This window comes from Bacteroides sp. AF32-8BH (assembly GCF_003435205.1).
GTDB classification, from domain to species: domain Bacteria; phylum Bacteroidota; class Bacteroidia; order Bacteroidales; family Bacteroidaceae; genus Bacteroides; species Bacteroides ovatus.
This window is the reverse complement of record NZ_QVLZ01000054.1, coordinates 1-44,868: the sequence shown is the minus strand read 5'-3', so window position 1 is coordinate 44,868 and position 44,868 is coordinate 1. Positions and strand designations below refer to the sequence as shown.

The 44,868-nt window shown below is 41.9% G+C and carries 31 protein-coding genes and 1 pseudogene; 6 read left to right on the top strand and 26 right to left on the bottom strand.

The genetic code is table 11. The annotated features are described in order from the left end of the window. The first annotated feature begins 387 nt into the window (after nucleotides 1-387). From DWZ47_RS26500 to DWZ47_RS26490, 3 genes are all read left to right on the top strand, one after another. Nucleotides 388-1,374 carry a Gfo/Idh/MocA family protein gene (locus DWZ47_RS26500; protein WP_004297399.1) on the top strand — a complete coding sequence of 329 codons (987 nt, stop codon included), beginning with the start codon at nucleotides 388-390 and terminating at the stop codon, nucleotides 1,372-1,374. Between the two features lie 155 nt (nucleotides 1,375-1,529). Next, a complete protein-coding gene (locus tag DWZ47_RS26495) occupies nucleotides 1,530-2,000 on the top strand; it encodes a nucleoside deaminase (RefSeq protein WP_004297398.1) in 471 nt (156 codons plus the stop codon). A gap of 39 nt (nucleotides 2,001-2,039) precedes the next feature. Then, complete coding sequence (locus tag DWZ47_RS26490) at nucleotides 2,040-2,846, top strand: fimbrillin family protein (RefSeq protein WP_117515252.1); 807 nt, start codon at nucleotides 2,040-2,042, stop codon at nucleotides 2,844-2,846. A 120-nt stretch (nucleotides 2,847-2,966) separates the two neighbouring features. Here the strand turns inward: DWZ47_RS26490 and DWZ47_RS26485 are convergent, their stop codons facing one another. Then, entirely contained in the window at nucleotides 2,967-4,562 is a 1,596-nt protein-coding gene (locus DWZ47_RS26485) for a hypothetical protein (RefSeq protein WP_117515250.1), read from the bottom strand. Between the two features lie 25 nt (nucleotides 4,563-4,587). Beyond that, nucleotides 4,588-5,934, bottom strand: a complete 1,347-nt coding sequence (locus tag DWZ47_RS26480) for a hypothetical protein (RefSeq protein ID WP_004297394.1) — start codon at nucleotides 5,932-5,934, stop codon at nucleotides 4,588-4,590. 152 nt (nucleotides 5,935-6,086) lie between these two features. On the opposite strand from DWZ47_RS26480, the gene prmA reads away from it, so the two are divergent. Continuing rightward, nucleotides 6,087-6,935 (top strand): 50S ribosomal protein L11 methyltransferase, encoded by an 849-nt coding sequence (gene prmA / locus DWZ47_RS26475; RefSeq protein ID WP_117515248.1) that lies wholly within the window; start codon nucleotides 6,087-6,089, stop codon nucleotides 6,933-6,935. Between the two features lie 124 nt (nucleotides 6,936-7,059). On the opposite strand, the gene DWZ47_RS26470 is transcribed toward prmA, so the two are convergent. The 10 genes from DWZ47_RS26470 to DWZ47_RS26425 all read right to left on the bottom strand — a co-directional run bounded on the left by DWZ47_RS26470 (nucleotide 7,060) and on the right by DWZ47_RS26425 (nucleotide 21,937). Then, nucleotides 7,060-7,566, bottom strand: coding sequence for a flavodoxin (locus DWZ47_RS26470; protein ID WP_008999128.1), 507 nt, complete (start codon nucleotides 7,564-7,566; stop codon nucleotides 7,060-7,062). A 12-nt stretch (nucleotides 7,567-7,578) separates the two neighbouring features. Then, on the bottom strand, nucleotides 7,579-9,615 hold the full coding sequence (locus tag DWZ47_RS26465; RefSeq protein WP_004319330.1) for a thiamine pyrophosphate-dependent enzyme: 2,037 nt from the start codon (nucleotides 9,613-9,615) through the stop codon (nucleotides 7,579-7,581). Between the two features lie 37 nt (nucleotides 9,616-9,652). Continuing rightward, entirely contained in the window at nucleotides 9,653-11,023 is a 1,371-nt protein-coding gene (locus tag DWZ47_RS26460; protein WP_117515246.1) for a dihydrolipoamide acetyltransferase family protein, read from the bottom strand. Between the two features lie 108 nt (nucleotides 11,024-11,131). Then, the gene (locus DWZ47_RS26455) at nucleotides 11,132-11,854 is read right to left on the bottom strand and encodes a biotin/lipoate A/B protein ligase family protein (RefSeq protein ID WP_117515244.1); all 723 of its coding nucleotides are present in this window, start codon (nucleotides 11,852-11,854) and stop codon (nucleotides 11,132-11,134) included. A 19-nt stretch (nucleotides 11,855-11,873) separates the two neighbouring features. Beyond that, nucleotides 11,874-13,217 (bottom strand): dihydrolipoyl dehydrogenase, encoded by a 1,344-nt coding sequence (gene lpdA, locus DWZ47_RS26450; protein WP_008999124.1) that lies wholly within the window; start codon nucleotides 13,215-13,217, stop codon nucleotides 11,874-11,876. Between the two features lie 75 nt (nucleotides 13,218-13,292). Continuing rightward, a complete protein-coding gene (locus DWZ47_RS26445; protein WP_117515242.1) occupies nucleotides 13,293-14,186 on the bottom strand; it encodes a glycoside hydrolase family 25 protein in 894 nt (297 codons plus the stop codon). A gap of 154 nt (nucleotides 14,187-14,340) precedes the next feature. Further along, nucleotides 14,341-15,987 (bottom strand): diphosphate--fructose-6-phosphate 1-phosphotransferase, encoded by a 1,647-nt coding sequence (locus DWZ47_RS26440; protein ID WP_117515240.1) that lies wholly within the window; start codon nucleotides 15,985-15,987, stop codon nucleotides 14,341-14,343. Nucleotides 15,988-16,193: 206 nt separating this feature from the next. After that, nucleotides 16,194-17,573: an efflux transporter outer membrane subunit gene (locus DWZ47_RS26435; RefSeq protein ID WP_004297381.1), complete on the bottom strand. Its 1,380-nt coding sequence runs from the start codon at nucleotides 17,571-17,573 to the stop codon at nucleotides 16,194-16,196. Next, a complete protein-coding gene (locus DWZ47_RS26430; protein ID WP_004297380.1) occupies nucleotides 17,573-20,677 on the bottom strand; it encodes an efflux RND transporter permease subunit in 3,105 nt (1,034 codons plus the stop codon). Before DWZ47_RS26430 ends, DWZ47_RS26435 begins: the two co-directional genes overlap by 1 nt. A 3-nt stretch (nucleotides 20,678-20,680) precedes the next feature. After that, nucleotides 20,681-21,937: an efflux RND transporter periplasmic adaptor subunit gene (locus DWZ47_RS26425; protein WP_004297379.1), complete on the bottom strand. Its 1,257-nt coding sequence runs from the start codon at nucleotides 21,935-21,937 to the stop codon at nucleotides 20,681-20,683. 272 nt (nucleotides 21,938-22,209) lie between these two features. Here DWZ47_RS26425 and DWZ47_RS26420 point away from each other — a divergent pair, with 272 nt between their 5' ends. Then, nucleotides 22,210-24,426, top strand: coding sequence for a patatin-like phospholipase family protein (locus tag DWZ47_RS26420; RefSeq protein ID WP_117515237.1), 2,217 nt, complete (start codon nucleotides 22,210-22,212; stop codon nucleotides 24,424-24,426). Nucleotides 24,427-24,780: 354 nt separating this feature from the next. Here the strand turns inward: DWZ47_RS26420 and DWZ47_RS26415 are convergent, their stop codons facing one another. The 14 genes from DWZ47_RS26415 to DWZ47_RS26350 form a co-directional block, all read right to left on the bottom strand. Continuing rightward, nucleotides 24,781-26,244 (bottom strand): carboxypeptidase-like regulatory domain-containing protein, encoded by a 1,464-nt coding sequence (locus DWZ47_RS26415; RefSeq protein ID WP_004307617.1) that lies wholly within the window; start codon nucleotides 26,242-26,244, stop codon nucleotides 24,781-24,783. Nucleotides 26,245-26,290: 46 nt separating this feature from the next. Next, on the bottom strand, nucleotides 26,291-27,508 hold the full coding sequence (locus DWZ47_RS26410) for a YjbH domain-containing protein (RefSeq protein WP_117515235.1): 1,218 nt from the start codon (nucleotides 27,506-27,508) through the stop codon (nucleotides 26,291-26,293). 6 nt (nucleotides 27,509-27,514) lie between these two features. Continuing rightward, nucleotides 27,515-28,264 carry a YjbH domain-containing protein gene (locus DWZ47_RS26405; RefSeq protein WP_004325599.1) on the bottom strand — a complete coding sequence of 250 codons (750 nt, stop codon included), beginning with the start codon at nucleotides 28,262-28,264 and terminating at the stop codon, nucleotides 27,515-27,517. 414 nt (nucleotides 28,265-28,678) lie between these two features. Beyond that, nucleotides 28,679-29,632 carry a tyrosine-type DNA invertase cluster 3b gene (locus tag DWZ47_RS26400; RefSeq protein ID WP_117515233.1) on the bottom strand — a complete coding sequence of 318 codons (954 nt, stop codon included), beginning with the start codon at nucleotides 29,630-29,632 and terminating at the stop codon, nucleotides 28,679-28,681. Between the two features lie 213 nt (nucleotides 29,633-29,845). Next, complete coding sequence (locus DWZ47_RS26395) at nucleotides 29,846-32,194, bottom strand: beta-galactosidase (RefSeq protein ID WP_117515231.1); 2,349 nt, start codon at nucleotides 32,192-32,194, stop codon at nucleotides 29,846-29,848. A gap of 368 nt (nucleotides 32,195-32,562) precedes the next feature. Continuing rightward, the gene (locus tag DWZ47_RS26390; protein ID WP_055168081.1) at nucleotides 32,563-33,927 is read right to left on the bottom strand and encodes a glycoside hydrolase family 28 protein; all 1,365 of its coding nucleotides are present in this window, start codon (nucleotides 33,925-33,927) and stop codon (nucleotides 32,563-32,565) included. Beyond that, nucleotides 33,928-35,184 (bottom strand): DUF2264 domain-containing protein, encoded by a 1,257-nt coding sequence (locus DWZ47_RS26385; protein ID WP_374938670.1) that lies wholly within the window; start codon nucleotides 35,182-35,184, stop codon nucleotides 33,928-33,930. 27 nt (nucleotides 35,185-35,211) lie between these two features. Beyond that, nucleotides 35,212-36,384 carry a glycoside hydrolase family 88 protein gene (locus tag DWZ47_RS26380; RefSeq protein WP_117515227.1) on the bottom strand — a complete coding sequence of 391 codons (1,173 nt, stop codon included), beginning with the start codon at nucleotides 36,382-36,384 and terminating at the stop codon, nucleotides 35,212-35,214. A 207-nt stretch (nucleotides 36,385-36,591) separates the two neighbouring features. Next, the gene (locus tag DWZ47_RS26375; protein WP_117515225.1) at nucleotides 36,592-38,151 is read right to left on the bottom strand and encodes an OmpH family outer membrane protein; all 1,560 of its coding nucleotides are present in this window, start codon (nucleotides 38,149-38,151) and stop codon (nucleotides 36,592-36,594) included. Beyond that, nucleotides 38,126-38,551: an ExbD/TolR family protein gene (locus DWZ47_RS26370; RefSeq protein ID WP_004307631.1), complete on the bottom strand. Its 426-nt coding sequence runs from the start codon at nucleotides 38,549-38,551 to the stop codon at nucleotides 38,126-38,128. The genes DWZ47_RS26375 and DWZ47_RS26370 overlap by 26 nt, the downstream gene beginning before the upstream one ends. Before the next feature lie 4 nt (nucleotides 38,552-38,555). Beyond that, complete coding sequence (locus DWZ47_RS26365; RefSeq protein WP_004325585.1) at nucleotides 38,556-39,002, bottom strand: ExbD/TolR family protein; 447 nt, start codon at nucleotides 39,000-39,002, stop codon at nucleotides 38,556-38,558. Continuing rightward, on the bottom strand, nucleotides 38,986-40,371 hold the full coding sequence (locus DWZ47_RS26360) for a MotA/TolQ/ExbB proton channel family protein (protein ID WP_117515223.1): 1,386 nt from the start codon (nucleotides 40,369-40,371) through the stop codon (nucleotides 38,986-38,988). The genes DWZ47_RS26365 and DWZ47_RS26360 overlap by 17 nt, the downstream gene beginning before the upstream one ends. Nucleotides 40,372-40,715: 344 nt before the next feature. Then, nucleotides 40,716-42,284: an ATP-binding protein gene (locus tag DWZ47_RS26355; RefSeq protein ID WP_117515221.1), complete on the bottom strand. Its 1,569-nt coding sequence runs from the start codon at nucleotides 42,282-42,284 to the stop codon at nucleotides 40,716-40,718. A 186-nt stretch (nucleotides 42,285-42,470) separates the two neighbouring features. Beyond that, a complete protein-coding gene (locus DWZ47_RS26350; RefSeq protein ID WP_004307635.1) occupies nucleotides 42,471-43,772 on the bottom strand; it encodes a VapE domain-containing protein in 1,302 nt (433 codons plus the stop codon). Between the two features lie 323 nt (nucleotides 43,773-44,095). Here DWZ47_RS26350 and DWZ47_RS26345 point away from each other — a divergent pair. Further along, nucleotides 44,096-44,733: pseudogene (locus tag DWZ47_RS26345) on the top strand (HU family DNA-binding protein). The last annotated feature ends 135 nt before the right edge of the window (nucleotides 44,734-44,868 follow it).

The window sequence follows — 44,868 nt, the reverse complement described above, 5'->3', positions numbered from 1 at the left end:
GGCTTTGCGCATAAAAAAGGCTGTGTCAGCGTTTTGACACAACCTCTTCTTTTTATATATCAAAGAAAAAATCATATTCATAGAGAGGAAAGTTCCCCCACCCCGGCTTTCCTTTCAGTTTTGCCCGGTGTTCATTCTCCTTTAACCCGGTGCATAGCGATCTTCACCTTGCTTCTTACCGGAATTAGAGTGTGCGTTGCCATCTTTTAGAGGCTCTGTTCTCTCCTAACAGACCGTCTGTTCAGGTAAAACAGAGCCTCTATTGAAATAAAACGTAATGTCTGTTTTCCCACTGTCTCTGCCAAGTTAATAATCAATAAAGTTGCTCTTGACAAAAAATAGCTTTATCTTTGGGGTTTGTTAAAGCAGACACAATAGGTATATATTATGAGTGAAAAGATTATCAAATGGGGCTTCATTGGTTGTGGAGAAGTAACCAAGACCAAAAGCGGTCCCGCTTTCCAGAAAGTAGAACATTCGGAAGTCGTAGCCGTGATGAGTCGTGACGGTGCGAAAGCGAAAGCGTATGCCAAAGAGAGAGGAATCAAAAAATGGTATGACGATGCACAAGAACTGATCGATGATCCGGAAGTAAATGCCATCTACATTGCCACTCCTCCTTCCTCACATGCTACGTATGCCATTATGTCCATGAAAGCAGGCAAACCTGCCTATATTGAGAAACCAATGGCTGTGACGTACGAAGAATGTACGCGCATCAACCGCATATCCAATGAAACGGGAGTTCCCTGTTTCGTTGCTTACTATCGCCGTTATCTCCCCTATTTCCAGAAAGTAAAGGAACTGGTAGAGAACGGTACTATCGGTAATATTATCAATGTGCAAATTCGTTTTGCCCAGCCGCCACGCGATCTGGATTACAATCGTGACAACCTTCCCTGGCGTGTGCAGGCTGACATTGCCGGAGGTGGCTACTTCTACGACCTTGCTCCGCATCAAATTGATTTGTTGCAGGATATGTTCGGTTGTATCCTCGAAGCAAGCGGTTATAAGAGCAATCGGGGTGGACTTTATCCTGCTGAAGATACATTAAGCGCCTGTTTCCAATTTGATAGCGGATTGGTTGGTAGCGGTTCCTGGTGTTTCGTAGCCCATGACTCTGCCCGCGAAGACCGTATTGAAATTATCGGTGACAAGGGAATGATTTGTTTCTCTGTCTTTACTTATGAGCCTATCGGCTTACATACCGAAAAAGGACGGGAAGAAATCTGTATCGGTAACCCGGAACATGTGCAACAACCTCTTATTCAGGCAGTGGTCGATCACTTGTTAGGTAAGTCCGTTTGCTCCTGCGACGGAGAAAGTGCAACGCTCACTAACTGGGTAATGGACAAGATATTAGGTAAACTATAACCCCAAAAAAAGCAAAAAAAAGTATCATTTTCTTGCGAAGTTTACTGATACTGTTAAAAAATTAATAGGAATATTCCATTGTATATTGTTAGTTTTTTCTATCTTTGTAAAAAGAAGCAAAGGGAAAATGAAACTAACAATATATTTTTTGTGCCATGACTAGAGAAGACTTAATGCGGAAAGCAATCGAGCTCTCCAAAGAAAATGTTGAAAATGGTGGAGGTCCTTTCGGTGCTGTGATTGCCACGAAAGAGGGGGAAATAGTTGCAACAGGAGTAAATCGTGTTACGGCATCTTGTGACCCAACTGCTCATGCCGAAGTGAGTGCGATACGTGCCGCAGCTGCCAAACTCGGTACTTTTAATCTTAGCGGATACGAAATCTATACTTCCTGCGAACCTTGTCCCATGTGTCTCGGTGCGATTTACTGGGCGCGATTGGATAAAATGTACTATGGAAACAATAAGACCGATGCCAAGAATATTGGCTTCGACGACTCTTTTATCTATGACGAACTGGAACTGAAGCCTGAAGACAGAAAGCTTCCTTCCGAAATCTTATTGCATAATGAAGCCCTTACTGCCTTCAAAGCCTGGGCGGCCAAAGAAGACAGAGTAGAATATTAAAAACCTCTCACTATTATTAACCTATTAATTACCCCTCAAATGAAAAGAAAAAGCCTTTTATTTGTCATGGCATCAGTATGCCTGTTCAGTTGTCAACAGCAAGAAGAACTGCAAGATCCCAGTAAAGAAGGTATCAACTTTCTTACTACTGTCGACAATGAAAGTATCACTGACGCTGTTACTCGTAGCAGCAGTAACCTGTCACTCCCTTTAAAAAGTAGTTTTTCAGCCGGAGACGTCATTTCAATGTCCGTTTCCGAGCAGGAATATCAGCCTTTTACTTTGGGAGTAGATAACCAAAATTGGAGCGAGACAGCTACAGATGCGGAAGCTGTAACTTTCTATGCTCATTATCCCGAATTGTCCGGTGATGTAACGACTAGATCCCTCTTTAGTCGCTACCGTGACATCAAAGGCGGTTTAGAATATTTGTTCGGCACAGCCCAAGCCCGCAAAGGTTCTAGCAATGTAGCCCTTACATTCAAGCGAATGACTGCGCCCGTTATTCTACTTGATGAAAAAGGCAACCCGTACGAAGGTAAAGCAATCGTTAAACTTTTCTTGAAGAACAAAGGTGTGCAGGATCTTTTCAACGGTAAAATCGAAGCTGACAAGAATGCAACCCCGGAATATATCAGTATCCGGAAAATTTCCGAAGGTATCCTGACTAACTTGATTCCACAGATAATCAAGGCTGGTGAGAAGATTGGTTCTGTAATTGTAGACGATAAGGAAGAACCTATCATCGCAGATCAGGATATTACCATAGAAGCCGGAAGTCCTGTTACGATGAGACTTTACGGAGGCCGCGGAATTATTGATGAACGGACTCCGTTACGCAGATAAAACAAAAGAATAAAAGTGATACTAATAAAAATCCCCGGAACCGCTGTAGACACTCAGCATTCCAGGGATTTTTTACACACAAAAGTTATTATTGAAATTGAAAACTGTCTCTTTATTAGATTAGAAGCGCATACCTACGGTAAGAACCACCTTATGATTATTATTGGTTACCTTTGTTCCTGGTAATTCTAAACTATCAAAAGCATAGAATGTTTCTTTATAAGTGTTATACAAATATGCCATATCCACATAGAAACTTTCACCACGATAACCACAACCGAATGTATAATTATTAGTAGCACCCGGATTAGAGAACTCCGTATCAGTACGCATTGAGTTTACAGGAAGATACTTAAAAGCGTCTGATTTCAAAGGAGCAGTTATATGATTATATCCCAAACGGAATGAAAATTCCGGTGCTAGCTTAAATTCAGCTCCAACACGAAGTGTATGAACAGGCTTCATCATCGCTTTAATGTCTTCCGTCTGACCTAATTCATATCCGTCCGGATCTTTCATTTTAGCTTTAGTACGGTCTGAATATTCATACTCAACTCCCAATGCGACGGAAGAACCGATAGTATATCCCATACTTGCATTGAATTTCCACGGAGTAACTAATTTATATTCATATTCTCCTTCAGTATCATTTCCACGAGCATCATAAGGTCTGGTAATACCGCGCGTATCCTCATTCAAATCAAAATTAATATAAGCAGTATTGCGTTCCTTCAAACTAAAGAAAGTCGGGGTATGTACAGCTGCACCTATACGGAACGAAGATGACTCAAAAGGACGAAGAATGAAACCAAGTTTAAAATCAACCCCACTACCATCTACCCAAAAGTCATTTCCTAAGGTATATCCTCCATGGCCATTTCCATCCTTATCTGTAAAGTCTTCATTATATTCGCTGGTTCTATCATAGTTCACACTATAAAGTCCTAACGTAGCTCCAACATAAAAACGATCATAAAAATTCAATGCACCATTCAAATCAAAAGAATGAATACCTCCACTTTCTTTCGAACGATAAGACTGACTCACAGCATCTCCTGCTCGAAAATAGGGTTCATATCCCTCAAAAGGAGGTTCTGCATCCGGATTATCAGGATCAACTTCCCCGTAAACAGGATTCACTAAATGAGCATTATATCCCATAATACCCAACCAAGGCAATTCCGGATTTTGGAAAGCATCATCGCTCCTCAAAGCTGCTTCTGTAAATGGATCAAAACCTCCGTATGAATCAAAGTTCACCATATTTGCCATCTGCACTGTTTGAGAGGTATTGAATACTCCACTCATCAGCATACTTCTATTGAATGACTTCATTTTGCGATAATTGAAACCAAAGTTGGCAAATCTCAACGCTGTTGTATTCCCTATTTTTGTAGAGAACACAAATCCGGCATTATCGAATGAACCATGGAACTTGTCAAGACTCGCTCCATTAGCTTTTGTTCCTGTATTATCAAAACCAAATGACACCATAAAATCATTACTGCGATAAATTCCGATACCGGCAGGATTGGTTCCCATAGTGGTAATATCTCCACCCAAGGCTCCCATAGCACCACCCATACCTACAAAACGAGCAGTTCCATTTAAATCACTTCCCATCCATCGGTTTGCATCATAGATAGTTGTTTGAGCATTTAGAAATCCTACACCTATCAAAAGAATACAAATCGCTAATATTCTATTACTTTTCATAATCAATCTCTTTTGAAATTATAAATTATCTTCTATAGCTACCGCCAGAACTACGTGAAGAGCCACCACCGCCACTACTACGTGAAGAACTGCCACTGCTACCAGAACTGCGAGAATAACTACCACTGCTACCTGATGAGTAGCTACTTCCACTACTTCTTGAATAGCTACCTGAATTGGAAGAGCGGGATGATGATCTATCAGGTGTATAGCTTCGTGATGTAGAAGTTGAACTTCCGCGTGAGTAGCTACTACCGCTGCTGCGACTAGTACTTGTTCTGGAATTTCCTGTTGAACTATTACTTCTAGTATAGGAAGAACCAGAATTACGTGTGCTAGTACCGGAACTACGTGTACTGCTTGGGCGTGTGTATGTTTCCGTATTCCTACGAGAATATGAACTTCCCGAACGAACAGAACCATTACTACTGCTACGAGTATAATCACGTGTTCCTACTACTCTGCTATTTGCACCTGTAGTGGTACCGGAACGACGAACACTTTGTCCAACAGAAGAATTAGTAGGCCGTGTAGTTGATGAACCTGTTCCTCTTCTATAAGAAGTAGAATTATAATTTCTCGAACCTGAATAATAGGAACGGTTATTTCCATTTATCACACTACGTCCGGCATAATAAGGTCTTCCACCTCCGCCCCAGCCCCAGCTAGGACCACCGTGCCAGTGGTGGTGATGTCCCCAATAACCGCCGCCATACCAGCCACCCCAGTAGCCGCCATACCAGCCGCCCCAATAACCCGGAGAATATCCCCAAGCGTAATAAGGACGATTCCATCCCCAGCCATAGTTCCATCCCCAGCCGTAAGAGCCATAACGCCAATCCCACCAGAGTGGATTACTGAATGTCGGGAACGCATAAGCATACATACCGTCGGTATATACGTTCCAGTCCCATGAATTCGGACCGTAAACTACATCCCAATACAACGGGCTGCTGATGCTGATAGCAAAACGCGGATTGCGGAAACGGATGATACGTTCAGCATATTCATAGTCGTCTTCCGTACCATTGAATTCGCCTGTCACCCATTCTCCGTCCAAATCCGGATTAGATTTTTCTTTTATATATAAGGTATCATTATCCATTACGAATTCATTATCACGTGCATCGTAACGGCGGTTATATTCATCCACATCCCGTGTTCTTCCCTTACGGTCCTGAACCACTACTGTAGTACCCGGTGAAGTATAGATGTTGGTCACCTGTTTCTTCGTTTCCTTCTTAACCGGAGTTTCTTTCTTCTCCTGTTTGTCTTTTGAAGGAATGAAGTAAAGGTCGTCATCAACGCTTTGTGCCATCAAGCCTATCGGGAGGCACAAGGCAAATAGCAAGAAATAAACAATCTTTTTCATATCATCTCGGTTTATGTAATTACTTAAACTTATTCATGTTACAAAGATAAGGAAGAGATTTTTCGTCCGAGGGAGATTTTCCCCAAAGGATAATAGGGAAATCCCTATTTCTAACTATCTTTGTCCATTATTCACCAGAATTAAAAACAACTATGAAGTATTTTGAGTTCACATTCCGCACCCACCCTTGCACAGAAATCGTCACTGACGTACTGGCTGCCGTACTGGGTGAAGTCGGGTTTGAAAGTTTTGTTGAGTGTGAAGGCGGACTGACCGCATATATCCAACAGACAATCTGTGATGAAAACGCCATCAAGATTGCCATCACCGAGTTCCCCCTACCCGATACGGATATTACTTATACATACACCGAAGCAGAAGATAAGGACTGGAATGAAGAATGGGAAAAGAATTTCTTTCAACCCATCATTATCGGAAACCGATGTGTGATTCACAGCACTTTCCACCAAGATGTTCCCAAAGCGGAATATGACATTGTCATCAATCCTCAAATGGCCTTTGGAACAGGACACCACGAGACTACCAGCCTCATCATTGAAGAATTGTTGGACAGCGAATTGAAAGATAAATCTCTGCTCGATATGGGCTGCGGAACTTCAATTCTTGCCATCCTCGCACGTATGCGGGGGGCACGCCCCTGTACAGCCATCGACATTGATGAATGGTGTGTACGAAACTCCATCGAAAATATCGAATTGAACCACGTAGACGATATTGCCGTTTCACAAGGAGATGCCTCGTCGCTTACAGGAAAAGGACCTTTCGACGTTATCATCGCCAACATCAACCGGAATATATTACTGAATGATATGAAGCAATATGTTACCTGCATGCATACGAATTCCGAACTCTACATGAGTGGATTTTACGTAGACGACATTGCCGCCATCCGCGAAGAAGCGGAAAAGAACGGACTGACTTTCGTTCATTATAAAGAGAAGAATCGTTGGGCAGAGGTAAAGTTTGTTTATAAAGGATAAGAGTCCTGATGGATGTAGAAAAAATAGTGACGGTATATGCTTGGGATAGTGACGCTATCCATAGCATATACCGTCACTATTTGTATCGGATAGCGTCACTATCTTATAAGGAGAAACAAAGTTGTTACGCGAACTCTTTCTTTACCTGTTGACACCATGCTTTTATTTTCTTTTCCGCCTGCTCGGACTGATTATCCAAATCGACAACTAAACCGCACCACTGCTCACCACGCAAAGCTTTGGAACGTTCGAAAGTATAACCTTCGGAAGAAGTAAAACCAACTAAAGTAGCCTCATCTTCTTCAAATACCTCCGCCAACAGACCGATTCCATCTGCAAAATTCTCCGGATAGCGTATCTGATCTCCCAGACCGAAAATAGCAACCTTCTTACCTTTTAATTTCATTGTCCGGAGTTCCGGCAACAGTTCGTCCCAATAAGTAGGAAGTTCTCCATCAAACCAAGTGGAAGCACCCACAATGAAGCAGTCATAAGCAGCAAAGTCATTTTGCCAAGCCTGTTCAATAGGCACTGTCTCTATCTTTTCCTTACCGAATTCTTTCTGTATTTTCTCTGCCACCCAACTCGTTCTTTCGGCTTTGGTAGCATAAAATAAACCTATCTTTTTCATAATCCACACTATTTAATATTCCAATAATCTCCGGGCAGCCTCGTATATCTTGGCCTCATCCGGCAAAATTTCCTTTTCCAAAATCGGATTAAAACCGACAGGAGTAAAAGTAGAACCGACACGCTGCACCGGTCCATCGAGATAGCGGAACATCTCTCCACTAATCATAGCAGCAAGCTCCGCACCAAAACCGGAGAATACTTTATCTTCATGAACCACCAATGCCTTGCTCGTTTTCTTGACCGATTCGAATATCGCCTCTTTATCCAACGGAATCAAGGAGCGAATATCAATGACTTCCACTTTCCAGCCACCTTCTTTTTCCAATCGTTCTGCTGCGTGCAGACAGAAATGGGTGGTATTGCCATAGGTAATAATGCTTAAATCTGATCCCTCACGACGAATACGTGCTTTTCCGAAAGGTACTTCAAAATCTTCCGGCACTACTGCCGCTGCTTCTACCGAATTATACAATGCTTTCGGTTCGAGGAACAGCGTGAAGCCTTTGGATCGCATACTGGTACGAAGTAATCCGGCAGCATCATCCGCAAAAGATGGGCAGACAATACGTGCCCCCGGTAAAGTGGTCAAAGCTCCCTCCAGGTTTTGAGAATGATACAAGCCTCCACCGATATAGCCACCGGAAGCCAGACGCAGAGTTATATTCGGAGCGAATTTCCCATTGCTACGCCAGTACTCATGTGTACACTCCACATATTGTTCTACGGCAGGCCAGAAATAATCGGCAAACTCCGCTCCCTCAATCACCACATGAATTTTAGGATCAAAGCGACTCATTCCATTGGCGGTGCCTACAATATAATCTTCCGCAATCGGTGCACTGAATACACGGGCTTCGCCGAATTCCTGCTGCATACCTTTGGTTACATTAAACACGCCTCCTTTTTCCCTGTTTGCCACATCCTGTCCCCAAATAAAGGTATCGGGATTATAGCGGAATTCAGCTTTCAATGTTTCATTAATGGCATTGACTAGAAAAGTCTTCTCCCCTTCCGCCTCATGTGTACCATCTTTATATTTCTGTGGCTGATAAGGTTCGGGCATTACAAAATCATAAATGCTTTTAGGATCGGGATCGGGAGCAGCCAAAGCCTTCCGGTTGGCAGCAGACAATTCTTTCTTTGCATCAGTTTCTATTTGTTGCAGTTCTTCCTCGGTCAGACGTTTATAACGCAGCAGCATCCGGCGGAACTTCATCAAGGGATCAGCATCTTTCACATATTCCAATTCATTCTCATCCCGATACAAGGTGTGCTTATCTGAATTGGAGTGCGAACCGATCCGGACACAATTCGCCTGCACAATAACCGGATTACGGGTACTGATAGCATATTCTCGCGCTTCGGTCATAGCATTCATCGAATCGAATACATCCTTTCCGTTACAATAGATAATTTTCAGGTTCTTGAAGCCCGAGAAGTTCTCGGCTACTTTACGGTTGGCAGTCTGTTCCGATTTGGGTACGGAAATACCATACCCATTATCTTGTATTACAAAAATCACAGGAAGACGTTCGAGGCTGGCACCATTGATAGCTTCATAAACGAATCCTTCGGAAGTAGCCGACTCTCCGTGAGAAGTAATAGCTACGCCTTTATGTCCATAATATACCATTGCTCTGGCCACACCTGCTGCGTGAAGGTCGTGTGTGCCAGTAGCAGAGGAGATGTTTTCAATATGCCATTCCGGTTTGGCGAAATGGTTCGACATGTGACGTCCTCCGCTACCTGGGTCCGTTGCTTTGGAAATACCGTTCAGGATAACTTCTTCAGCGGTCATTCCGGCGGAAAGCACGGTTAACATATCCCGGTAGTATGGAAACAGGAAATCTTCACCGAGAGTGAATACCTGACCGACAGCAAGTTGAATACCATCATGCCCTGCATAGGGAGCATGATAAGACCAACCCAAAGATTGCAACAGGTAAGACGGTGCCTTTTCGTCCAAGGCACGCCCCAATGTCATCAGATGATACCACTTTTTCAGGGTTTCTACATCTGTAGTCTTTATATCATATTTCTTTTTCATGAGTAATGAAGTTCTTAATGAATGAAACAATCAGTTATCAGCCTTTCCAATTTTCGAGATAGTCGGCTATAAAATGCAGGAAGTTACCTCCCAACATTCCGTCTACTACCCGATGATCGTAAGACAAAGACAAGTACATTTTATGCCGGATTGCAATCGTATCACCCTCCGGAGTTTCTACAACAGCAGGTTTCTTCTCAATATACCCTACTCCCAAGATAGCTACTTGCGGCTGATTAATGATTGGCGTACCGAACAGGCTCTTGAATGTACCAAAATTGGTTATCGTAAATGTACCCCCATCAATATCTTCCGGCATTAATTTGTTATCCCTTGCTTTCAAGGCCAGAGAATCGATGGCAATAGCCAACCCGTTCAGATTCAGATGATCGGCATCATGCACCACAGGAACAATCAGATTTCCATCATTCAAAGAGACGGCAATACCGACATTAATATGCTTTTTGAAAAGAATATTGTATCCATCTACCGATACATTCACCTGTGGATAGGCAGCCAATGCTTTTGCCACGGCTTCCGTTATCACAGGCATATAAGTCAGTTTCACTCCTCCGCGACGGAAGAAAGCGTCTTTATTCTTTTCACGCCAACGTACCAATTTGGTAACGTCTACTTCTACTACATTGGTCACGTGAGGAGATACTTTCTTAGACATAACCATGTGGTCGGCAATAATCCGGCGGACACGATCCATCTCTTTTACTTCGACTCCAGGCATTGCTACAGGAGCAACCTTCAGACTTGCCTGTTCAGAAGAAACAGCAACTGATGGTTTGCTTGCGGCCGGAGCAGCAACAACAGATGCCGGCTTCGGTTCAACACTACCTCCTCTTTTCTTCTTTTCAATATAATCTTTTATATCTTTCTTACTCAATCGCCCTTCATAACCAGTTCCTTGTATAGCATCCAGCTCTTCTTTCGGAATTTTAGCTTCCCGCGCCAACTGAATCACAACAGGAGAGTACCAACGTTCTTCCTCTGCAACAACAGGTTTCGATGCAGTATTCGCTGATTCGTTCCTAGCAGTTTCCGCTAACGATGGTGATGATGGTGATGTTTCAGAAACATTTGCAGCAACCTGACCAGCATCGGCTTCCTCTCTTACAACTCCTTCGCTTACCGGCTCCGTTCCTGAAGATTCTTCGCCATCCAAATCAATTATAGCGACTACTGTTCCTACAGCAACCGTATCACCCTCCTTATATAAAATCTCCACCACTTTTCCCGCTACGGGAGAAGGGATCTCCGCACTTACTTTAGCAGTATTCACTTCAAAAAGCACATCGTCTTCCTGAATCATGTCACCCACCTTTACAGACCAAGAGACGATTGTCCCTTCGGTTATACTCTCGCCTAACTTAGGCATTTTTATTTCGAATTTTGACATAGACAGTAAATTTATTATTCAACCTTGATATATTACAACAACGGGCTGAAATAGAAAGTTTTAAGTTAAGTAAATTTTAACCGGATACTGACAAAGCCAGCCCGGACATCAACGACTATATATCCACTCTTTTTGAATATATTTCTCTTCCCGGAGCTGATTGACAGCCTCTATTTCTTTCCTGGTAAAAGCACTGACAGATTGGGACTTACTGAAATACTGAAAAGCCTTCTCTTTAAAATCAGTTACAGTTCCCTCCGGTAAATAACTCCGAATATTGGTTACCTCACTCCGAACGGAAGGAACGGCATATACTGACGATAAAGTTTCATCATCAACCATCGGTTCCGGATTCAAAGCTTTATGCAATGCTGTCAGATCCGTATCATACAATAAAGTGCAATGATACAACACCCGATTCTTATGTACGCATTGCGCACTCCCTGATATTTTCAATCCATTCAGATAAATCCCCAGTCGTTCGCCTCCTTTTGCCATCAGGCCTATAGAGTTCAGGAAATCCAATGTCCGTTGCAAGTACGTAACAAATTCCGGCAATCGGGGAGCCGTTTCTATAAAAGTCAGATTGATATTGCCCCAATCATGGTACACCGCTCCCCCACCCGAAAAACGACGGGCAATATGTACTCGTTCCTGTTCCGCCCATTTCTTATCGACTTCCGACCGCAACCGCTGATGCTTACCTATTACCACAGAAGGAGTATCCTGCCAAAGCATGAAAATATCTTCATTTCCCTGCTTCAACAGATACTCTTCTGCTGCCAAGTGAAAGTAAATATCAGTAAACGGACTATAGATACATCGAATCATAGATCAAGCGGAATAAGAGTTAAAACATAATTTCGTGATAGATCTCTCCAACCGTAGGATGTGGAAACACAGTCTTCTGGAATTCCTCCACCGTGTACCCTCTCTGAATAGCAATACCTACTATCACAATAAGTTCTGATGCAGGATTTCCCAACATGTGACAACCGATAATCTTCCCATCTTCATCCTGAATCAGCTTACAGAGTCCGTTTCCCTGTTCATTCTCCGCAACGAACCGTCCGGAATAAGCCATCGGTAATTTTGAAACACGGTAAGGAACTCCTGATTTTACCAGTTCTTCTTCCGTCTTTCCCACTCCCGCCACTTCAGGGTTGGTATAAACGACTCCCGGAACACAATCGTAATTCATCCGGTCTTCCACTCCTAAAATATGATTGATGGCGACTTCCGCTTCACGGATAGCAGTATGCGCCAATAAAGAGTAGCCTGTAATATCACCACACGCATATACACGAGGATGCGAAGTCAACAGATGTTCGTCTACTTTCACTCCATTCCGATGCAGTTCTATATTCAGCTTGTCCAGTCCCACCTTGGATAGATTTGCCTTACGTCCTACACTAAGCAAGATCTTCTCCGCTTCAATAGCAGACATCTTGCCTTCTTTTTCTATCACAACTCCATGAGGATTTACTTCCACCACTTTCGTATTCAAATAGAAAGTGACTCCCCGTTTGGCATATTCGGCACGAAGCATACCACTGGTTTCCTTATCCATCGCTCCCAGAATCTCCGGCATCATTTCTACAACATGTACTTTCACGCCCATACTGTTGAAGAAAGAAGCAAACTCCATCCCGATCACCCCGCCACCAATAATGACCAGTGTCTTAGGGAGTTCCTTTATCTCCAATGCCTCCTTGGAAGTCCAATAACTGATTTCTGACAGTCCCGGTATAGGAGGAATCACTGTATCAGAGCCGGTACATACCAGCAAATATTTCACGGAATAGGTTTCTCCGTCACAAGTGATTTGTATTTTCCCCTCTTTCTCTCCTTCTATCAGAGCTTCCTTTTCTATAATAGTCACTCCGTAAGAACTCACAGTCATCTTCACACCGCCCGTCAACATTTTTACTGTTTTATCTTTACGGCTCATAATCTTGGATAAATCGAACGAAGGAGATTCGGCAGAAACGCCGTATTTGGAAGCACTCTTGATGCTATCCAGTATTTTAGCAGAATATAACAAAGTTTTAGTAGGAATACACCCCTCATTGAGACATACTCCCCCCATTGCCTTTTTCTCAAAAAGAACGGCCTTTAATCCGTTGGCCCCTGCCCGTTCGGCAGCTGTGTACCCGGCCGGACCACCACCAATAATAGCTATATCAAAGTTCATAATCGTATTTTTTTAGTAATAATACGATTATAACAAATATGAGAAGAGATAAGTTGTAGGGAAAAGAAATACCCGTTACTTAATTGTCAGCTTTTTAAGTTCCTCTAACGAGCCATTGAACACATTCAAATCTACGTCTTCTTTAATGCCGGGGACACTTCCTACATCCGTATGTTGCCAAAAGTGCCATTTTCCCTGATACCGCACAGAGTCCACATAATAATGGGCAATCCAGTAAGGGTATGCATTGAAGATAGAGTCGTCCAGGTAACGGGTTTTAAATTTATAAGAAGTGTATAGAATAGGTTTCACTCCATAATGAGATTCCACCCGGTCCAGCCAGCGTTTAATGCCTTGCTGCAATTCCTTTTTTTCCTTCCGCCCGGTCACTTCCACATCAAGTACGGGAGGTAAATCACCCGTATCCAGTTTCACCGTGCGAATAAAGAAGTCCGCCTGTTTCAAAGCATCCGTACCAGGAATATAAAAATGATAAGCACCACGGATAAATCCATGGTTACGGGCATTGGCAAAATTTGCCTCAAATGTGGTATCGTTATGATCTCCTCCTTCTGTTGCCTTCATAAAGACAAAATGCAAAGGAGTAGCCGTCTCTTTATTCTGCAACAGCTTCTTCCAGTCAATCTTTCCCTGATAGTGAGAAATGTCAATACCATGAATATCATATCCGTCAGGGATGCAGACACCATATTCCCTTAAGCCATGGCAAGGTTTCCATCGATAAGCATAAGGGCGGATAAAGAAATAATAGAAAGCGACGGAGAAACAACCGACAATTATCACTGCCAGAATATTACGAAGCCAGGTAGGCATCACAGTTCGATGCTTCACCTGTTCCTTTTTTGAGGTACGGGAAGTCTTGGAAGAAGAAGTCGTTCCCTTTCTTTTGGTAGTGGAAACAGTTCTTTTCTTCTGTACGGCAGACATCGGGTTGTTGCGTTGCGGCATTTACTTTAAACGATCAATGTTTTTAGAGATAGGCACGGATTACACGGAATACAGGGTTATAAGAAATAACTAAAAACCGTATTAATCCGCGTAATCCGTGCCTGAAAGAACCCTTCATTGCAGCTGTTGTATTAACAACTACTTTGAAGTGTATTTATTTAGCTTGTTCCAGTTGCAAAGTCTTAGTTGCCTGGTCGCAAACTTCTGTAGGACCGAAGTATTGGATCGGACCCGGATATACATAATCCGTTTCGATAGCCCAACGTTCGCGTTGTGAAGCAAATGCTTTGAAAGGAGCACCATCCAGTTTTACCAATGCTTTCTGGATAACCGGCTTCATTTCACCGTGACGACGTTCCATGTTCATCATCATAGTAATAGGCACACCACCAGCAATCCATTCAGCAGCAGGAGCTGTTGTGTTACGTACAGAAGACATATAACCAGTCTTACCGTTAGCAATCAACATAGAAGCTGTGTAACCCAAAGAGTAGCAATAGTCAGCGTCAAAGTTTGACGGAGCAGCACAACGTCCTTCATAACCGAAGAAGTGGTGTTGAGAAGCAAATTTACCAACATACTTGCCTTCTTCTTTCCATGCAGCCAACTTAGTAGCTACCATTTCAGACAACAGTTTTTCAGTTTCGATCAATGAAACCTGAACGTTTCCGTGCGGGTCACGATCCAAAGTCAACTGACGGGCAACACCTTCCGGCAGACTAGCATAAATAGCAGAGTTTTCCGGAGAAAGTTTGCGGATGATATAATCACGTTGGTGAGATTTCTTAATCTGACCGAATTCTTCAGCATTAGCAGCCAGGAAGTCATTCAATTCAGCAATCAGACGTTTCATGGCAGGAATGAACTCTACCAATCCTTCCGGAATCAAAACTGTACCGAAGTTGTGTCCTTGTGCTGCACGGTCTGCTACCACTTTAGCGATAGATGTCACCACATCGTCCAAAGACATATCTTTTGCTTCCACTTCTTCTGAAATGATACATACGTTAGGCTGTACCTGCAAAGCACATTCCAGTGCGATGTGAGAAGCCGAACGACCCATCAATTTGATGAAGTGCCAGTATTTACGTGCAGAGTTACAGTCACGTTGGATGTTACCGATTACTTCAGCATAAGTCTTACAAGCTGTATCAAAACCGAAAGACGTTTCAATCATATCGTTCTTCAAGTCACCGTCAATTGTTTTCGGGCAACCGATTACCTGTACACCATACTTCTTAGCAGCATAGTATTCAGCCAATACACAAGCATTTGTGTTAGAGTCGTCACCACCAATGATAACCAGTGCCTTGATGCCCAGTTGTTTGATGATTTCAAGTCCTTTTTCAAACTGGCTTTCAGCTTCCAGCTTCGTACGTCCGGAACCGATGATATCGAAACCACCTGTATTACGGTATTCGTCGATGATATCAGCAGTCAGTTCCATATAGTTGTGATCTACCAGACCACCAGGACCCAGAATAAAACCATATAATTTGTTTTCCGGGTTCAATTTCTTGATACCATCGAACAAACCGGAGATTACATTGTGTCCGCCCGGAGCCTGACCACCGGAAAGAATTACACCTACATTCATAGCAGGAAGAGCAACAGCTTCACCAGCTTCGAATGTAATCAACGGCATTCCATACGTGTTCGGGAATAATGCTTTGATAGCTTCCTGATCGGCTACAGATTGAGTAGCAGCACCTGCTACAGCCTTAACAGCTCCTGATGCCAATGCTTTCGGAAGTTTGGGCTGGTAAGCAGCCCTTGCGATTTGCAATGCACTTTTAGTCATTTTCTTTAATTTTTTATTTAAAGGTGTTAGTAAGTTTCTTGTCAAACTTGAAAAGCGTTGCAAATTTCGCATTTTTTTCCGAATTATAAAAATTCTTCTTCTGTTGTTTTTAAGACAAAAGAAAGAAGAAAGAAAAATTAAGGCTATCTCCCGATGTAGGAGATAGCCTTTACGTTTTCTTCAGCGAGCTAATTTATAATATAATTCTAGGGATTCTGCTCCCAGCCTCCGCCAAGAGCCTTATAAAGTTGAACCACCGCAATCAACTCGTCACGAATGGCATTACTCAATCCGATTTGAGCATCAAAGTATCCACGTTGGGCATCCAACACATCCAGATAGTTGATGACTCCATTGATGTACTGCAATTGTGCCAGGTCCATGTAGCTCTTGGCTGAACGTTCCAGATTGGCACGAAGTTCGTACACTTCCTTAATCTTGTTGAAGTTGACAATCGCATTACGTGTTTCCTTGAAAGCTTCCAGTACGGATTTCTCATAACTATGTACTTCAGCCTCATAAGCAGCCTTTTTCGCTTTCAATGCCGCACGGTTCTTTCCCCAACCAAAGATAGGAGTTAATAAAGCTCCTTCCATCACTGCATAGGGAGATTTTAGAAGTTCCGACAAAGAAGTACTTTCACTACCGAAACCGCCTGTCAGGGCAAGACGTGGGAACATATTCGTATAGGCCACTCCTACTTTTGCATTGGCAGCAATCAATTTCTGCTCTGCCTGACGAATGTCGGGACGGCGTTCCAACAAAGTAGACGGCAACCCTACAGGAAGTGTTTCCGGAGAGTTAAACTCCTGAAGCAAACGGGAACGGGCTATCTTATTAGGATATTCACCCGCAAGATAAGCAATATCGTTTTCTTTCAGAGAGATTTTACGTTCCAGGTCAGGAACCAGAGTGGCCGTACGTGCCAACTCCACTTGTGCCTGTCGATAGGAAGTCTCGGAAGTCAATCCGCCGGCAAACCGGATACGTGCCAGGCGCACTCCTTCTTCACGGGCTTTCAATGTCTGTTTGACAATATCAAGTTCTGTATCCAAAGCTACCAGTTCATAGTAAGCCTGTGCCACTTCAGCCACAATCGTCATCTGCAATGCGCGTTGTGCTTCAATAGATTGCAGATACTCGGCAATGCTAGCCGAACGCGCCCAACGCAGATTTCCCCAAAGATCGACTTCCCACGAAACGAGGAATTGTGCTTCAAAGGTATCCGATCTCTTGAAAGCATCTCCTCCATGATTCTCGAGTTCGCGTTCCCCTGTCACTTTTCCTTTAATATCCGGAAGCAATGCAGCCGTAGAAATTCGTTTCTGTGCAGCCATTTCTTTCACACGGGCAGCAGCAATCAGCATATCTTTATTATGATCCAGCGCACGCTCTATCAGACTTCTCAATGTAGCATCCGTATAAATATCCCTCCAGTCCTGGTCACCGAAGCTGACCGAATCCTGTGATCTTTCCAAACTGTCGGGTAAATGAAGATCAGGACGGACATAGCTTTTCCCTACCTTGCAGGAAGTCAGTACTCCGGCAAGTAACAGGATAGCAATATATAGTTTCTTTCGTTTCATTATTTCTTATGTTTTAAGATTTTCGACTTTGTTTTATACACCATCACAAAGAAGAACGGCACAAGAATGATACCAAATACGATGGCAAATATCATTCCGAAAAATACACCTGTACCGATTGCCTGCCGGCTTGCCGAACCCGGACCACTTGCCAGTACCATCGGAAGCATACCGAGCACAAAGGCAAGAGAGGTCATCAGAATCGGACGGAAACGCAATTTGGCTGCGTATATGGCCGATTGCACCAAGTCTTCACCTTTATCTACCTGCACCTTTGCGAACTCTACAATCAAAATTGCATTCTTAGCGGCAAGTCCGACCAACATAACCAAGCCAATCTGGAAATAGACATCGTTTTCCAATCCGCAAACCCAGACTCCCAAATAGGCTCCCAAAGCTGCCACAGGTAAAGAAAGCAACACAGCAATAGGCACTGTCCAACTTTCGTATTGTGCAGCAAGGAAGAGGAAAACGAACAAGAATACCAGTGCCATCACCATACCCGTCTGACCTCCCGCCTGCTTCTCCTGATAGGAAAGGCCGCTCCATTCCAGTCCGATATTATCGGGAAGATGATCGCGGGCAATCTGTTCCATGATCTCCATCGCCTGTCCGGAACTATATCCTTGCGCAGCTGCTCCACGAATAACGGCCGTAGTAAACATATTGAAACGTTTGATACTTCCCGGTCCTGTGGTATATGATGCATTTCCCAGAGAAGTCAATGGTACCATCGCTCCATTGGAGGCTTTCACAAAAAACAAATTAATATTGTCTTTGTGTTCGCGATAAGGAGCTTCTGCCTGAATATAAACCTTATATATACGGTTGAACATATTAAAGTCGTTCACATAAACCGAACCGGTATAAGCCTTCATGGTAGAAAACACATCAGCCAAAGGTACACCCAGCATCTTCACTTTGTCTCGATCCACATCAAAATAGAGTTGTGGGATTTCCGACTGCAAAGAAGATGACAAGCCCGCCAACTCTTTGCGTTTGGATGCGTAGTACATTAATGTATCTGTCGCGTCTACCAAATTATCAAAAGTGGCTTCTCCACGAGCTTCCAGCTGCATCTCAAAACCTCCCGAACTACCGAGCCCCGGAATAACCGGAGGAGTGGACAGATAGACTTTACATTCCGGATATTCCTCAAGATGTTTCTCTACCGTATGCATGATCTTTTCAATAGTGGTACTCTTCCGTTCCTCCCAAGGTTTCAGGATCACTGTCAGTTCTGCACGTCCCTGGTTACTTCCGACACGAGGACTACTTCCCGTTACATTCTGTATATACTCAATGTACGGGTTCTTTTCCAGATAAGCAATGGCACGCTCTGTCACGATACGGGTACGTTCCAGAGTAGCTCCTTCCGGCAGTTCCAATTCAATCTTGAAATATCCCTGATCTTCCACAGGTAAGAAACTGGTCGGAATAATGCGATGAATCAACATGATAGCAATCAACACCATACCAAAAGCACTCAAAACTCGACGAGGATGCTTAATTGTACGAGTTACGGCAGCTACATACTTATTACTACCGATACCCAGCCATTCATTAATCTTCCGGAAAACGATATTCTTTTTCTTCCCGCTATCCGGTTTCAGAATCAGCGAACACATCACCGGACTCAATGTCAGAGCCACGACCGTAGAAATAAGCACGGATACTACAATTGTCACCGTAAACTGGCGATACAACTGTCCTGTAATCCCACTTAAAAAGCTAACCGGGACGAACACAGCCGCCAATACCAGCGAAGTGGCAATCAAAGCACTGGCAAGTCCGTTCATCGCTTTTTTCGTAGCTTCATAAGGACTTAGGTGCTCCGTTTCCATGATATGTTCCACACCTTCCACCACCACAATCGCATCATCCACCACAATACCGATCGCAAGGATCAATCCGAGCAATGTCAGGATATTCAATGAGAAACCGAAAATCAACATGAATCCGAAAGTACCGATCAATGAAATAGGCACCGCCACTACCGGAATCAACGTTGCACGCCAGCTCTGCAAGGATAAATAAACTACCAGAACCACCAATACCAACGCTTCAAACAACGTCTTATATACTTCATGGATAGATTCGGAAATATAAGTCGTCATATCGAACGGAATCTCATAGCTCAATCCCTCCGGAAAGTTCTTACTAATCTCATCCATTGCCTCTTTTACTCTCTCGGCCACTTCCATCGCATTAGCACCCGGTAACATATAAATACCAAGCACGGCAGCATTTTCACCGTTGATACCACTCTCTGTATTATACGAAGAAGCTTCCAGCGATACACGTGCCACATCTTTCAATCGAATGATAGAACCATTCGCATTGGCACGTACTACGATATCTTCAAATTGTCCTACAGTGGAAAGACGTCCCTGTGTCGTGATAGGAATCGTGATATCCAATCCTTGTACAGGCTGTTGTCCCAGCACACCCGCTGCTGATTCACGATTCTGATCTTTCAATGCATTCTGCAAATCCTGTACGGTCAGTCCGAAGTTTGCCAGCTTATCCGGCTGCGCCCATATCTGCATGGCATAATAACGGCTACCGATATTGGATACACGTCCCACTCCGGGAATACGGCGAATCACATCGAGCACATTGATGGTAGCAAAGTTACTCAAGTAAATCTCATCGAACTTTGGGTCGGTAGAAGTCAAACAAAGCGTCATCAACTGACTGGGAGCCTGTTTTTCTACCGAAATACCATTCTGAATCACTTCCGCCGGCAAACGGGATTCTGCCAGTTTCACACGATTCTGAATCTCAACAGCTGCCAAATCCGGATCAGCAGATACATCAAAAGTAACTGTTGCCGAAAAACCTCCGGAGTTAGAACTATTTGATTCCATATAAAGCATCCCCGGAGTACCATTGATTTCCTGCTCAATCGGAGTAGCTACTGCCTGTGATACAGTAAGTGCACTCGCACCCGGATAAGAAGCACTAATCTTCACCACCGGAGGAGTAATCTGCGGATATTGATCCACCGGAAGCATCGTCAGACCAATAATGCCGACAATCACAATCACGATGGAGATTACAGCCGAAAAGACCGGCCTATCTATAAAAAAAGTAACTTTCATCGTTTATTCTCCTTTCGCGTTATCCTTCGTTCCGGTAACATTTTCTTTCGCCCCGGCCACTTCATTTTTTGTCGCAGTTATACTATCCTGGGCTTCTGCATCCGGTTGGCTCACCCGTACTTTCATACCCGGAGTCAACTTATGGAACCCTTCTACAACTACCATTTCTCCTTCTGCCAATCCTCTTTCTACCACCACATTATTCCCGACTTCCGGTCCTAATTCGATAAAACGTTTCTCTACCGCATTATCCCTGCGCATGGTATAAATATATGCTCCACCCTTTTCGATGGTAACGGCTTTCATTGGAACAACGAGTGCTCCTTCACGAACATCCAGCAACAATTTCACCTTTGTAAACTGTCCCGGCAACAATACTTGTTTCGGATTAGGCATTTCTGCACGTACAGAGAAAGTACCGGTTTGAGGATCCACCTGGGGTTCGGCAAAATCCACGTATCCTTTGAATGGATAGACTGTGTTATCTGCCAATGTTATGGTAATATTGGGCTGCCAGGAACGGGTAGAATCCTGCTGTCCCAAATTAATATTTCTTTCTTTACTCTTCAGATAATCGAGTGCCGTCATACTAAAATCAACCAACACCGTATCACTCTTCACAATAGTAGCAAGCAATGATTTTCCCCCGGGTCCCACTAACGTACCCAAATCCACATTTCTTTCACTAATGTGTCCCGACAAAGGCGAACGGACAATGGTGTAGCCCAGCTCCAATTCAGCCTGTGCCAAATCCGCCTCACTCATGGCTACCGTTGCCTCAGCACTTTCATAAGCAGCTTCCGCATTATCCAAATCCAACTGGCTTGCAGCATTCTGCTCAAACAACGGACGGATACGTTTTAAATCACGCTCCGCCTTCAAAGCCTGCGCTTCGTCTTTTTTCAACTGCGCTCTGGCCTTATCAGCTTTGGCACGATACTGGTCCTGATTAATGACAAACAAAACCTGATTCTTATTGACATATGTACCTTCGGCAAAAAGCATATTTTCCAGATAGCCTTCCACCCGGGCACGGACTTCGACGAACTGTTGGGCACGAATACGCCCTACATACTCCCCGTATATCTCTACATCATCTTTCACTACCGGTTCTACAATGACTGTCGGCATTTCCGGCGCAGCCTTCTGAGGTCGGGTCAGTATCCAATACACACCCAACACAAGTACCACACATATAATAGCAGCAATGGTTCTCTTTCTCCTCAGTTTCAACTCATGTTTCGAAAAGAATAATCTCATATCGAATCTTATTATTTAATTTAACTTATGTTTGTTCTATACTCTTTCTTGCAATTAGTATGCCAAAATTCATTACACCTATTATTTACTGGTATTCAGTCTATTATATTTTGCCTTAAGAAATGTAGAAATGTAGAATCCACCAGATAAAATGTAGAAATTATCCACATTTCCGACTTTTGGAACATTTTTTTTAATTCCCATTTCAACAACTAAACAAATTATGCTCTACATTTGTATTATATTAAACATCAACACTAGACCATGTCCTAATGAAAAAACAAATCTTTTCAACATTAGTTTTATCAATTGGCATCTTATTGCCTTTTTCTTTGCATTCTCAGGAACAAAGAAAAAAGGTAGGTGTCGTTCTAAGCGGCGGCGGTGCTAAAGGAATGGCACACATCAAAGCACTGCAAGTGATCGAAGAAGCCGGAATTCCTATTGATTATATAGCCGGCACCAGCATGGGAGCTATCGTAGGCGGTCTTTATGCCATCGGTTATACTCCGGAACAATTGGATAGCATGGTACGAAAACAAGATTGGACATTCCTATTGAGTGACCGTATCAAAAGAAGTGCCATGTCATTAACAGATCGTGAGCGATCTGAAAAATATACAGTCTCTATTCCTTTCACCAAAACTCCCAAAGATGCCGCTACCGGAGGAATCATGAAAGGACAGAATCTGGCTAATCTATTTTCAGACCTTACCGTAGGGTATCATGACTCTATCGACTTTAATAAACTTCCCATTCCTTTTGCCTGTGTAGCAGCCAATGTTGTTAATGGAGAACAAATTGTATTCCATGACGGAATACTCTCTACTGCCATGCGTGCCAGTATGGCTATCCCCGGTGTATTTACTCCGGTACGGCAAGACAGTATGGTATTAGTGGACGGTGGTATTGTAAACAACTATCCGGCGGATGTAGTGAAAGCAATGGGAGCCGATATTATTATCGGGGTAGACGTACAGAATGCTCTTAAGAAAGCCGACAAGCTCAATAGTGTACCCGACATTCTGGGGCAGATTGTAGATATCACCTGTCAGTCTAACCATGAAAAAAATGTAGACCTCACAGATACCTATATTCGTGTCAATGTAGATGGATATTCATCCGCCAGTTTTACTCCAGCCGCCATTGATACCCTGATGCGTAGAGGCGAAGAAGCAGCAAAAGCCCAATGGGGTTCATTGCTTGCTGTGAAAAAGAAAATAGGAATAGCCGAAGATTATACCCCGAAACAACATGGTCCTTATTCTTCTCTTTCTAATGCGCGTACGGTTTATGTGACGGACATCTCATTTTCCGGTGTAGAGGTGGATGATAAAAAATGGTTGATGAAGAAATGTAATCTGAAAGAAAACAGCGATATTTCCACTCAACAAATAGAACAGGCCCTGTATCAGTTACGCGGTACTCAGTCCTACTCCAGTGCCAGTTATACGTTGAAAGAGACACCTGAAGGTTATCACCTCAACTTCCTGTTACAGGAAAAATATGAAAGAAGAATCAACCTGGGTATACGTTTCGATTCGGAAGAGATCGCATCTTTGTTGGTCAATGCAACAGCAGACCTCAAAACTCGTATTCCTTCCCGTCTGGCTCTTACCGGTCGGTTGGGTAAACGATATGCTGCCCGCATAGACTATACGCTGGAACCAATGCAACAGCGTAATTTCAACTTCTCGTATATGTTCCAATACAATGATATCAATATTTACGAGGAAGGCGACCGTGCCTATAATACAACTTACAAATATCATCTGGCCGAATTCGGCTTCTCTGATGTATGGTACAAGAATTTCCGTTTCGGACTCGGTCTTCGTTTTGAATATTACAAATACAAGGATTTCCTGTTCAAGAAACCTGAAATTTCCGACCTGAAAGTAGAATCCGAACACTTTCTAAGTTATTTTGCCCAAGTGCAATATAATACCTATGATAAAGGACGTTTCCCTTCTAAAGGAAGTGACTTCAGAGCCGCCTATTCACTCTATACGGATAATATGGCACAATACAACGAACACGCTCCATTTTCAGCACTGAATGCTTCGTGGGCAAGCGTCATTCCTGTAACCCGCCGTTTCTCTATCATTCCTTCCATTTATGGACGTATCCTGATCGGAAGAGATTTTCCCTACCCGCTGCAAAATACCATTGGCGGTGACGTACCTGGTTTCTATATTCCACAGCAATTACCATTTGCCGGGGTTACCAATCTGGAATTGATGGATAACACCATTATGATTGCATCTATTAAGTTCAGACAACGCATGGGAGCCATTCATTATCTTACACTGACGGGTAACTACGGACTAACAGATAGTAATTTCTTCGATATATTGAAAGGCAAGCAATTATTCGGTATCAGTGCAGGCTATGGAATGGACAGTATCTTCGGGCCATTGGAAATATCATTGGGATATTCCAATCAGACGGACAAAGGAAGTTGCTTTGTGAATTTAGGGTATTACTTCTAATGTAATACAGTATTTTCGAAAAGCAAAAGAGGAGACCGCTTCACAGTGACCTCCTCCTTCTATACTCTATATGAACATGCCCCAAAGGGTTTATTGGAAAAGGAGCATATTCAAAAGGGTTTTATCTTAAAATGAATAATTAAAAACTTATTATACTGCCATCAACTTGACAAACGGTATCAAAGTCATATCAACGATCTTCACAGACAGTTGATATTTGGGGAAATGTGCATCAAAATAAAATCTGATGCATGGGGCCAATTAGGTAAAGAAGTACCTCTGTACTTTTTTCTAATCGACTAAGGCAGGGATTCAATGCTACAAATGAATCTAAGCCCCTTACTATAAAACATCTTAGATACTACCACCCTTACCACCGCTATGTGTCGGATTATAAGTAACCGTTTTATATTGATGGTCCGTACCGGTATAACGAGTTGCTGTAATCGAAACAGACTTTGCAGTACCCTTAAACTTTACATTAGCCGTCAACGTGGTAGTACGGACTTTTGCATAGCAAGTATAACTCATGGTAGTATATCCGTTTACATTTACAGTGTTATAAACACGTTCAGTTTCCGTAATGCCAGATACCGATCCCATTAATGAGAACATACGAGTTTTCATAAAAGCAACCATTGCATTCACCGTTTTTGTATCTTCAGCACTAGCACCAGCTCCTAATTGCGATTTAACTTCAGCAACAAGACCAGCATCATTCTTATCATAGTCCCAACCAGACTTTTCCTTATATTTCAGTTCAATGCCAGTCACCGCTTTAGCATTCTCGCTATTATCACGACTAGCTTGTCCTAGAATATTAGTTGTCACAGTTTCATTACTAATCTTGCTATATACTTTATTCTCTATAGCATAAGCAGAGAAGTGATCGACTTCGGCTGTATATGCAGTGACAGCTCCACTTTCTGTAGTAGAAGATATATTTTTAATTACATTTCCATTATTATCTTTTGCATCCCCCCATTCTCCTGTATTTGGATTCTGATAAGTAAGTATCATATCAGCATCAGCGAATGTTATTCCAGGGATAGGATTAGGAATAGAAATCGTAACAGACTTCTTAAATTTCAAACCAGACGGTTCAAATTTAGCAGCAGCTAAAGGTATGCTTTTAGGTACATCTCTATTCACGTCCTCTGCCTTTACTTCAGTAGTTACTTCTTCAGGAGCAGGAACAAAGGTTGTCACACTAATGTTGACTTTACCATCTTCAACAATTCCTGCTTGTTGTTGAGATGCCTCAATTGCATCTTCCGGTATTGTCAGTTCGACTTTCACGAGCGGTTTATCCTCTACCACTTCTTCCGGAGCAACTTCTCCCGGCTTTTCAATTGCCTGATTCGATTCACTATTATCCTCTACTTTAGTTTCTCCTGTAGCCTCTATTGACACAGCAGTTTTCGGACTCTCCTTTGTCAAAGCCAGAGCTACCGTTACCACACTACGATTCTCTGCATTATTTGCAATGACAACTGACGTTTTCTGTGAAAGATATCCATTAGAAGACGCTTCAATACTATAAGTACCTGTAGCACTTTCTGTAACAGAGAACTTACCATTCGAGTCGGTTGTGTAATTTTTACTACCCACTTTTACCTTTGCCCCATCCATTGCTGCTCCTCCGGAAGTCACTGTCCCCATAATGTAATACTCTACAACCGGTTTCGGAGTTTCAACAACTTCCCCTTCTGCCGGTTTCGGATCGTCATCATCATCGTGACAGGCTACTGTCGCAAAAGTTAACATACCCAAGGCTATCGCCATGGCACCCACATAAAACCATTTTACACTTTTCATAATGTTCAAATTTGTTAAAAATACTAGTTTAAATATCAATCATGTTTCACTTCTCACTCGTTCTAATCAAATAATATCGAATATAATCCGGCTGCCAGAAGTGTGAATTCTCTGCCGACTTAGGTTCAACACTATAACTTTCGCCCAATGAACGATGGGCGTATTCATTCCCGCTACGCATATCATACTGAAAAGCAAAATATTCGGGAAGCATCACCCGTAGCAAATGTCGCCTGCGTTTCTTTCCCGGTAATGGAATAGAGAAATTAAACCCTGCATTCGTTGCTCCATCTGTGTACATACCATATATACCTACAATATATTCGCCGAAATAGCGTGAAAGAGTTCCGCGTACTCCATAATCTCCATAAATAAAGCGGGCCCCTTCTACTTTCACCAAGGTATTCACTTCCGGCACATAATATCCTACGCTAATCTGTCCATTGACTCTTTTCCACTTACTCATTTTCCAGTCACTGCCATAGAAATGGGAAGAACCGGTAATTCCTCCTCCACCTTCTACCGTCCACCTGCCGTTTGCTGAAAAATAGCCGATTCCTGCAGCAAGTCCCTGACGGTCATTAGAGAAACTACCGCCAGTGAGGTATCCTTTCCAATGGTTAGCCAAGCGAAAATCCTGACGCAAAGCCATGAATCCCAAGCGAACGCAGTTCCACTTACCATCTTCATTACTTACAATAGGCAAAGAAACCTGCATCCGTAGCGAAGCTCCTTTCCATAATTGCATTTCCAGGGCAGGTTGCAACTCGAGAGCCGCTTTATACAACTTATAAGTTACATTATTGACTAACATCACGTTGGGATATACCACCAAATCGACCTTACCGAAAGAACTTTCTTTTCGTTTTACGCCTTTCAGCTGCCGTACAGCAGTTTCGGTAGAAGTAGTCATCCCCATCTTGCGATACACTTCATCCAACGCACATTCACCGGCTTGATATTTTTGAATCAATTCTGCAGGGATGGTTATGCATAATTGTGGTAAGGCATTATCTAATATAAGTAGCTGCAAAGTCGGTATTTCCGGTATAGCGACCAAATGACGTATGGCAATACCGATTCCATTATAAATACCCCTATAAGCAGAGGTCTCAAAAGCCGCAGTTATCGTGTCCCTTTTCTCCACAACTGAAATATTCTCCATATCCAACTCTTTCAGTGTCTCACTCACACGAACTGGCTGTGCCTGTAACAAAGAAATACCACAGAGAAAAACAGCGGTCGCACTAACAATCCTTTTCATCTTCTTTTAATGCATTAATGTACATTCATACCGCAGACCGGCGGAAACACATGTAAATTCGCGAGTAAACACATTGACGGACAAATGCTTCCAAAAGCGCATGGCAGCACCCATATTCCATCCACGCGTATCATATTCCACCATCAACTTCAATTCTTTGCAAAAAGAAGGCGTATAGCGGACACCTCCGAAAGGTCCTTTATTAAATACACGACAATCACCTTGATGAATATACCATCCGGCCGTTACAGCCAATTGGTCTCCCGAACGAAATCCGATAGTCTTTGTCAACACACCATAATAAGCTCCCCAATACGGAGTCTTCTTCTCCGTCAAAAGATCATCTCCACCAATCACAACAGCTGGGAAATAGCGACTTTCTTTTAGCGGACGAATACGAATCGTATTAGAACGGTCCTGATTATGATAACCCGTTCTGCCTGTACCGGTTGTCATTTTGAGTAATGTCATCCGGTAAGTGAATTCGATAAAAGAGAAAAGAGTCATATCTACAAAATAGTTCATGGTAGGAAAACTGAAAACCGATGGAGTAACTTGCTCGGGTAAGAAATTGACTCCTCCCATAAATGTACCGGTCTCCTGCATTTCAGCGGTAGGAATCATCAACTGTCCCGTTGTTCCCATGGAATATTGCGCATGAACCAGACCGCTCATCGGAATGAGTATCAGAAATAGAATACTACCTTTTAACGAAATAAATGGCTTATTCCTAAAAGCCGCTTTAGTTTGTTTCATCTTTATTTGTATGTTATACTTTTAAATAGAGATATTCTCAAAACTTTTTTGATTAATCCACTATTTTTACCTTATATAATTCTGTTACTTCTTAGGTAACGGAAAACACACAATCAAGACCAATCGGAATGAGAACAGAGAAAAACATCGACAATTACAGTGGTAGAAGAGTTTTTGCCTTTAGCGAAGGGGAAAATTCTTTTTAAAACAGGACATATAAATCATAGGGCATGAAGATATGATTATTTCATGTTCGGATTTTTTTTTGCCGTATGCATCAGATAAAACGAAAAAAAATGGGAGAATATTTGTTTGCTATTTATATTTTTGTCTATCTTTGCGTCATATTTGATTCCGTTACCTAAGAAGTAACGGATACATTTAAATACTGATTATTAAAGCTTTGTCCATCTATCACCTACTTACATTGTAATTTCTAACGTAAGATAAATTCTTTCTATTCACTTCTGTGCGTTCTCTTAATCCAAAGCCTTTCAGATATATTTGTGTGGTTTTAATAGATTTGTGTCCCAGTGATTCACTAATCATTTCAATCGGAACTCCGCGATACTTGGCAGTAGTGGCCCAAGAATGTCGGAAGGTATATGAAGTGACGGGTGAGTTCAGGCGCAACACTCTCGCCAAATCCTTCAAAGAATTATTAAAACGACGAAGAGCAGACTGATATTCTTTATATGCTTTTTCATCTTTCCGCTTCTTATCACCATGCAGAATATCGAATAAATAGTCGGGACAGTCAGGAAGAGCGGGTTTATTGCTTCGAAGCTGATTCATCATCTCTTTTGCACTTTCCAGAATTTCCAGGCTCATAGGTGTTTTAGTCTTGATACGGTTATATTGAAGCACATTCTGGTCTAAAGCCGATTTCTCCAAATGCGCCAAATCCGCGAATGACATTCCACAGAACTGAAACATCAGAGCTGCAATCGTCTGCGTACGACGCAAACGTTCGGATTTCGGGTCCTCATACAGTAGTTTGTGCAATTCGGTCACAGGCAATGCTTTCTTTTGCCGGATATCCACGCCTGTATAGACATCATGAAACAACCGGGGAACATAAGGGGCACTTCCCGCTTCTACTCCTCGATTGTAAATACTACGCAGCATACGCATATAAGTAGAAACCGTATTGAGCTTTAATCCGGACTCGCAAAGATGCTGTCCATAGCAACGTAAACATTCCCGCGTGACTTGCCTGAACGATATGTTCTGTGTTCCACAAAACTTACTAAAAGAAAAAAGAGCATTCTTATAAACATGAGCGGTAGAATATCGCCCTTCTTTTCGCAAACGCTCAATGTACACTCTGGCACATTGGTTAAATCCATTTTTATTCATTTTTTGCATCACTAGTTATTTTAGATTATATAATATAAGAGAAAGAACAAAAGTAAGCTACTTTATGATTTCAACTATTATAAAAAAAGGGAAAGTAAAAGAAAACCTTCACTCACGTGGAAGTTATTCTTTTACTTTCCTATAACTTAATGAACAAACTTAATAATTAACCTTTGACTTAAATATCTCAAGTACGTATCACAAACATATAATTACCCTTTCTTAAAGTTTAAAAGGCGTCATCTTCAAATATACCCGATAATCCTTTATCATTCCCGTCTTGTCGGCTTCCGCTCTTGGCAAATAAGAAAATCCCGTGACTATCTTATCCTCACCAAGATTAATCACAATCTGATGTGGAAATTTATGTTTAGCAGCTGAAGAGTAGCTAGTATGCCAGAAAGTAGATTCCTGTAAGTCAAATACATTCGTTGCAATGTTATTTGCCTCTTCTGTTTCTTCACTATCTGCATAAATAACCTTCCAATGCTGGCGTGACAAAGGTTTACCATCGGCTCCTAACAATTCTAATTCTGCAATAGCTGCAAAGTCTTTTCCATCATAAGCATTCAATGCTTCAAGACAAAAGAAACGAGTTTCCACTTCCTTTCCGAATTTCACATGTTGCCAACCATTACCGGATTTGAAAGTTCCTTCATAAACAGGTTTTTCTCCTGTTAAATCCAAATTCTCACCAACCTTACGATGTGCATAAGCAGCACCGTGTACACGCAGGTTATCAAGAATAGGTTGTTGTAATCCTTCTGTCTGTGGCTGTACAGAACCAGCCATATCCAATATAATCACTTCATTCTCTCCTTTCTTCAACCAACATCCCGGCACATATAAGGTTTGTTGTGGCCCAATTTCCCAGTAACGTCCAATAGCATAACCGTTCACCCAAACCATACCTTTACTCCAGTTAGTCATATTCAAGAATGTATCACCTGTTTTGTCCAACGTAAAGGTTCCCCGATAGTAGGCAGGATATTTCTGGGGATTATCCTGTTTTACAAATTTCTTATTTTGCGCAAAAGCATAATCAACCGGAATATTATAAACTTTCCAGTTCTTCAATGAAGTAATAACACCATTATTCGACTGGACTTCCACTTTTTCAGTGATACCCTTCCAATCATAAATGCCTTTACCAAAATTCATACGTCCCATTGCTTCTACCAAAATATCCAGCTGGGCCCCTTCTTTCATTGGAGGAAGAATAACCGTACCTTCACCTTTTAAACGACTTAATGTAGCTAATTTCTTACCATCCAAGAAAACCTGTGCCCAGTCATGAGCCTCTGTGATTGTCAGAGTCTGTTCTTCTTTAGATGCCGGCAGTGTAGTCCGGTACAAAATACTTCCCCATCCCTGATCGAACGCCTCCATTGACTGAATGTTTTCACTAATCTTTGGCTCCGGCAGATTATCAAACAGTATCGCCACTTCATTCAACTTGAATGACGGAATGGCAATAGTCGGAATAGAATCCGGAACTTCCGGCAATGACTCACCTTCGGGTAAATAGTTACTTAACAAATTGCGTACTTCAAAATATTTAGGAGTAACTTTCCCTGATTCATTGATGGGAGCATCATAATCATAAGACGTACACGTCGGAGAGAAATTAGGAAAATTTGCTCCTCCCCAATGTCCGAAACTAGTACCTCCATGAGTCATATACAAACTAAATGAAATATTCCGGTCAAGCATTTCTTTCATTCCTTTTACCAAATCCTCCGCACTACGTGTCTCATGCTTCGCTCCCCAATGATCGAACCATCCAGACCAAAACTCACTACACATCAACGGAATATCAGGACGAAGTTCTTGCAAACGCTTAAATTGATCGTCAATATTAGCCCCTGTACCAAAGTTGATTGTCCAAAGCAAATCATCCAATGCATTATTCTCAAAGTTCGAATTCCAGTCACATTGGAATAAAGGAACTCCTGTGAAACCTGCTTGCTTTACAATATCACGTATTTCGGCAATGTATGGTTTGTCTATTCCGAATGATCCATATTCATTCTCAACCTGTACCATAATGATATTGCCACCTTTACTAATCTGAAGATCGGTAAGCTGTTTGCCCACTTCGTTCATAAATAGTTTCACCCGTTCCATATAATACGGATCCTGTTCACGAAGTTTGATATCCTTCTTCTTTAATAACCACCAAGGCAATCCACCCATTTCCCACTCTGCACAAACATACGGTCCGGGACGAACGATCACATACATTCCGTTTTCCTGTGCCAATCGACAGAAAGCCGCAATATCTTTCTGACCGGTAAAGTCATATTTTCCTTCTTCCGGCTCATGGAAATTCCAAAAGACATAAAGACAAATGGTATTCATACCTAATGCCTTACACATTTTGATACGATGCTCCCAATACTCTTTTGGTATACGGGGATAATGAATTTCGGCTGCTTTTACCACAAACGGTTTTCCGTTAAGTAAAAATGTCTTGTCCCCTATTTCAAATGTCTCCTTTGAAGATTGGGAACAGGAAGTGCTGAAAACAGTCACTAATAAAATAAGCAAATACAATAAAGGTTTCTTCATTTTCTAATTTATTGTTTTCATGATACATTCATCTCTTTTATAAATTCACCATCGGCTAATGTTCCCATTAAGACCGACAGCGAATTTGAAAACCAATCTCATTCAATTACCCTAAAAACTAAAACTATTACCTATTGAAAACTAAATCTGATGCAAAGATGGGGTATTCTTCTTACACAAAGGTTCTCAAATCAGTCAAAACAGGACAATATTCATTCAACATAGCCTAAATATTGCTTTTTTGCAGTGTTTTTTATTCATTATAAAAAATCCCGCCAATACATTTTACAATATCGACGGGACCAACATATATAATAAAGGTTAGTTAGTGTAATTTTTTAAATCTGTCATCATAATACAATAGCCATTCATTCCCTCAATGAACCGTATGTCACATTATCCTCCTTTACGTTCTTAACGTTATGGACTTTTTTCACAAAATCGTTCACCTTATCCACATGTACGTCTTTTATAACCACATTTCTGACAGGCAATTTTGCATCTCCCTTTAGCTCATATATCGCATCAGCAGACTCACAAATCACATTTTTCAAATAAATGCCATCAATACGAGTAATACGTTCTTCATAAGTAGGAACAAGCTCCCTCCACTGATAGAGTACATCTGTATCTATTTCCAATACACGTTGCACATGCCCTGTTCTTATATTTTCCATGTGAATATTTTCAACAAACGCTCCTCGCCTATGATTTGTCTTCACAAAGAAAAGTCGTCGTACAGATTGTGGTACCTTACAATCATGCATATACACATTGCGAATACCACCTGAAATCTCACTGCCAATCCCTAATAAAGTATGTCCTTCCAGAATATTACAATTACGAATTACAATATTTTCAGTCGGAGTGTTCAATCTCCAGGCGTCACGATTACGACCAGCCTTAATCACCACCGCATCATCACCTTGGTCAAAGGTACAATCCTCCACTAGAAAATTACGAGTCATCTCCAAATCAATGCCGTCGTTATTGTGCCCATGCGCTTTAACATCCAGATGACGTACTATCCCGCCATTGCACATATACATATGAATCGTCCAAAAGGGGCTTTCACGAATCTTAAAGCTATCAAGCAGCACATTCTCACAACGATTAAAATGTATCAGATGTGGACGAAGATGATTCTCACCTACCGCCATCTGTCGTTTTTCAACAGGTACATCTTTGGACGCCATCGTATACAACTTTCTAAGGGCATCCATGTGAGCCTTAGGACGGGCAAACCACTTCTTCCAACAATCCATCTTCGGACTTAACATACCTGTTCCTGTAATAGCCACATTCTTGCACTCAAAAGCATAAATCAAAGGTGAATAGTTATAACATTCCATCCCCTCCCAAGACGTCATTACGGCTGGCAAATAATGAGAAGGATTATCCGTAAAACGTAGTACCGCCCCTTCAGCCAAATACAAGTTTACATTACTCTTGAGATGGATTGGTCCGGTCAACCATTCTCCTTCAGGTATAACTACTCTCCCGCCTCCTGCCTGATTACAAGCAGCTATAGCACCCGCAATTGCATCAGAAACATCCGCCCTTCCTCCTTTTACAGCACCATAATTTACAATGGAGAAATCTTGATCAGGATACATAAACTCTTTTATGGGCTCCATTGAAAATGGTGCATCCACTTTCACATATTTGAATTGCCCCCAAAGAGTTGCAAAAGAGACAGCCAACAGCCCTATAGTAAATAAAATTTTCTTCATTTAATAATGTATTGCATGATCTTTGGGAAATTCATGTCCACTCCATGCCTTTTTGGAAGTCCAGTCTTGAGGTTTTGCTGTCCAAAATGAATGACTGGCGGGAAGTCCTAACGGCAGGAATACCTCTGATGTAATATACATACTTCCATTATTACTATACCAGTCCGCCAAACCGGTCTGATGCCCCGCAAAGCCTAATTGCAAAAATCCTTTCTCATTGAAATTACCATCAACAGCAAACAAACGTTTCATGACGCAAGTTAATGCATTACGTACCTGACCTTCCGGAAGTTCTTTGGGCAACATATCTTTCCAACAAAGCATTGACAATGGCTGAAAAACTCCCAAACGATAAGTCATAGAACGACCGAATACCGGAAAAGATGCTTCAGGAGATATAAAACGTTCCAAAATCATTCCGAAACGCTGCATGCGTTTCTTAGCCAAATCTTCCGTTTTCTTTTGCATCTCCAAACTACGGTCATGCAATATTACTTTATGATCGTTGACAGTCTGCATTACTTGTACAAACATAGGTTGAATCACATAACTATTATAGTAATCGAATGCAAAAGTTTCTCCATCCGAATACCAGCCATCACCTACATACCACTCTTCTGCTTTTCGAACAGCTGTATGAATACGGAACAAATCGTATTGTGCATCAGCTTCCATCAAAAAAGATTCAATCATAGCCGAAAACAATAACCAATTTGTGTATGGCGGATCAATCCGACGCAATAACTGAAATTCTTTAATATAACGTTGTTTTGTCACATCATCCAATGGTTCCCAAAGCTGCTTTTTAGCACGAAGAAAGCTACTGGCAATATAAGCCGCATCTACCAAAGGCTGTCCTTCATTTCTCCATAAGAGATAATCAGGGCTATCCGGATTAACAGCATGTGCATAGCTCTTCAAAGCCCATTCACGCAATTGCCTGCGCATTTTACCTTCTTCCGTATCATCGTCCGGCAAAGAAAGCCAAGGAGCAATACCGGACATCAAGCGTCCGAAACATTCCATGTACGTCACATCCTTACTGCGTCCATCCCATGTTGGGCTGATCTCTACCTGCATATTTTTCTTCAACTCCCCTTTGCTCATATTACTCAATACAGGAGCAGCAATCTTATATGCCATCTGTGCCCAATATTCACGGTCACTGATTTCCTTTTCTACCTTCCCCTTTTTAGCATAAGTTACTGTACTGAACACACACAATAAAATGAAGACCAGGATATTTTTATTTTTCATCATTACATTCAAATATAAAAAACAATTTTAATTATTCAGATATTTCACCATTTCAGAACCCGCCAACAGGAAAGCTCCTACCCCAAAGTCCGCAGTCGTCTCCGGTCCTACATTCTTATGTTGGTCTGCTCTTTCACCGATTGGTTGTACATAGCCTATCTTTCCATTGGGTTGCAAGGCTATTTCAGTCAAGTATTTCCAACCTTGTTTTATAACAGGTTCATAAGTTGATTTATCCAAAAATCCATTATTCACACCCCAAAGATACCCATAGGTAAAGAAAGCTGTCCCACTTGTTTCACGTCCCGGAGCCTGCACCGGATCCAACAAACTACGGGTCCAGTATCCTTCTTCCTGTTGTGCAGCAGCCAATGATTTAGCCATAGCCTGGTATATGGTAATATATTCAGCACGATGTGCATCATTTTCGGGTAGGTCCTGCAAAACTTTAGCCAAACCTGCAAACACCCAACCATTACCCCTAGACCAAAAGTCTTTCAATCCTTGATTTGTCTTATGTTTCGGGTAGATGTATTTTCCATCGCGATAAAACAGGGCACTTTCCTCATCATACATGAGATTTTTAGCATAAGTAAAGTACTCATAGAGTTTATCCAAATATTGCTGATTATCTGTAACCTTATAAAGTTTGGTCATCACCGGCATTACCATATACAATCCGTCTGCCCACCACCAATAATCATTGTTGGGAGTTGACATTTCATATTCCATCACTTCCTTGGCACGGGCTATTTTATACTCTGCCGGCTCACGGTCCATGTTATACAAGTCAATATAAGTCTGGAAACAAATCTGCCAATCTCCAAAGAGAACATGTTCCATCGTTTCACCATAATTATATTTCCACTTGGATTTATCATCAGAAGTAGCTCCTTTCCATTGATTCTTTTCAGCCCATGCTTCCGAATACTTCTTGTAAGTCTCATTACCGGTTACTTCATAAGCTGCAATATTTCCGGTATGATAAGCAGCCGGATGCCAAAAGGCAAATGCCGGTTCCGGATTCTCCGCCTGCCAATAGTCATTTACTTTCTTAATAGTCTCAATAACCTTTGACTTTGTCCATACACTATCGGTAATTGCTTCATTCTGATTGTTACTCTTACCTAATTTACATCCTGCCATGCTAATACTGAAAACACAGCTTAATACCCAAAAAGAAATTCTTCTAAAGTTCATTAATTATACAGTTTTTCGTGGTTATTATTACAATGCAAAGATGCACCCTTTTTAGGACAGAAACGTCCTAAAATGAATCAAAACCGTACAAAAATCATTCAATGCACATAAAAAGAAAGTTATGGAAGGCACATAAAGCCTTCACATAACTTCTACCAATAATTAATCCTTAAACAATCTTTCTATTAAAACTAAACACACATCTATCTATTTACTTTGGGGAATAATCAAAAAACTAAACCCACACGGCCCGCCACCTCCATTCTCCAGCCGAACCAAAACCTTATTCCACCCCTGTCGAAACTGAAAAGGAGCGATATGTTCATCAATATTATACCAACTGGTTCCATAGTCACGCCATACATCCTTGCCGTTAATCCATACACGCCCGCTGTCATCCGTACCGATAGCTACCAGCATCGTCGTAGCCTCATCAAAATAAAGCTCGGTATAAGCATAGTAAGTTGAATGACCGGTAGTCACAGGTGGGACATTGTGCATCGATTCACTCTGCATAAACTTCCAACGTAGCGTCCCGTCAAGCTGTACCTCGTCTCCGATAACTTTTAGCGGATCGGAATCCGTTTCCGCAATTCCTGTTCCTATCTGTCCATCAGTATATACAGCATCAAAGTCAATAGAAACTTCTGGTGGATGAACGATGGAAAAATCCTCCCGACCGAAGCTCTCCCACGGTCCAATCATATACCATGTATTGATATAGAGCCATCCCTTACGTTCTGCATCTTTAGAGAAACGCCGTCCGGGCAACGCTTGTGCTTTCACCATTTCCTTGCTCAACTTCGATCCTGAATAAGCACTGAATGTTCCCTTTCCGTCTCCGGAAGCAGAAACCTCTCCACTGCCTCCCATCCCCATGCCAGTTCCGTTCCCATTACCGCTACCATTGCCTCCGGGACCTCCATTCCCCGGACTGCCAGTACCTTGTCCCATTCCGTTTCCAGGATTACCTGCCTGACGAACTGCCCCGAACAGACCTTCCAAACGAGATTGCGCCAACCCTGCCTGACGAGTAGCTTGTCCGAGCAACCCACGATAATTATTCAAATCAGCAGTACTCTTTATCTCTAATCCTCCACTGGCATTACTACCTGCTGAAGTTGCCCACTCACCATCCCTTGACTGCATCCTTATCAATTCATCAAAACCCGGCATACGTGAATTACCCGCTTTCAAAGAACTATACACTTCAGGAAACGACTGTCCCTTGGATAAAGACTGTTTAGCAGCACTCACGGCCAAATGACTTTGTTGAATTTCAGCCTCATAGTCACGTAATACAGCATAAAGTTCTTCTACAGAAGCATTGGCTGACGGATTTCCTGCTTGAGGAATAGCCCGTGCTTTCGATGTATCATTCGCATCAGCAGGTGCTCCCCACGGCAGTTTTCTTTTCTCCACTTTCGCCAACATATCGTCTTTACGCCGTCTCATTGTTTCAGCCATCGTTTGAAACTTCTTCACCTGCTCTTCCAGATTCTTTTTAACCAAGACCTCTGACTGCTCCACCAGCTGCCTGGCATAATTAGCAGGTAATGCCCGTTGTGCCTGTTCCTGTTTTACCTTTTCCGTCAAACTCTTTCTGGACTTTTGATTTTTCTGCTGTTTCATTTGCAAAGCTATCACCTCCTGATCCGGAGACGGCATCTTCCAAATATAGAGTGCTCCGCCCACAAAACAAATCAATGCTATCATCCATGATAGGATAACCGTCAGACGGCTACTCCCTGTTGTAGTTTTCGTCATACGTCCTGATTCCTATATTAGTTAAGTTATAAAACTGGCAAGCATCCATCACTTCTACAAAACGTCCGAACGGAGTATGCCTGTCCATATCAATGCGAATACGCTTTCCCGGGTCAGTGATACATGTCTGCCGTAACTGTTCCATCATAAAATTGGTAGAACAAGGTTGCCCATCCCAATAAAAATTACCATCGGCATCCAATCCTACAATAGCCTGCTTATCATCCGGCTTCAATTTAACAGCCGATTGTGAAGTTGGCAGATCAACGGGAATATCCCTATTTTTCACTTTCGTCATGGTAGATACCAGAAAGAAAATAAGCAATAAGAACACACAATCAATCAAAGGAGACATAGAAACTTCCGGTTCGTCCTCGTTATTAAATAATGATAGTCTCATAGGCTTAATAAGGTTTGCTTCCAAGGCGTACACGTGTATGTGTAAACCCCTGTATTTGACATTGGTCGAATATCTCTATTACTGTGCTTACCGGTACAGTGCGATAGGCCGTCACATCGATATTTGTTTCCACTCCCCGACTATTGCGTAATTCAGAAAGAAAAGCACTTAAATCTTTTACAGGCAAGTAAGTACTTTCCCCCGAATAGGCATCATGCCCTACTACCTGATACACATTCTTCTTTTCGTCTACTGCGATAATCACCGCTTCCTCGCCTGCCCGTGTAGTGGAAAGGCTTGAAGTCATTGTAGGAAGCGTTAACGGAATCTGCATTTCCCATTTTTTCATCATCGTAGTTACTAAAAAGAAAATGAGCAGCAAGAACACACAGTCTATCAAAGGAGACATTTGCACTTCTACCTTATCATCGTCATCATAATTCAGTCTCATTCTTTTCCTCCTTGTTGTCCAGATACAATTTGGTAATCACTTCTTCCACTTTTACCTCTACCAGTGAAGCCATACGCATGATACGATTCTTGATAATAAAGTATAAAGCAATGGCAGGAGCAGCTATAATCAAACCGGCAGCAGTTGTTATCAATGCTTTGGAGATAGAATCAGACAAAATAGAGGCACCACCTTCATCCCCATATAAAGCAACCAGGCCGAATGCTTCTATCATACCGACAACAGTACCTAACAAACCAATTAACGGAGCCAATGAAGCGATAACAGAAAGAGGATATATACGTGCCAAATGTGTACGAATATCACGTGCAGCCATGTCACCTGCCGTCTGGCTTACAGCCTCACGCCCGGCTTTTACATGCTCAAAAATAAAACGCAGTGAGTTCGCTAGCGTAGAAGGATACTTGTCACAAGCAGCCAATGCTCCTTTCAAATCCCCATTTGCCAAACATTCATTGACACTTTTGCACAAAGGTTTCGGAGCCAGGCGACCTTGACGCGAAGTTATCAGTCTCTGAATTGCAATTACAAGAGCTATCAATCCCAACAAATACAATGGATACATCATTGTACCACCTGCCTTAATCTGTGCTCCCCAATCGATGTGCACCCCCTGATCAGCAGCAATACTATCTGATACAGCCTCATCATACATCAACTCATCATCTTCCTCCACTGCCGGAACAACAGTAGCAACCTCACTCGGAAGTACTTTCGGAGCATTTTTTATATCATCCTGTGTTTTTGCCAAAAAGATTTCATCAAAACCAGCATCACGCCTTTCAGGACAAATAAATGACATTCCGGTTAACGTAATATTACCGAAATCCTTCCAAAGGTCGCGTGTCATCACCATCCAGTGTCCAGGCTTGTCACCAAGATCCAGACCTTTCAACTGGTTTATCAAATCTTTTGGTTCTCCAGCGATATAAGTAAAATCATATTTCTTTCCTTTTTGACTAGCTGACTTTTCGGAAACATGAAATTTCATTCCAATCTGTTCTCCCCCCCATTTCACCCAGGCAAAAGTAATATAACGATATTCACCCGGTCCCGGGTTTTCTCGGATAGGGATGGATAAATCTGTCATTTCTGCGGGACTTTTAGCAGCTCCTACATATATATAGTTTTCTGTCTTTTTTGAGTACCCTCCTTTCCGAACATACTTATTATCTTTTACCCATTGTGCCCCATCCGGCAGTTTAGTACTAAACAGTTCGTACAGTCCTTTACCGGATTTACCATTCGTTTGTGCCGAAAGCGGAGTAGTAAACAATAGTATTGCTCCCAAGATGCATACACCCACTATCCCTTTCTTTAAACCAAATTTCATTTTTGTGTAATTCATGTCTATTCTTTTTTTATTATTAACTTTAAATTTATAGCCAACGTAAGTCATCGAACTAATTCACAATGGCAAAGTTCTTAAAAATAATAGAGAAACGGGTACTCTAATCATTCAAAAAGTTCCAAATCTTTAATATACGGCTTTATAAAAAGTCCGATAATCATTCAAAGAGGGGCAAAAATAAATCATATCTGAATCTTCCTTCACAAACAGTTGCTCATACGCTATAAATTAAAGGGGATGTGTCAAAACTAAGACACATCCCCAACATATAAGTAAGCCGCATACCTAAACTGTCAAAGATTAGTGTATGCGGCTATTCGAAATCAATAGCACTTGGCATCTTAAGAATTATCTTCCACTATTTTCCATTCCACAATTCCACGTATCTCGGAAGAAAAGTTCACACCGATCTTATATAATTTACGAGAATCCTTGGCGAAAGGCAAAGCATACCCTTTTTCCTCTATTTGACGTAAAGCCTCGTCAGCGCTACCATCCAATTTCAGTTCCATCACATAGATATAGTCTTTGGCTTGCAGCACAACATCGATACGACCATTGCTGGTAGTACGTTCCACATCGGTATAAAATCCCATCATCTTAAATACCAAGTACATCGCATTCTGAAAATAAAGCTCCATCTTCCCCACTATCTTATAGTCGGTATCGGCAAACATGGATTGCAGACGCTGCATGAAACTATCCACATTACCTTGACGTATATCCATAACAAAGCTGGTAATAATAAAACTGGATTCCTGTTCTGTCACAGGCGTATAAAAAGGTAACAGATACTTAATAAAACCATTCTCAACTTCCTTATTTGGAAAGCCTAATCGATAAATACCAAACTCTTTATCATATCCTTTTATTGTCAAATATCCGCTTTGGTAAATAACAGGAATGGGATTGCGCGACATAGAGTCTATACTATTCAGTAAATCACCCGAAACCTGCTCCTCGGTAATCCTATCCAACCTATAGTTAGAATGTTTCAGCAGATAAACCAAGAAAGACGGAGTACCTGTCTCAAACCAATAATCAGAGAACTTCAGCTTAGACAACGTATTAAAGATACTGAATGGATTGTAAAGTCCTACGGTATCATAATCGAAATGATAACCGTCATACTGTTCTTTCAACTTGACGTAACATTCCTCTTTCGTCAAGCCGTTCCTTTCACCCAATAATGCCACATCGCCATCAAAGTTTTCATGAAGTTCCTTATCCGTAATGCCGCAAATATCCATGTAACGATAGTCCATCGATATATCATTCAGATTGTTCAAATCACTGAACACGCTCACCTTGCCGAATTTCGTCACACCGGTTAGGAAAGCCAGCTTTATATATCTATCCTGCGACTTGAGTACGGAATAAAAAGCTTTCAACAGATTACGATATTCCGCCTGTAATGTCTCGTTACCAATAGCCTGCAACATAGGCTTATCGTATTCGTCCACCAAGATAACCACACGATGCCCTGTTTTCTCGCAAGCACGTCTTACAATCCCTTCAAAGCGCAACGGCAAAGAGATCTCCACCGCCCTTGTACCATAAAGTTGCTCCCAATAAGAAAGAGTACTGTCCAGCCGTCTTCGCAAGCTATCCGGTTCTTTGTAGTTCTCCGTATTCAGATCCAGATGCAGGATAGGATGTTCTTCCCATTTCTGTTCCAGCTTCTCAATGGCAAGCCCTTTGAAGAGTTCTTTTTTTCCGCTCAAATAAGCTTCAATGGTAGATAACAGCAGACTCTTCCCGAAACGGCGGGGACGACTAAGGAAATAATAACGACCGGTAGTCGCCATCCTATACACCAACGCTGTCTTGTCTACATATACATAACCGTCGTTTATCAAACTCTCGAAATTCTGTATACCAATAGGAAATTTGCGTATCACACTATCCATAGTTATTCTTCATTTAATAATTATTCAAAGATAAACATTATTTTCGAGTGACACTCTCACATTCCAAGTAATTTTTATAAGCCCTTCACCTTTTCGCTACAGAGCCCTATCCATAGGCTAAAGCGGGTGAAGGTCTCCCCCTTCACCCAAGCCGTCACTCAAGTCATCACCCAAACCGGTTCTCTCTTACCCAATTTTTACCACCCGATACACATTTCCAAACTTAGTATGCTTACGTTCTATCCCCACCGCTACCAATATTTGCGCCAAACTTGCCGGATTTGCACCACGCATAGCTGCAGGATTCCTCCTTTTTAAACATTGAAATATATCAGCCGCAGAAAGAAGATCACACTCCTCTCTTCTTTCCGCCGACCGATAACAAGCACGCAACACATCTTCCACTGGCCCTTGACGGTAAAACGCCAGATTGCTTTTTTGCAATTCCTGTTCTTCTTCTTTCGTAAACCAATAACGTTGACCGGACAGAATTGCCACTTTCAACTGCGCATAAAGTTGTTCATGTTCAATCGCTTCACAATCAATAGGATGCTCTACTTCCACACAAATAAACCTGCGGCTACCAGTTGGATCAGTGAGCAAATCTTTCCTGTTAGACGTGCCGATAAAAGAAGCTATTCGCGGTAAGGCACGATAGTTCTTCTGATAAGCTTTGCACAAACTCAATGAAGCCATTTGCATCAGATTCTTCAACAAAGGCATTTTTGCAGGAGAAAACTTGTCAAATTCATCCAAATTGAGAAGTCCCATCTCCGCCAGTCTACGTTCCACATTCCCCTGACTTGTTAAATCTACCTTATCCATATAATAACGGCGAAGTACAGGAGGGAGTAAAGACTTACAAAAAGTAGATTTAAAATATCCCTGTTCTGTACTAATGAGCAAGGGAGCTACACTATTCGCATGATCTCCCATTACCCCCATCCATTGTGCCGTCATCCCCAACATCCAAATGCGAAATCCTTTTTCCCACAACGGGCTTTCCGAAACCCGTCGAGCCAATGCGGACACACGGTCTATGCCATCCCATTCCGGCAATTCATCCAGATACAGCCTGAAAGGATGATATTCTGCTATGCGGGTGGAATAAATACACCGCGACAAATCACGATCCCAACACCCAATACCGGCCTCATGCGCTTCCAGACAGATAGTATTCAACACACGTTGATTGACAGGCTGAAATCCCTCGTTCATCCGTTCCAACAAACGAAATTCAGTTTCTTCCGTCAGAACATTATAACGAAAATCATAATGAGATTTCAAGAAAAGGTCTACACTTTCAGTCAACTGTTTCGTTTTAGAAAGCAAATCCCTCTCTTTTATCTCCTTTCTCTCTTTAAGCTCTTCATAACAACTAACCGAAGGCTTTGAAGCGTCTTCCATTAATCCTTCACACTCTCCGCTTTTATAAAAGCGGTTTACAAACTTCTGCCATAATGAAAGCAGCACACTTTTCTTGTCCATAGAATTTCGTTTTAGTATTTAATGGATGCGAATATAATATCCGGAATATGGGATTTACAACTTTTTAATCCCTTCATTTTTATAAAAATGAACTTGGCGTTTTACCTTATTGTTTCTTGTTTATCTCCTAATTAAACCTTATCTTTGGTGCGGACATTTATAGTTTATCACAATAATGATAATATCTTATCACAGTAATGATATGCATATATCATGCTAATGATAAGTACTTATCACAACGATGATAAATAACAGATATCAAGAAGAAAATTAAGAAACATCAAGAAGATAATCTACAAACATCTAAAGAAAAAAGAAAGACTATGGCAGTACAATTTGAACTATATAAGACTCCGATGCCGAAGGAGAAGAAAAACAAGGTAAGATATCATGCGCGTCCGATTAGTTATGAACAGTAAATACGAAAAAACTGGTTTACCGGATTCACGATCGCTGTTCATTAAGCCCGTCTGATGTGACAGCAACTTTGGAAGAACTGAAATACGAAGTGGCACAGTGCCTTAAAGAAGGGAAAAAGGTGCATATCGACGGATTGGGATATCTACAAGTAACTCTTTCCTGCGAAGAAGAAATACGGGATCCTAAAGATAAGCGAGTGCATAAAGTTAAACTGAAAGCAATCAAATTCAAAGCAGACAAAGAACTGAAAGCCGAACTTTCCGATATGGAATTCCACCGTTCGAAATACAGGCCACATTCTGCCGGGCTTTCTGAAGTGGAGATAGATATGGAATTGACAAAGTATTTTGCAGAAAACCAACTTATCACCCGAAAAGACTTCCAGTACCTCTGCGGAATGACACAAATTACTGCATACCGCCATATTAAAAGACTAATCGCAGAGAAGAAGTTGCAAAACAAAGGAACTACCCACCAACCCATTTATACACCCGTTCCAGGTAATTACAGGGTTTCGGTAGCTGTGAAATACAAAGAATAAGAATATATAAAGGTAATGCCCCAAACAATAAATTATTTATATTTGCAAATGTCATTGAGTAAAAACCAATAATATATTGAGTAAGTAAGCGTCTCCGCGATTCTATATAGTGTATTAAAATAAAAAGGCTAATGA

What these genes read in the sequence shown, in the direction of transcription:
- DWZ47_RS26500 (WP_004297399.1), top strand. Translation starts at nt 388, where the DNA reads ATGAGTGAAAAGATTATCAAATGGGGCTTCATTGGTTGTGGAGAAGTA.
- DWZ47_RS26495 (WP_004297398.1), top strand. Translation starts at nt 1,530, where the DNA reads ATGACTAGAGAAGACTTAATGCGGAAAGCAATCGAGCTCTCCAAAGAA.
- DWZ47_RS26490 (WP_117515252.1), top strand. Translation starts at nt 2,040, where the DNA reads ATGAAAAGAAAAAGCCTTTTATTTGTCATGGCATCAGTATGCCTGTTC.
- DWZ47_RS26485 (WP_117515250.1), bottom strand. Translation starts at nt 4,562, where the DNA reads ATGAAAAGTAATAGAATATTAGCGATTTGTATTCTTTTGATAGGTGTA.
- DWZ47_RS26480 (WP_004297394.1), bottom strand. Translation starts at nt 5,934, where the DNA reads ATGAAAAAGATTGTTTATTTCTTGCTATTTGCCTTGTGCCTCCCGATA.
- prmA (WP_117515248.1), top strand. Translation starts at nt 6,087, where the DNA reads ATGAAGTATTTTGAGTTCACATTCCGCACCCACCCTTGCACAGAAATC.
- DWZ47_RS26470 (WP_008999128.1), bottom strand. Translation starts at nt 7,566, where the DNA reads ATGAAAAAGATAGGTTTATTTTATGCTACCAAAGCCGAAAGAACGAGT.
- DWZ47_RS26465 (WP_004319330.1), bottom strand. Translation starts at nt 9,615, where the DNA reads ATGAAAAAGAAATATGATATAAAGACTACAGATGTAGAAACCCTGAAA.
- DWZ47_RS26460 (WP_117515246.1), bottom strand. Translation starts at nt 11,023, where the DNA reads ATGTCAAAATTCGAAATAAAAATGCCTAAGTTAGGCGAGAGTATAACC.
- DWZ47_RS26455 (WP_117515244.1), bottom strand. Translation starts at nt 11,854, where the DNA reads ATGATTCGATGTATCTATAGTCCGTTTACTGATATTTACTTTCACTTG.
- lpdA (WP_008999124.1), bottom strand. Translation starts at nt 13,217, where the DNA reads ATGAACTTTGATATAGCTATTATTGGTGGTGGTCCGGCCGGGTACACA.
- DWZ47_RS26445 (WP_117515242.1), bottom strand. Translation starts at nt 14,186, where the DNA reads ATGCCGCAACGCAACAACCCGATGTCTGCCGTACAGAAGAAAAGAACT.
- DWZ47_RS26440 (WP_117515240.1), bottom strand. Translation starts at nt 15,987, where the DNA reads ATGACTAAAAGTGCATTGCAAATCGCAAGGGCTGCTTACCAGCCCAAA.
- DWZ47_RS26435 (WP_004297381.1), bottom strand. Translation starts at nt 17,573, where the DNA reads ATGAAACGAAAGAAACTATATATTGCTATCCTGTTACTTGCCGGAGTA.
- DWZ47_RS26430 (WP_004297380.1), bottom strand. Translation starts at nt 20,677, where the DNA reads ATGAAAGTTACTTTTTTTATAGATAGGCCGGTCTTTTCGGCTGTAATC.
- DWZ47_RS26425 (WP_004297379.1), bottom strand. Translation starts at nt 21,937, where the DNA reads ATGAGATTATTCTTTTCGAAACATGAGTTGAAACTGAGGAGAAAGAGA.
- DWZ47_RS26420 (WP_117515237.1), top strand. Translation starts at nt 22,210, where the DNA reads ATGAAAAAACAAATCTTTTCAACATTAGTTTTATCAATTGGCATCTTA.
- DWZ47_RS26415 (WP_004307617.1), bottom strand. Translation starts at nt 26,244, where the DNA reads ATGAAAAGTGTAAAATGGTTTTATGTGGGTGCCATGGCGATAGCCTTG.
- DWZ47_RS26410 (WP_117515235.1), bottom strand. Translation starts at nt 27,508, where the DNA reads ATGAAAAGGATTGTTAGTGCGACCGCTGTTTTTCTCTGTGGTATTTCT.
- DWZ47_RS26405 (WP_004325599.1), bottom strand. Translation starts at nt 28,264, where the DNA reads ATGAAACAAACTAAAGCGGCTTTTAGGAATAAGCCATTTATTTCGTTA.
- DWZ47_RS26400 (WP_117515233.1), bottom strand. Translation starts at nt 29,632, where the DNA reads ATGCAAAAAATGAATAAAAATGGATTTAACCAATGTGCCAGAGTGTAC.
- DWZ47_RS26395 (WP_117515231.1), bottom strand. Translation starts at nt 32,194, where the DNA reads ATGAAGAAACCTTTATTGTATTTGCTTATTTTATTAGTGACTGTTTTC.
- DWZ47_RS26390 (WP_055168081.1), bottom strand. Translation starts at nt 33,927, where the DNA reads ATGAAGAAAATTTTATTTACTATAGGGCTGTTGGCTGTCTCTTTTGCA.
- DWZ47_RS26385 (WP_374938670.1), bottom strand. Translation starts at nt 35,184, where the DNA reads ATGAAAAATAAAAATATCCTGGTCTTCATTTTATTGTGTGTGTTCAGT.
- DWZ47_RS26380 (WP_117515227.1), bottom strand. Translation starts at nt 36,384, where the DNA reads ATGAACTTTAGAAGAATTTCTTTTTGGGTATTAAGCTGTGTTTTCAGT.
- DWZ47_RS26375 (WP_117515225.1), bottom strand. Translation starts at nt 38,151, where the DNA reads ATGACGAAAACTACAACAGGGAGTAGCCGTCTGACGGTTATCCTATCA.
- DWZ47_RS26370 (WP_004307631.1), bottom strand. Translation starts at nt 38,551, where the DNA reads ATGAGACTATCATTATTTAATAACGAGGACGAACCGGAAGTTTCTATG.
- DWZ47_RS26365 (WP_004325585.1), bottom strand. Translation starts at nt 39,002, where the DNA reads ATGAGACTGAATTATGATGACGATGATAAGGTAGAAGTGCAAATGTCT.
- DWZ47_RS26360 (WP_117515223.1), bottom strand. Translation starts at nt 40,371, where the DNA reads ATGAATTACACAAAAATGAAATTTGGTTTAAAGAAAGGGATAGTGGGT.
- DWZ47_RS26355 (WP_117515221.1), bottom strand. Translation starts at nt 42,284, where the DNA reads ATGGATAGTGTGATACGCAAATTTCCTATTGGTATACAGAATTTCGAG.
- DWZ47_RS26350 (WP_004307635.1), bottom strand. Translation starts at nt 43,772, where the DNA reads ATGGACAAGAAAAGTGTGCTGCTTTCATTATGGCAGAAGTTTGTAAAC.